Annotated in this window: 26 protein-coding genes and 3 pseudogenes; 16 read left to right on the forward strand and 13 right to left on the reverse strand. The window is 75.9% G+C overall.

Going from position 1 to position 44,747, the window contains the following annotated elements:
* From KPL57_RS50235 to KPL57_RS50255, 6 genes and pseudogenes are all read right to left on the reverse strand, one after another.
* Positions 1-238, reverse strand: a pseudogene (locus KPL57_RS50235) (uridine kinase); the annotation flags it as partial.
* Positions 239-458: 220 nt separating this feature from the next.
* Positions 459-797 (reverse strand): annotated as a pseudogene (locus KPL57_RS72980) (uridine kinase); the annotation flags it as partial.
* Between the two features lie 469 nt (positions 798-1,266).
* Positions 1,267-2,064 carry an ABC transporter ATP-binding protein gene (locus KPL57_RS50240; protein ID WP_226357466.1) on the reverse strand — a complete coding sequence of 266 codons (798 nt, stop codon included), beginning with the start codon at positions 2,062-2,064 and terminating at the stop codon, positions 1,267-1,269.
* On the reverse strand, positions 2,061-3,179 hold the full coding sequence (locus KPL57_RS50245; protein ID WP_226357467.1) for an iron ABC transporter permease: 1,119 nt from the start codon (positions 3,177-3,179) through the stop codon (positions 2,061-2,063). Before KPL57_RS50245 ends, KPL57_RS50240 begins: the two co-directional genes overlap by 4 nt.
* A complete protein-coding gene (locus tag KPL57_RS50250) occupies positions 3,176-4,372 on the reverse strand; it encodes an ABC transporter substrate-binding protein (protein WP_226357468.1) in 1,197 nt (398 codons plus the stop codon). The genes KPL57_RS50245 and KPL57_RS50250 overlap by 4 nt, the downstream gene beginning before the upstream one ends.
* 23 nt (positions 4,373-4,395) lie before the next feature.
* On the reverse strand, positions 4,396-5,595 hold the full coding sequence (locus KPL57_RS50255; protein ID WP_226357469.1) for a cysteine desulfurase-like protein: 1,200 nt from the start codon (positions 5,593-5,595) through the stop codon (positions 4,396-4,398).
* 108 nt (positions 5,596-5,703) lie between these two features.
* Here KPL57_RS50255 and KPL57_RS50260 point away from each other — a divergent pair, with 108 nt between their 5' ends.
* From KPL57_RS50260 to KPL57_RS50270, 3 genes are all read left to right on the forward strand, one after another.
* On the forward strand, positions 5,704-7,020 hold the full coding sequence (locus KPL57_RS50260; protein WP_226357470.1) for an Ig-like domain-containing protein: 1,317 nt from the start codon (positions 5,704-5,706) through the stop codon (positions 7,018-7,020).
* Between the two features lie 95 nt (positions 7,021-7,115).
* A complete protein-coding gene (locus KPL57_RS50265) occupies positions 7,116-7,700 on the forward strand; it encodes a TetR/AcrR family transcriptional regulator (protein ID WP_226357471.1) in 585 nt (194 codons plus the stop codon).
* 83 nt (positions 7,701-7,783) lie between these two features.
* Complete coding sequence (locus KPL57_RS50270; RefSeq protein ID WP_226357472.1) at positions 7,784-9,226, forward strand: MFS transporter; 1,443 nt, start codon at positions 7,784-7,786, stop codon at positions 9,224-9,226.
* 18 nt (positions 9,227-9,244) lie between these two features.
* Here the strand turns inward: KPL57_RS50270 and KPL57_RS50275 are convergent, their stop codons facing one another.
* The gene (locus KPL57_RS50275) at positions 9,245-10,849 is read right to left on the reverse strand and encodes an AMP-binding protein (RefSeq protein WP_226357473.1); all 1,605 of its coding nucleotides are present in this window, start codon (positions 10,847-10,849) and stop codon (positions 9,245-9,247) included.
* 603 nt (positions 10,850-11,452) lie between these two features.
* Between KPL57_RS50275 and KPL57_RS50280 the strand changes: the two genes are divergently transcribed.
* Positions 11,453-12,739, forward strand: coding sequence for an acyl-CoA dehydrogenase family protein (locus tag KPL57_RS50280; protein ID WP_226350676.1), 1,287 nt, complete (start codon positions 11,453-11,455; stop codon positions 12,737-12,739).
* Between the two features lie 4 nt (positions 12,740-12,743).
* Here KPL57_RS50280 and KPL57_RS50285 read toward each other — a convergent pair whose 3' ends face one another.
* Both KPL57_RS50285 and KPL57_RS50290 read right to left on the reverse strand, forming a co-directional pair.
* On the reverse strand, positions 12,744-13,235 hold the full coding sequence (locus KPL57_RS50285; protein ID WP_226350675.1) for a MarR family winged helix-turn-helix transcriptional regulator: 492 nt from the start codon (positions 13,233-13,235) through the stop codon (positions 12,744-12,746).
* Between the two features lie 109 nt (positions 13,236-13,344).
* Positions 13,345-14,115, reverse strand: a complete 771-nt coding sequence (locus KPL57_RS50290) for an enoyl-CoA hydratase-related protein (RefSeq protein ID WP_226350674.1) — start codon at positions 14,113-14,115, stop codon at positions 13,345-13,347.
* A gap of 51 nt (positions 14,116-14,166) precedes the next feature.
* Between KPL57_RS50290 and KPL57_RS50295 the strand changes: the two genes are divergently transcribed.
* From KPL57_RS50295 to KPL57_RS50305, 3 genes are all read left to right on the forward strand, one after another.
* Entirely contained in the window at positions 14,167-15,306 is a 1,140-nt protein-coding gene (locus KPL57_RS50295) for an MBL fold metallo-hydrolase (RefSeq protein WP_226350673.1), read from the forward strand.
* Positions 15,307-15,525: 219 nt separating this feature from the next.
* On the forward strand, positions 15,526-15,870 hold the full coding sequence (locus tag KPL57_RS50300; RefSeq protein WP_226350672.1) for an Lsr2 family protein: 345 nt from the start codon (positions 15,526-15,528) through the stop codon (positions 15,868-15,870).
* Positions 15,871-15,966: 96 nt separating this feature from the next.
* Positions 15,967-17,502 (forward strand): acyl-CoA synthetase, encoded by a 1,536-nt coding sequence (locus KPL57_RS50305; protein WP_226350671.1) that lies wholly within the window; start codon positions 15,967-15,969, stop codon positions 17,500-17,502.
* Between the two features lie 39 nt (positions 17,503-17,541).
* Here the strand turns inward: KPL57_RS50305 and KPL57_RS50310 are convergent, their stop codons facing one another.
* Positions 17,542-18,783 (reverse strand): MFS transporter, encoded by a 1,242-nt coding sequence (locus tag KPL57_RS50310; protein WP_226350670.1) that lies wholly within the window; start codon positions 18,781-18,783, stop codon positions 17,542-17,544.
* Between the two features lie 115 nt (positions 18,784-18,898).
* Between KPL57_RS50310 and KPL57_RS50315 the strand changes: the two genes are divergently transcribed.
* Positions 18,899-20,410 carry a long-chain-fatty-acid--CoA ligase gene (locus tag KPL57_RS50315; RefSeq protein WP_226350677.1) on the forward strand — a complete coding sequence of 504 codons (1,512 nt, stop codon included), beginning with the start codon at positions 18,899-18,901 and terminating at the stop codon, positions 20,408-20,410.
* A gap of 48 nt (positions 20,411-20,458) precedes the next feature.
* Positions 20,459-21,103, forward strand: a complete 645-nt coding sequence (locus KPL57_RS50320) for an MOSC domain-containing protein (RefSeq protein ID WP_226350669.1) — start codon at positions 20,459-20,461, stop codon at positions 21,101-21,103.
* Here KPL57_RS50320 and trpS read toward each other — a convergent pair.
* Positions 21,075-22,142, reverse strand: coding sequence for a tryptophan--tRNA ligase (gene trpS / locus KPL57_RS50325; RefSeq protein ID WP_226350668.1), 1,068 nt, complete (start codon positions 22,140-22,142; stop codon positions 21,075-21,077). The two genes, KPL57_RS50320 and trpS, sit on opposite strands and share 29 nt — an antisense overlap.
* Positions 22,143-22,327: 185 nt before the next feature.
* On the opposite strand from trpS, the gene KPL57_RS50330 reads away from it, so the two are divergent.
* From KPL57_RS50330 to KPL57_RS50340, 3 genes are all read left to right on the forward strand, one after another.
* Positions 22,328-23,485, forward strand: a complete 1,158-nt coding sequence (locus tag KPL57_RS50330) for a GTP-binding protein (protein WP_226350667.1) — start codon at positions 22,328-22,330, stop codon at positions 23,483-23,485.
* Between the two features lie 11 nt (positions 23,486-23,496).
* Entirely contained in the window at positions 23,497-24,933 is a 1,437-nt protein-coding gene (locus KPL57_RS50335; protein ID WP_226350666.1) for an aspartate aminotransferase family protein, read from the forward strand.
* A 106-nt stretch (positions 24,934-25,039) separates the two neighbouring features.
* On the forward strand, positions 25,040-26,029 hold the full coding sequence (locus KPL57_RS50340; protein WP_226350665.1) for an ABC transporter substrate-binding protein: 990 nt from the start codon (positions 25,040-25,042) through the stop codon (positions 26,027-26,029).
* Positions 26,030-26,087: 58 nt separating this feature from the next.
* Here the strand turns inward: KPL57_RS50340 and KPL57_RS50345 are convergent, their stop codons facing one another.
* Positions 26,088-27,026 carry a methionyl-tRNA formyltransferase gene (locus KPL57_RS50345; protein ID WP_226350664.1) on the reverse strand — a complete coding sequence of 313 codons (939 nt, stop codon included), beginning with the start codon at positions 27,024-27,026 and terminating at the stop codon, positions 26,088-26,090.
* Positions 27,027-27,151: 125 nt separating this feature from the next.
* Here KPL57_RS50345 and KPL57_RS50350 point away from each other — a divergent pair, with 125 nt between their 5' ends.
* The 3 genes from KPL57_RS50350 (at position 27,152) to KPL57_RS50360 (ending at position 31,827) form a co-directional block, all read left to right on the forward strand.
* Complete coding sequence (locus tag KPL57_RS50350) at positions 27,152-28,882, forward strand: ABC transporter ATP-binding protein (protein WP_226350663.1); 1,731 nt, start codon at positions 27,152-27,154, stop codon at positions 28,880-28,882.
* Positions 28,879-30,675, forward strand: coding sequence for an ABC transporter ATP-binding protein (locus KPL57_RS50355; protein WP_226357530.1), 1,797 nt, complete (start codon positions 28,879-28,881; stop codon positions 30,673-30,675). The genes KPL57_RS50350 and KPL57_RS50355 overlap by 4 nt, the downstream gene beginning before the upstream one ends.
* Positions 30,676-30,783: 108 nt before the next feature.
* Positions 30,784-31,827, forward strand: coding sequence for an iron-siderophore ABC transporter substrate-binding protein (locus tag KPL57_RS50360; protein WP_226357531.1), 1,044 nt, complete (start codon positions 30,784-30,786; stop codon positions 31,825-31,827).
* A gap of 78 nt (positions 31,828-31,905) precedes the next feature.
* On the opposite strand, the gene KPL57_RS50365 is transcribed toward KPL57_RS50360, so the two are convergent.
* Complete coding sequence (locus KPL57_RS50365) at positions 31,906-44,343, reverse strand: non-ribosomal peptide synthetase (protein ID WP_226357532.1); 12,438 nt, start codon at positions 44,341-44,343, stop codon at positions 31,906-31,908.
* A gap of 146 nt (positions 44,344-44,489) precedes the next feature.
* Between KPL57_RS50365 and KPL57_RS50370 the strand changes: the two are divergent.
* Positions 44,490-44,747, forward strand: a pseudogene (locus KPL57_RS50370) (hypothetical protein); the annotation flags it as partial.

Raw genomic sequence — 44,747 nt, forward strand, 5'->3', positions numbered from 1 at the left:
CCACGTGCTCGCCGGCGAGCGCGCGGGTGAGGTTGCCGGGCTTGAGACCGTTGACGATCTGGATCGAGCGGACGTGCGTCGCGTGCCGCATGAGCTCCAGCACCGGGCGCTCGACGATCAGGTCGGGCAGGTCCCGCTCGATGAGCTCGTCGACGGTGATCTCGGGGATCAGGGTCGCCGACGGGTCGTTCTTCGGGTTCGCGGTGTAGAGACCGTCCTCGTCCTTGACGAAGATCATGTTCTTGCAGCCGTAGGTCTCGGCGACCAGGTAGCAGCCGGCGTCGGTGCGGTAGGGCGGGATGACGCCCCTCGTCGGGTAGCGGCTGCCACATCGCGTACGGCGGCATGCCGGCGAAGATCGCCGCGCGGACCTCGGACAGCGACAGCGGCAGCGCGTCGAACCCGCCCCCGGCGACGACCGGCACCCCGTGCCGGGCCATCAGGTAGCCGAGCATGGTGGCGTTCTGCCCGGCGACGGCGCTGCCGACCGAGCTGAGCACGCCGGTGGGCAGGCCGAGCTCGGCGGCCAGGGAGTACGCGTGCCGGGCCCGGGTGCCGCCGCCGGTGCCGATCAGCAGCCGGTGCTCCGACCGGGCCTCCAGCAGCTCCTCGACGAGCGGGAACACCGCCTCGCGGCCGCGGTCCATGAAGCTCTGCCCGCCGACCTTGACCACGGACACGTCGGGCAGGACCCGGGTGTCGGGGGTCCGCTCGGTGGCCGCGGCGAGCTCCGGGTCGTCGAGCGACCGGGTCAGCAGCAGCGACTCGAGCTCGGCCGCGCTCGCGGCGTGCGTCATCGCATCTCCTCGTGTTCCGATGCGCGCGCCCGGACGGGCGGCGCGGTCCAGCGCGAACCTAGCGACTCCGGGTCGCGTCGTGCCCGGCGGCGCCACGGGCACCTCCGGCCGGGCTGCGGCACCGGCTCCGGGCGCCGCGCCGTCGGCGCGGCCGGTCGTGCACGACCGGCCCGCATACGCTGATCGCGACGCCGTCCGGGTGATCCATGCCACTGTGCGGCGCCCGTTCCGCAGCTCCGCCCTCTCCCGCACTCGGCCCCCGCACCCGCGGTGCACCCCACCACGTGCGGCGCCGCACGGGTTCCGGTTCCGCCGCACACCCCCGGACGTGTGCGGTGCGCTCGGAACCTGTGCGGCGCGGGTCCGGTGGGGGCGGCGACCGCCCGGCGTCGAACCGGCCCGGCGCGGGCGGTGCGCCGGACGCGGGCGGGGCGGCCGAACGCGAGCGGGGCAGGGCGGCGCGGGTGTCTCAGGCGCGGAGGCGGAAGGTGCCGGTGGGCGCGTCGAAGGCCAGCTCGTCGGTGTCGAACGCCGCCCCGACCGCACCGGAGGCGGCCAGCTCGCCGGGCGTCCCCGTGTGCAGCGCGCCCGCGCCGTCGAGCAGCCAGGCCCGGTCCGCCAGACGCAGTGCCGGCTCCAGGTCGTGGGTGGACAACAGCACCGCGAGGTCCTGCTCCCCCGCCAGCCGGCGCAGCGTCCCGAGCAGCGCGACCCGGGAGGAGACGTCGAGGAACGCGCTCGGCTCGTCGAGCAGCAGCAGCGACGGCTGCTGGGCCAGTGCGCGGGCGACCATCATCCGCTGCCGCTCGCCGTCGGACATCCGGGCCAGCGGGCGTCCGGCCAGCGGGCCGGCGCGGATCGCGTCGATCGCGGCGTCGACGGCGGCCTCGTCGTCGGCGGTGAGCAGGCCGGTGGCGCCGGTGTGCGGCAGCCGCCCCAGCTCGACGACGTCGCGGCCGGTCAGCTGCCCCGGGTCCGGCCGGTCGGTCAGCACCACCCCGACCCGGCGGGCCCGCTCGGGCGGCCGCAGCCCCAGCAGGTCGGTGCCGTCGAGGGTCACCGCCCCGCCGAGCGCGGGCTGCAGCCCGGCGAGGGTCCGCAGCAGCGTGGACTTGCCCGCGCCGTTCGCCCCGAGCAGCACGGTCAGCTCGCCGCGGGCGGCGACGGCGTCCACCCCGGACAGCACCGGGCGCACCCGGCCGCGGCGCAGCGCCCCGCCCTCGGCGTACCCGACGACGAGCCCGGACAGCACCAGCCCGGCGCTCACCAGGCCGCGCCCAGGCGTCGGGAGCGCAGCAGCACCGCGATCACGACCGGTGCCCCGACCAGGGAGGTCACCACGTTCAGCGGGACCGTGCCCAGCCCCGGCGGGTTCGCGACGACCGCGCAGGCCAGCCCGACCAGCGCACCGGTCAGGGCGGTGGCCGGGACGAGCACCCGGTGCCGCGAGGTGCCGACCGCCATCCGGGCCAGGTGCGGCACGGCGATGCCGAGGAACCCGATCGGCCCGCAGAACGCGGTGACCGTCCCGGCGAGCACGGCGGCGACGAGCAGCACGACCACCCGTACCCGGGCGACGTCGACGCCGGCGGTGCGGGCGTAGTCGTCGCCGAGCAGCAGCCCGTCGAGCGGCTTGGCCAGCACGACCACCGCCAGCAGCCCCGCGGCGACGATCCCGCCGAGGACCGGCAGCTCGCCGCGGCCGACGCCGGACACCGAGCCGAGGCCCCACATCAGGTACTGCTGCGCGGTGCGCGGGTCGGTCCAGACCAGCAGCAGGCTGACCACCGAGGTGACCGCCGACCCCAGCATCACGCCGATCACGAGCAGCGCGGTGACGGACCGGGCGAACCGCGACAGGGCCAGCACCAGCGCGAGCACGGCGGCGGCACCGACCGCCGCGGCCGCGACGGTCGTGAGCCGCCCCCCGACGACCGGTGCGGCCCCGAGCCCGCCGGTGGCGAACGCGGCGGTCCCCGCGGCCGCGCCGAGCGTGGTCACCAGCGCGACGCCCAGCCCGGCCCCGGCGCTGACCCCGAGCACGTAGGGCTCGGCCAGCGGGTTGCGGAACAGGGTCTGGGTGAGCAGCCCCGCGGTGCCCAGCCCGACGCCGACGGCCGTCGCGGTCACCGCCCGCGGCACCCGCAGGTCGGTGACGAGCAGGTCGAGCCGGGCGTCGGGGGTGCCGATGCCGAGCAGCGCCGACAGCGTCCGGTCGAGCCCGATCACCACCGACCCGGTCGAGACGGCGAGGGCGAACAGCACGACGACCCCGGCGGCGAGCAGCGCCAGGACCAGCGGCGCCCGGCGTCCCGAGCGCTGCCCGGCCCGGTCCGGGGCCCGGGTCGCCGGAGCGGGCGACGCCGGTGCGGCCGGCCTCATCCGGCGGGCACCTGCCGGTAGTAGGTGAACGCGTGCCCGGGCAGGGCCTGCGGGTGCAGGATCGCGACGAGGTCGGCGAGGATCTCGTCCTGGTGGAGCGCGCCGCGCTCGTAGAGGGCGTTGCCGCCGTCGGCGGTGGTGGCCCGGTCGCGGGTCCACAGCTGCCCGCCGGGGCGGGCCGCGGCGAGCGAGGACAGCCGCGGGTCAAGCGTCGCGACGTCGGCGGTCGTGGCGAACGGGCCGTCGGCGAGCCAGACGCGGGCATCGCCGTCGTCGGCCAGCACCCGCTCCAGCGACTGCGCCTGGGTGCCGGTGCCGGGCATCCCGGCGCCCAGCCAGGTGGCGCCGGCGTCGCGGAACAGGATGCCCGCGGTCGACTCGGCGGCCGGGACGTTCCAGGTGCCCTGGTAGGGCTGCCCGGCGACGATCGGGGTCGGCGGCAGGCCGCGCACGCGACCGGCGAGGTCGGTGTAGCGGCCCGCGATGCCGTCGAAGACCTCCGCGGCGCGGGCGTCCTGCCCGGTCAGCGCACCGACGACCTTGATCCACTCGGCCTGGCCGAGCGGACCGGTCTCCAGGTAGTCCGCCCAGCCGACCACCGGGATGCCGGCGGCGGCCAGCGCCGGGAAGGCCGGGTCGTCGGTCCCCGCCGACAGCACGACCGGCGGCGCGGCGGCGACGACGGCCTCGGCGTCGATCGTGGAGTTCGGCGCGAAGTCGACGGCGGCACCGGAGTCGACGCGCGCCCGCACGGCCGGATCGGTGACCAGCGCGGCCCCGCCGACGCCGGTGATCCGGTCGAGCCCGCCCAGCTCGGTGATCATCGGCAGCTGGGTGGTCGAGCCGGCGAAGATCCCGCTCACCGGGGTGTGCACCACCGGGGCCCCGGCGAGCGCCGCGGGCAGCGCCGGGTCGCCCTGCTCGCAGCCGACGAGCACGACCGACTGCGGCTGCCCACCCGGGAAGGGCGTGCGGACGGTCAGGACCCGGTAGCCGTCGCCGCCGGTGATCGTGACGTTGGTGGCGTGGGTGAAGGCGACCGTGTCGTCCGGGGCGGACGCGGCGCCGGGCACGCAGTCCTGCGCCGCCGCGCCGGTCCCGCCGGGGGCCGGCGGTGCCACGGCGGGTGCCGAGCACCCGGCGACGAGGGCCAGTGCGAGCAGGGCCGCGAGGACCCACCGAGGACGCGTCACCTGAACAGTCTCACATATGTGGATCAGGCCCCGACGAAGTCGGAGAGCCCGTCCAGGAGCCGGTCGACGTCGGCGTCGTCGGTGTAGCAGGCCAGCCCGATCCGCAGGGATCCGGTGTCCCCCAGACCGAGCCGCCGCGAGCACTCCAGCGCGTAGAACGACGAGGCGGGCGCCGCGATCCGCCGCTGCGCCAGGTGCCGGTAGGCGTCGGCGGCGTCGAGGTCGTCGAAGGTCACCAGCAGGGTCGGGGTCCGCCGCGCCGCCCGGGAGCGCACCGTGACCCCGGGCAGGGCGGCGAGGTGGGTCTCGATGCGCTCGCGCAGCGGCCGCTCGTGCTCCTCCACCGCGGCCATCGACGCCTGCAGCCGCGCCCGGCGGTCCCCGGTCGCCGACGGGTCCAGGGCGGCGAGGAACTCGACGGCGGCGGTGGTCCCGGCGAGCAGCTCGTAGGGCAGGGTGCCGAGCTCGAAGCGCTCGGGCACGGCGTCGCTCGACGGTGCCAGCTTCGCCGGGTGCAGGGTCTCCAGCAGCGCCGGGTCGGCGGCGAGCACCCCGCAGTGCGGGCCGAGGAACTTGTAGGGCGAGCAGGCGTAGAAGTCGGCGCCGATCGCGGCGACGTCGATCGGGGCGTGCGCGGTCAGGTGCACGCCGTCGACCATGAACAGTGCCCCGGCGGCGTGCACGGCGGCGGCGATCGCGGGCAGGTCGGGGCGGGTCCCGACCAGGTTCGACGCCCCGGTCACCGCGACGAGCCGGGTGCGGTCGGACAGCAGCGGCGTCACGTCGTCGAGCTCGGTGGTGGCGGGGTCGAAGTCGAGCCACCGCACCGTCACGCCGGCCGCCTGCGCCGCGGTCACCCAGGGGCGGATGTTCGCGTCGTGGTCGAGGCGGGTCACGACGATCTCGTCGCCCGGGGACCAGGTCGCGGCCAGCGTGCGGGCGAGGTCGAAGGTCAGCGCGGTCATGCTGCGCCCGAACACGATCCCGCGCGGGTCCGCGCCGAGCAGGTCGGCCGTCGCGGCGCGGGCGCCGAGCACGATCGCGTCGGCGGCGCGCTCGCCGCTGGTGACCGTCCCGCGGTTGGCCAGCGGGGAGGTCATGGCGGCGGCCACCGCCCCGGCGACGGCGTCGGGGACCTGGGAGCCGCCGGGCCCGTCGAAGTGGGCGATCCCGGCGCGCAGGGCGGGGAAACGGCTGCGGACGGCGGCGACGTCGTAGCTCATGGCCGGAACCCTGTCACGACGGCGCCCCGGACGCGCCCGGGCAACGATCACATGTCGTCGGGGTGTCGTACCGCCCGTGTGGGTGACACGCGGGCCATGATCCTCGGCATGTCGAGGTCCTGGGAGCACTCGCGCGGGCGCCACACCCCACGCCGGCGGCGGCGCTCGGTGCACCGTCGCACCTGGGCGGTGCTCGCCATCTCGCTGGTCGCGCTGGTGGCGCTGCTCGCGGGCGGGACCGCCGCGATGGCGGGCGGCCGGATCGGCGACGGCGTCGGCTCGCTGGCCCGCAACCTCGCGGGCGCCGTCGACCGCCTCCGTCCGGCGCCGGCCGTGCCGCCCGCGCCCCCGGTCCCCGAGGTCCTCACCAGCGTCCCGGCCGGCGGTGCCCCGGTCGCCCCGCGCAGCCCGGTCCGCACCGAGGTCAGCACCGGGACCCTCGACGGGGTCGCGCTCACCGCCGACTCCGATGACGGGCCGGTCACCGTCGCGGGCACCCTGTCCCCCGACGGCCGCAGCTGGACCGCCACGGAGCCGCTGGACCTCGCCACCACCTACCACTGGTCGGGCAGCTGGGTGCTGGGCCCGAAGGACCGGCGCCCGGTGCCCGCGGCCCCGTTCACCACCGTCGACCCCGACGACACCGTCGACGCCACCATGAACATCCGCGACGGCGGCGAGGTCGGCATCGGCGCCCCGGTCGTGCTCACCTTCGGCGAGAAGCTCCCCGACGCCGCGAAGGCCACCGTCGAGCGGGCGCTGAGCGTCACCGCGTCGCGGAAGGTCGAGGGCGCCTGGGCGTGGCTGCCCGACACCGCGGAGGGCTCGCGGGTGCACTACCGCCCGAAGGCCTACTGGCCCGCGCACACGCAGGTCCACGTGCGGGGCGCGCTGCGCGGACTCGACCTGGGCGACGGCACCTTCATGACGAAGGACCTGGACCGGACCTTCACCGTGGGGCGCAGCCAGATCGTGAAGGCCGACACCCGCAGCCACGCGATCGTCGTCGTCCGCGACGGCAGGGAGGTCGCCCGCTACGACGCCTCCTACGGCCTGGAGTCCGACCCGCGCCGGGTGACCCGCTCCGGCATCCACGTGGTCATGGCCAAGTCGGAGAAGGTGCTGATGAGCAACCCCGACTACGGCTACGTCGACGAGCCCCAGTTCTGGGCGGTCCGGATCTCCAACAACGGCGAGTTCATCCACGCCAACCCCGCGTCGTCGTGGGCACAGGGCAACCGCAACGTCAGCCACGGCTGCGTCAACCTGTCCACCCGCGACGCCAAGGAGTTCTTCGCGAGCGCCGTGTTCGGCGACCCGGTCGAGGTGACCGGCAGCTCGCAGCCGCTGACCGCCCGCGACGGCGACCTGTACGACTGGACGATCCCCTGGGACGAGTGGCGCTCGCTCAGCGCGCTGTCCTGACCGCACCCCCGTCCCCGGTGGTCCGCCCGCGGGGACGCCTCCGCACCGAACCGGACCGTCTGGTCCGGGACCGATCGGTCCGGTACCGTGGCCCCATGGCTCGCACCCCCGCCCCGGGCACCCGGGAGCGCATCCTCACCACCGCGTCGCGCCTGTTCTACGCACACGGGGTCCGCGCGATCGGGATGAACCAGATCATCGCCGAGGCGGGCACCGGGAAGAACCTGCTCTATCAGCACTTCACCACCAAGGACGACCTGGTCGCCGACTACCTGACCCGGGTCCGCGAGCGCCGCTCGGACGCGGTCCACCGGGCCCTCGACGCCGCGGGCGACGACCCGCGCGCACGGCTGGTGGCCCTCGTCGCCGAGATCGGGGACCTGGTGACCCGCACGGGCTCCCGGGGCTGCGCCTTCCGGAACTACCTCGTCGAGTTCCCCGACGACGGCATCGCCGGGGACACCCCGGCCGCGGTCGCCCGGGGGCACCTGGCCGACGTCCGGTCGATCGTCGAGCGGCTCGTCGGCGAGCTCGGGGCCGACGACCCCGACCGGCTCACCGGAGAGCTCTGCCTGATCACCGACGGGCTGTTCATGCAGGCCGCCCACCGCGATCCGGCCGACGTCCGGCGTGGCGCCGACGCCGCCGTGGCGCTCACCCGCCGCCTCGTCGGCGCCTGACCATCCGCTGAACCACTCGCCGTACCACCCCGCACTGTCCGCACGTCACCCCGGACCGATCGGTCCGCTTCGAGAGGACGACCATGCCCGCCCCCAGACCCGGTGTCGTCCTGCTCATCACGTCGGCGGCGGCGTTCCTGTCCAGCCTCGACCTGTTCATCGTCAACATCGCCTTCCCCGACATCCGTGCCGCGTTCCCGGGCACCGACCTCGGGCAGATGTCGTGGATCCTCAACGGATACACGGTGGTGTTCGCGGCGTTCCTCGCCCTCGCCGGGCGGCTGGCCGACCGCGTCGGCCACAAGCGGATCTTCCTGGTCGGCCTCGCCGTGTTCACGCTCGCGTCGGCCGCCTGCGCGATGGCGCCGAGCGTGTGGTCGCTGGTCGCCGCACGGACGGTCCAGGCCGTGGGCGCGGCCCTCGTCATGCCCACCTCGCTGTCGCTGCTGCTCACCGCCCACCCGCCCGAGCGCCGCAGCCGGGCCGTCGGAGCCTGGGCCTCGATCGGGGCCGTCGCCGCGGCGCTGGGACCTCCCCTGGGCGGGCTGCTCGTGCAGGCGTCGTGGCACTGGGTGTTCCTGGTCAACGTCCCGGTGGGGGTCGTGGCGCTGGTGGCCGGGGCACGGGCGCTGCGCGAGTCCGACCTCGAACGCACCGGGATGCCCGACCTGCTCGGCGCCCTGGCACTGGTCATGGGCATCGGCGCGCTCGCCTGGGCCCTCGTCCGCGTCCCCGACCGGGGCTGGCTCTCCACCGAGGTGCTCGCCGCCGCCGGGGTCGCGGTCCTCGGCCTCGTCGCCGTCGTCGTGCGGTCGCGGCGGCACGCGGTCCCGGCCCTGGACCTCGCGGTCGTCCGGGTGCCGTCCGTGGGGTTCGCCGCGCTGACGATGGTCGCGTTCACCTGTGGTTTCGCCGGCATGCTCGTCGTGAACGTCCTCTACCTGACCGGAACCTGGGGCTGGACGGCGCAGGCCGCGGGCCTGGCGCTCGCGCCGGGGCCGATGGTCGTGGTGGTCGTCTCGCGGCTCGCCGGGCGGCTCGCGGCGCGGATCGGGGTCGGTCCGACGGCGGGGCTCGGCGCCCTGTCCTTCGCGGCCGGGCCCCTCTGGTGGCTGGCCCACCTCGGCCTCACCCCCGACTACGCCGTCGGCATGCTCCCCGGACAGCTGCTGACCGGGCTCGGGGTCGGGCTGATCCTGCCCACGCTCTCCTCCGTCGTCGGCTCCGCCCTGCCCGCCTCGCAGTGGGGCTCGGGGTCGTCGCTGATCAACACCGCCCGCCAGGTCGGGTCGGTGCTGGGGGTCGCCCTGCTCGTCTCGGTGATCGGCGCACACACCACCGGTCTGCCATCGGAGTTCGGCGCGGTCCGGGCCGGGTGGGTGCTCCTGGCCGGGTCGGCCGGCGTCGCCGCGCTGCTGGCGCTCGTACTCGCCGTCGCCGAACGGCGGCCGGCGCCGGTCGTCGACGGCGGGGTCCCCGGCCTGACGCCGGTACGCCCGGGCGCGGAGGGCGCCGGCGCACCCTGACCCGTCACCGCCGCCCGGTCACCGGATCCGGCGCTCCTGCCCGGCCCACGCCTCGTCGCGCAGCACGAACTTCTGGATCTTCCCGGTGGAGGTCTTCGGCAGCTCGGCGAAGGTGACCCGCTTGGGCGCCTTGAACCGCGCCAGCCGCCCGCGCACGTGCTCGACGATCTCGTCCTCGGTGGCGCTCTCGCCCTCGCGCAGGGTCACCCAGGCGGCCGGGACCTCGCCCCACCGCTCGTCGGGGACGGCGATCACCGCGACCTCCAGCACGGCCGGGTGGTCGGCGATGGCCTGCTCCACCTCGACGCTGGCGATGTTCTCCCCACCGGAGATGATCACGTCCTTGGAGCGGTCGCGGAGCTCGACGTAGCCGTCGGGGTGCATGACGCCGATGTCGCCGGTCCGGAACCAGCCGTCCGGCGCGGCGTCGCGGGTGGCCTGCTCGTCGTCGAGGTAGCCGAGCATGACGTTGTTGCCGCGCAACGCGATCTGGCCGGTCGTCTCCCCGTCGGCGGGGACGTCGGCGCCGTCGTCGTCGATCACCCGGACGGCGCAGGCGATCATGTTCCCGACGCCCTGGCGGGCCTTCATCCGGGCCCGGGCGTCGGCGTCGAGGTCGTTCCACTCCGGACGCCAGTCGCAGATCATCGCCGGGCCGAAGGTCTCGGTGAGCCCGTAGAGGTGGGTCACCTCGAACCCGAGCTCGGCCATCCGGCGCAGGATCGCTGGGCTCGGCGGTGCTCCCCCGGTCGCGACGGCCACCGGGGTCTCCACCGGCCCGGCCTCCGGCGCGTAGGCGATCATCGACAGCACGGTGGGGGCGCCGTTGAGGTGGGTGACGCCCTGGTCGCGCACGAGCTCCCAGATCCGGGACGGCTCGACCCTCGGCAGGCAGACGTGGGTGGCGGCGGCCGCGGTGACCGCCCAGGGGAAGCACCAGCCGTTGCAGTGGAACATCGGCAGCGTCCACAGGTGCACCGACGACGCGGTCAGCCCGGTGTGGCCGACCATCGCCAGCGCCTGCAGGTAGGCGCCCCGGTGGTGGTACATCACGCCCTTCGGGTTCCCGGTGGTCCCGGACGTGTAGTTGACCGACAGCAGGCCGCGCTCGTCGGCGGGCCGCACCGCGGTGGGCTCCCCCCGGGCGACGAGGCGCTCGTAGTCCGGGCCGACCCGCACCGTGTGCGGCGGGGTGTCGAGGCGGGCGAGGACCTCCGCGACGAGGTCGTCGAACACCGGGTCGGCCACCAGCACCGAGGCGCGGGAGTGCTCCAGGATGTAGGCGACCTCGCCCGCCGACAGCCGGGTGTTGACCGCGACCAGCGCCGTCCCCGACCACGGGACCGCGTGCGCCGCCTCCAGCCCGACGTGGGTGTTCGGCACGAGGACCGCGACCGGGCGCCCGTCGTGCAGCGCGGCGAGCGATCCCGCCAGGCGCCGGCAGCGGTCGCGGAACTCGGTGTAGGTGAACCGCAGGTCGCCGTCGACGACCGCGACCCGGTCGCCGTGCGCCGCCGCGGCCCGGTCGAGGAACGCCGTGGGGGTCAGCGGCTCGTAGGACAGGTCCACCAGGTCGGCCGGGACACCCGCCGGGTGGACGGGGACGGGAGCCTCGTCGGTCATCCCCCGAGCCTCCCCGGCAGCGCCCGGGCACGCAATCGCCCCGCCCACCCGGAGATCCGCCGCCCGCCCGGGGCCACTGCCTGCCCGGGGGGGCCACCGTCCGCCCGGGGGGCACCGTCGGCCCGGGGGGCACCGTCCGCCCGGGGGGGGGACCGTCGGCGCGGTGACTCGCAGCCCGCGCGCGATGTGCAGCCTGCGCGGTGATCCGCGCCCACACAGTGATCCGCTTCCCGCGCGGTGATCCACCGTCCGCGCGGTGATCCGCTCCGCGCGTGCGTCCGGACACGCGCGGGCCGCGGATCTCCGCGCGCACTGTCGATCACCGGTTCGGCCGACCACCGACCACCGGCCCCGCCGATCACCGCACCGTCGGCTACCGGCACCACCGACTGTCGGCACCGTCGGCTGCCAGCACCGCCCGACCACGGGCACCGTCGACCACCGACCACCGGCACCACCGACCACCGGCACCACCGACCACCGACACATGGCACCGTCGGCTACCGGCACCGTCGACCACCGGCTCGGCGGCGGCCCTGTCCCCGTCGTGGCGGGCTGGGTTACGTTCGCAGTGGCAACGAGGCTCGTCGGGAGGCGGACGCAATGGCGTGGGACTTCAGCACCGATCCGGAGTTCGAGGAGAAGCTGAAGTGGATGCGCGGCTTCGTCCGCGACGAGATCATCCCGCTGGAGACCCTCGACCTGGACCGGGAGACCTTCGCCCGGATCACCGCCCCGCTCAAGGAGCAGGTCAAGGAGCAGGGTCTGTGGGCGGCGCACCTGCCCCCGGAGCTCGGCGGCGGCGGGTTCGGCCAGGTCTCCCTCGGGCTGATGCACGAGATCCTCGGCCAGTGCCGCTACGCGCCGGGGGTGTTCGGCAACCAGGCCCCCGACTCGGGCAACGCCGAGCTGCTCGCGATCGGCGGGTCGCCGGAGCAGAAGGAACGCTGGATGCACCCGCTGCTGCGCGGTGAGCTGCGGTCCTGCTTCTCGATGACCGAGCCCGGCGCCGGCGCGGACCCGACGATGCTGTCCACCCGGGCCGTGCGCGACGGCGACGACTACGTCATCAACGGTCACAAGTGGTTCTCCTCGAACGCCACCGGCTCGGACTTCCTGATCGCGATGGTGGTGACCGACCCGGACGCGCCGCCGTACCAGCGGGCCTCGATGATCGTCGTCCCGACCGACACCCCGGGCCTCGACGTCGCCCGCGACATCCCGGTGATGGACCACCCCGACGTCGGCGGCGAGATCTACGGCGGCCACGCCGAGGTGTTCTACCGCGACGTCCGGGTACCGGCGACGAACCTCGTCGGCAACCCCGGCGACGGGTTCCGGCTCGCCCAGCAGCGGCTCGGCCCGGGGCGCATCCATCACGCGATGCGCTGGCTGGGCCAGTCCCGGCGGGCGTTCGACATGCTCTGCGAGCGCGCGGTGTCGCGGACGGCGAGCGGCACGCGGCTCGCCGACAAGCAGATGGTGCAGGACATGATCGCGCAGTCGGCGGCGGACATGGCCGCGGCGCGACTGCTGACCCTGCACGCGGCGTGGACGATGGACCAGGTCGGCGCCTCGAACGCCCGGATCGAGATCGGGATGATCAAGTACTGGGGCGCGAAGGTGCTGCACGACGTGATCGACCGTGCGATCCAGGTGCACGGCTCGCTGGGCTTCTCCGGGGACCTGCCGCTGGAGCAGATGTACCGAGCGGCCCGGGCCGCGCGCATCTACGACGGTCCCGACGAGGTGCACAAGGAGTCCGTCGCGCGGCGCATCCTGCGCGGCTACACCCCGGTGGAGGTCCCCACCGAGCACGTCCCGACCCGCACCGAGGCCGCGCGCCGCAAGTTCGCGGAGTACCTGGACACCGCGGCGGCGAACGCCTGATGCCTCAGGCCGGCGTGGACTTCCGCGCCGGCCCGGAGGCGAGGTCGGCGCGGTAGTCCGCGACCAGCGCGTTCATCGCGGTGAGGAAGCGGGCCGCGGCGGCGAGCTCGTCGTCGTCGAAGCCGGCGAGCACGGCGTCCATCCGGGCACCGAGCGGGCCGAAGAACGCCCCGCCGACCTCGGCGGCGTTCTCGGCCTGGCGCAGGGTCACCCGCCGCCGGTCGGTGGACTCGCGGCTGCGGCGCACGTGGCCGGCGCGCTCCAGGCGGTCGACGAGCGCGGTCGTCGCACCGGTGGACAGCCCGAGCCGGGCACCGAGGACGCCCGGGGTGAGCGGTTCGCCCGCGGAGTCCGCGCGCATCACCGCGAGCAGCGCGTGCAGGTCGGTGGGGTGCAGCCGGTGCCGCCCGGCGAACTCCTGGCCGAGCAGCTCGGCCTCGCCCGCGTAGTCCTGCAGCAGCGCGACCAGGTCCTCACGTCGCGTCCGGGCAGGCATGCCGACGAGCCTAGTCGCGTGCGGCGACATACCGGGCGCGGGTCAGCGCTCCGGCCGGCGCGGCGGCGTACCGGGCGGGGGTCCGGCGCGGCGGCGTACCGGGGCCGGGTCAGCGCCCCGTCCAGCGCGGCGGGCGCTTCTCCAGGAACGCCGCGATCCCCTCGGTCTTGTCCGCGGACCGGTCGATCGCCGCCGAGGCGATCTCGGTGGCGTTCCAGCCGCGCTCGTCCGGCTCGGACACCACACGTTCCAGCGCGCGCAGCGACACCGACACCGCCAGCGGCGAGTTCTCGCACACCGCGGCCGCGAGCGCCAGCGCCGCCGCCTCCGCCCCGCCCGGCTCGACGAGCTCGGAGACCAGGCCCAGGGTGTACGCGCGCTCGGCGTCCAGCGGGCGCCCGGTGACCAGCAGCTGCTTGGCGATGTTGAGCGGCAGCGGCCGCGGCGCCCGGAACAGCGCCCCGCAGTTCGCGACCAGGCCACGGGCGACCTCGGGCAGCCCGAACCGCGCCGTCGTCGACGCGACGACCATGTCGCAGGCCAGCACGATCTCGAACCCGCCGCCGTAGGCGACGCCCTCGACGGCCGCGATCAGCGGGCGCCGCCGGTCCCGCCGGACGACGCCGTAGTTGCCGCCGCGCGGCGTCGGCCCGCCGGAGCCCGCGGCCAGGTCGGTGCCCGCGCTGAACGCCGTCGCGTCCCCGGCGAGCACGCCGCACCACAGGTCCGGGTCGTCGTCGAGGGTGTTGAGCGCCTCGTCGAGCCCGGCCGTCATCGCCGCGTCGACGGCGTTGCGCTTGTCCGGCCGCGTCATCCGGATCAGGAGCACGTGTCCGTGCCGCTCGGTGGTCACCCGTGTCCCCGTCATGCCGTCCGTCACGATCGTGACTGTAGGTGGGGAGCGGGCCCGGGCGTTCGTACTGTGGTGATCGTGTCCCGCAGCAAGCGCGTCCCGACCGCGGCCGTCCTGTCCGTCCCGCTCGCCCTGACCGGGGCCCTCGCCGCGCTCGGCGTGCACGTGCGCCGCAACATGGGGGCCCGCGCGGGCGAGCTCCACCGGATCGCCTCCGGGTCGCCGAACGCCGTCGACGGCGTGTTCGCCAACACCGAGCCGGGTCTGCCGCGGGCCAAGGCCTCGGCCCGGATGATCCTGAACATGCTGGTGGGCCGCCTGTCCGAGGGCGTCGCGCCGGCCACGGTGCCGCTCGCGCCGCTGCGGACCCCCGACGCGCCCGCCGGGCTGGCGGTGACCTGGCTGGGCCACGCCGGGGTGCTGCTGGAGATCGACGGCCGACGGGTACTGGCCGACCCGGTCTGGTCGGAGTACGCCTCCCCCGTGCCGCGCTTCGGGCCGCGCCGCCTGCACCCGCCGGTCGGGCCGCTGTCCGCGCTGGGGTCCCCGGACGTCGTCGTGATCAGCCACGACCACTACGACCACCTCGACCGCCTGACGGTCACCGCGCTGGCCCGCGACACCTCCGCGGTGTTCGTCGGCCCGCTCGGGGTGGGCGCGCACCTGCGGGCCTGGGGCGTGCCCGGGCACCGGGTCGTCGAGCGCGACTGGGAGGGCGTGGTGACCGTCGCCGGGCTGGAGCTGACCTGCCTGGAGACCCGGCACTTCTCCGGACGCGGGCTGCGCCGCAACACGACGCTGTGGGCCGCCTGGAAGGTCGCCGGGCCGCGGCACACCGCCTACCTGGGCGGGGACACCGGCGCCACCCGGGCGCACGCGCGCACCGGGGCCGCGCACGGCCCGTTCGACCTGACGGTGCTGCCGATCGGCGCCTACGCCGACCTGTGGCCCGACATCCACGCCGACCCGGAGCAGGCCGTCGCCGCGCACCGCAAGCTGGGCGGCCGGGTGCTGCTGCCGATCCACTGGGCGACGTTCAACCTGGGCTTCCACCCGTGGGACGAGCCCGCCGAGCGGGCCCGCAAGGCCGCCGCCGACCAGGACGTGGTCCTGGCCCTGCCGCGCCCGGGCGAGCGGATCGACCTGACCGGCGTCACGACCGTCGACGACGCCCGCGCCGCGGTTCCCACCGAACCGTGGTGGCCGACCGCGCGCTGATTCGCGTCACGTTCACCGCTGACCCTTTTCGCCCATTCCCGTCGCCCGGACGCCGTATCCCCCGACCGGAAACGACGGCGCCGGACTATTTCCGGGTAGGGGTTCGACAGGTCGGTTCGGCATCCTTTATCGTTCTGCCCGAAGAATCGGTTCCGGCTCCGACCGGGCGATTCCCGTCTCCGGCCGATCCGGTGATTCCCCCGTGGAAGGAATGACGACGTGGCGCAGCAGACGACCATCACACTGGTCGACGACCTCGACGGCACCGAGGCCGACGAGCAGGTGGAGTTCTCCGTCGACGGCCGCGCCTACGAGATCGACCTGTCCACCAAGAATGCCGAGAAGCTGCGGGAATCGTTGGCGCCCTACGTCGCGGCCGCCCGTCGCGGGTCCGGTCGGCGCAGTCCCGCTTCCGGCGCCTCGTCGTCGAACGGTTCCAGCGCCTCGGAACGCGCCGCGAACCGCGCCGTGCGGGAATGGGCGGTGGCCCAGGGCATGAAGATCTCCGAGCGCGGGCGTATCCCGTCCTCGGTTCTCGAGGCCTATCAGAACGCGCACTCCTGACCGCTGCCGCCGCCGGGGTCGCCCCGGATGGCAGGATCGGGCCGACGAGAGACGTGCGCCGGGCGATACGCGGCGCGCCCCGACGGAGAGGCCCCGATGTACCCAGGCACGCATGCCGCGACGACCCCCGACAAGCCGGCCGTGATCATGGGGGGCTCGGGCGCGACCCTGACCTTCCGTGAGCTGGAGGAGGGGTCCGCCCGGCTCGCGAACCACCTGCGTGCGGCCGGTCTGCAGCGGGGCGACGTCGTCGCGCTCGTCGCGGAGAACACCGCGCGGGTCTACGAGGTGTACTGGGCCGCCCAGCGGTCGGGGCTCTACATCACCGCGGTGAACCACCACCTGTCCGCGCCCGAGGCGGCCTACATCGTGCGGGACTGCGGCGCGAAGGCGCTCGTCGTCTCCGCCGGTGTCGCCGGTCTGGCCGCGGCGATCGAGGACCACGTCGACACCCCGGTGCGGCTGGCCTTCGGGGGCGAGATCCCCGGTGCGTCGCGTTACGCCGACTACGACGAGACCCTCGCCGCGGTGTCCGCCGAGCCGCCGGCCGACCAGCCGCGCGGCGCGGACATGCTCTACTCCTCGGGCACCACCGGCCGCCCCAAGGGCATCAAGCCGACGCTGCCCGACCGGCAGGTCGACGAGCCGGGCGACACCTACCAGGCCCTGTTCGGGTCGATGTACGGCTTCGACACCGACACCGTCTACCTGAACCCGGCCCCGCTCTACCACGCCGCGCCGCTGCGGTTCACCGCCACGGTGCAGGCGCTCGGGGGCACCGTCGTGGTGATGGAGCGCTTCGACCCCGAGAAGGCGCTGGCGCTGATCCAGAAGTACTCGGTCACCCACTCGCAGTGGGTGCCGACGATGTTCGTGCGGATGCTCAAGCTCCCGGAGTCCGTCCGCGCCTCCTACGACGTGTCCTCGATGCGGGTCGCGATCCACGCGGCCGCGCCGTGCCCGGTGGACGTCAAGCAGGCGATGATCGACTGGTGGGGCCCGGTCCTGCACGAGTACTACGCCGCGACCGAGTCCAACGGCATCACCTTCATCGACTCGGCGCAGTGGAGCGAGCGTCCCGGCTCGGTCGGGCGCGCCGGGCTCGGCACCATCTGGATCGCCGACGACACCGGCGCCGTCCTGGCCCCGGGCGAGATCGGGACGGTCTACTTCGAGCGCGACGTCCGGCCGTTCGAGTACCACAACGACCCGGGCAAGACCCTCGCCGCGACCCACCCCGAGCACGAGAACTGGACCACCACCGGGGACCTGGGCTACCTCGACGAGGACGGCTACCTCTTCCTCACCGACCGCAAGGCGTTCATGATCATCTCGGGCGGGGTGAACATCTACCCGCAGGAGGTCGAGGACGCCCTCGCGCTGCACCCGAAGGTGCTCGACGTCGCCGTCATCGGGGTGCCCGACGACGAGATGGGCGAGAAGGTCAAGGCCGTCGTCCAGCCCCCGGAGGGCGTCGACGCCGGCCCGGAGCTGGAGCGCGAGCTGATCGACTTCGTGCGGGAGCGGATCGCGCACTACAAGGCGCCGTCGTCGGTGGACTTCACCGACTTCCTGCCGCGCACCCCCACCGGCAAGCTGGTCAAGCGGGAGCTGCGCGACCGCTACGTGTGATTACGCCACTCCCCCGCGTCGCCCGCGGCGCGGGGGAGGTCAGGTGGCCCGGCGGGCGTAGCGGGCGCGGGTCCAGGCGGCGACCAGCGCCAGCGGCACCGAGGCCACCAGGGCGGCGGCGAACAGCGGGGCGAAGCGCCCGGCGTCGGCCAGCGGGGCACCCAGCGTGGTCCCGGCCGAGCTGCCCAGGAACAGCAGCGTCGCGAACAGCGCGACGGCGGTCGCGCGGGCCTGCGGGACGACCTCGGTCGCCCAGGTCTGCAGGGTCGAGTGCAGGAACGCCCACGCCCCACCCAGGCAGAGCCCGGCCGCGGCGACCGTCACCGGGTGCACGACGACCAGCGGGAACACCCAGGCGACGACGAGGAACCCGCCGCCGGTGCCGGCCAGCGCGGCCGGGCGCAGGCGCCCGACCAGGCGTCGCACGACCCGGGAGAACAGCACCGCGCCGACGCCGTAGCCCCCGGCGGCGAGCCCGGCGAGCGCGGCGGAGCTGCCCCCGGCCTGCAGCGACGGGGCCAGGTAGGTCAGCACCCCGAGCACGACGGCGCCCTCGACGAAGGCGAGCGCCAGCACCAGCCGCGCCCAGCCGTTCCCGGCGACCGCGGCCAGCGGGCGGAGCACCGCGTCGACGATCCCGCGCGAGGTGGTGCGGGCGCCGTCGGGTTCGGGCAGCGCCCGCAGCGCGACGAACAGCACCGCGCAGCCGGCCGCCGTCGTCCCGAGGACGACGCGCCACCCGGCCAGGTCGGCGAGCAGTCCCGCCCCGGCCGTGGCGACGGCGGTGCCGAGCGCGGTCGCGGCGAGCAGGTCCGACAGCGGCCGCTGCCGGACCGCGGCGGGCCAGGTGTCACCGACGTAGACCAGCGCCGCCGGGATCAGCGCCGCCGTGCACGCGCCGGTGACGACCCGGGCGACGACCAGCACCGCCAGCGTCGGGGCCAGCACCGAGGCGACCCCGCCCAGCACCGCGCCGACCAGGGCCAGGCGCATCACCCGGACCCGGCCGATCCGGTCGGACAGCACCCCCCACACGACCTGCATGAGGCCGTAGGCGAGGAAGTAGCCCCCGGCCGCACCGGCCGCCGCGGCCAGCGGCGCCGAGAACGACGCGGCGATCGGCACCAGCAGCGGCGCGATCGCGAACCGGTCGACGGTGCTCGTCAGCGACGCCAGCTGCAGCAGCCGGAGCCGCCGGGTGCCGTCGGGGACGGCACCGCCGGGGTCGGCTCCGTCGGGGTCGGCTCCGTCGGGGTCGGCTCCGTCGGGGGTCGTGCTCACCGGCGTCACCCTGCACGGCGGGCCGTGATCTTGCCCCACCGGGGTGAGCGGGACCACAGTGGCGGGGCAGTCGAGGCTCGGGAGGCCACCGGTGGGCACGATCACGGGACACGGGATGACCGCGGCGGACATCGTCGCGCGGCACGCACGGACCGCACCGGACGCTCCGGCGCTGGCCGACCCGCGGACGTCGCGGACCTGGGCGCAGCTCGACGACCGGGTGTCCCGGCTGGCGACCGTGCTCGCCGACCGGGGGGTCGACCGCGGGGACCGGGTCGCGGTGCTCGGGCTCAACTCCGTCGAGCTCGTCGAGAGCTACCTGGCGGTGCTGCGTCGCGGCGCGATCTGCGTGCCGCTGAACTTCCGGCTGACCGCGGGCGAGGTCGCGTTCCAGCTGACCGACTGCACCCCGGTGGCGGTGCTGTGCGACGACGCCTTCGCCGCCACGGTGGAGTCGGCGCGGGAGCAGGCCCCGTCGGTGCGGACGGTGCTCACTCTCGGCGACGGGTTCGACGCACTGCTCGCCGGGACCGGTCCCGGCGACTGGGGCGACGACGTCGCCGACGACGAGCCCGCCTACATCATGTACACCTCGGGCACGACCGGCCGCCCGAAGGGCGCGGTGCTGACCCACCGCAACCTGATGCTGCACGCGTTCCTGTCGATCACACACCTGGGCACCGCGGGCGACGACCGGGTCTCGATGTCGGGGGCGCCGCTGTTCCACATCGCCGGGCTGTCCGGGATGCTCCCGACCCTGATCGCGGGCGGCCGGGTGATCATCCCGCCGTCGGGCGGCTTCGACCCGGTCGCGACGGTCGACACCCTGGAGCGGGAGCGGGTGTCGTCGTGCTTCTTCGTCCCGGCGCAGTGGCAGGCGATCTGCGCCGTGCCCGGCATCGCGCAGCGGGACCTGTCGGCGCTGCGCCGGATCACCTGGGGTGCCGCTCCCGCGTCGACGACGCTGATCCGCACCATGATCGACACGTTCCCGGAGGCCATGGTGGTCACCGCGTTCGGGCAGACCGAGTGCAGCCCGGTCACCTGCGCGCTGCGCGGCGAGGACTCGGTGCGCAAGATCGGCTCGGTGGGGACGCCGATGGTCGGCGTCGAGGTGCGGGTGGTCGACGCGGAGATGAACGACGTGCCGCGCGGCGAGGTCGGCGAGATCGTCTACCGCGGTCCGACCGTGATGCGGGAGTACTGGGGCCGCCCGGAGGCGACGGCCGAGGCGTTCCGCGGCGGCTGGTTCCACTCCGGTGACCTGGTGCGCGAGGACCCGGACGGCTTCTACTACGTCGTCGACCGCGCGAAGGACATGATCATTTCCGGCGGGGAGAACGTGTACAGCGCCGAGGTCGAGGAGGTGCTGGCCGCGCACCCGGGCGTCGCCGACGTCGCGGTCGTCGGGGTGCCCGACGCGCGCTGGGGCGAGACCCCGCTCGCCGTGGTCGTGCCCGCCGACCCCGCGGCCCCGCCGGACCTGGACACGCTCACCGCGTGGTGCGCCGACCGGCTGGCCCGCTACAAGCAGCCGAGCCGGCTCGCACTGGTGGAGGCGTTGCCGCGCAACCCGTCGGGCAAGGTGCTCAAGACCGAGCTGCGCCGGGTCCACGGGTCCGTGTGAGACGAACCCGCTCGCGTCGGCGGCGGTGGGACGCCTAGCGTCGCGGGGGTGTCCGTCGTGGAGTCCGTGAACACCGGGGTGTCCCGTCCGATCCTCGCCAAGGCGGGGGCCTCGGGCATCGACAAGCGGCCGGTACCCGGTCCGGTCCGGGTGGACGTCCCGGCGCCCGCGGCGAGCGGGCTGGCCGGCGACACGATCTGCGACGCCGACCACCACGGCGGCCCGGACCAGGCCGTCTACGCCTACGCCCGGGAGGACCTGGAGTCCTTCGCCGCCGAGCTGGGCCCGCTGCGGGCGGGGATGTTCGGGGAGAACCTCACCACCCGCGGCGTCGACGTGTGCGGCGCGGAGCTGGGCGAGCGCTGGCGGGTCGGCGGGGTGCTGCTGCAGGTGACCGCGCCGCGCATCCCGTGTCGGACCTTCGCCGCGCACCTGGAGCGGGCGGGCTGGGTGAAGCGGTTCACCGCGGCCGCCCGCCCCGGCGCCTACCTGCGGGTCCTGTCCCCCGGCGAGATCCGCGCCGGCGACGCCGTGACCGTCGAGCACCGGCCCGGGCACGGCGTCACCGTCGCCGACGCGTTCCGGGCGCTGCTCGCCGAGCCGGCCCGGCTCCCGGACCTCCTGGCCGCGGGTGAGCACCTGCTGCCGGAGATCCGGGAGACCGTCACGAAGCGGACCGCGTCCCGGCGCTGACCCGGCCGTAGCGCATCCCCATGGCCGTGCGGACCGCGTCGAGCGTCTCGTCGGCCAGCGCGTTGGCGCGGGCGTTGCCGCGGGCCAGCACGTCGTCGACGAGCCCGGGGTCGCGGGCCAGCTCGGCGCGCCGCGCGCGGTGTCCGGCGAGGTGGTCGTTGACCGCGTCGGTGGTGAGCCGCTTCAGCGCGGCGGCCCCGTCCAGGGTCGCGGCCAGCTCGTGCGGGTCGCGGCCCAGGCACAGGGCCGCGGTCGTGAGCAGCCCGTACACCCCGGGCCTGCCGTCCGGGTCGACGGTGATCCGCCGCTCGGGGTCGGTGCGGGCGCGGCGCACGAGCGCCGCGGTCTCGTCGGCGGTCGCGCCGAGCGGGACGGCGTTGCCGCGGGACTTGGACATCTTGTGCCCGTCGAGCCCGGGCAGCTCCGGGGTCTCGGTCAGCATCGGCTCGGGCGGGGTGAACACCGGGCCGTAGCGCTCGGCGAAGCGCCGGGCCAGCACCCGGGTGAGCTCGATGTGCGGGAGCTGGTCCTTGCCCACCGGCACGAGGTCGGCGCGGCAGGACAGGATGTCCGCGGCCTGGTGCACCGGGTAGGTCAGCAGCAGCCCCGACAACGCGCGCCCGGACGCGGCGTGCTCGGCCTTCACCGTCGGATTGCGGTGCAGCTCGGCCTCGGTGACCAGCGACAGGAACGGCAGCATGAGCTGGTTCAGCGCGGGCACCGCGGAGTGGGCGAACACCGTCGTGCGGTCCGGGTCGAGCCCGGCGGCGAGCTGGTCGAGCACCGCGCCGCGGACGTGCTCGGCCAGCCGGTCGGCGACGTCGCGGTCGGTGATCACCTGGTAATCGGCGAGGATCACCAGCACGTCCACTCCGGACCGTTGCAGCCGGACGCGCTCGGAGATCGTGCCCACCAGGTGCCCCAGGTGCAGCGGGCCGGTCGGCCGCTCCCCGGTCAGCACCCGGTGCGACGACGGGTCGGCGGCGACGGCGGCACGCAGCGCGGGCATCCGGGCGACGGTGGCGGCGAGGGAATCCATGATCAGCTCCTGGGAACGGGGAGCTGCACGAGACACACCGGTTGCCGCCGGGCTGCTCGGGCAGCCCGGGGTGACGGTGACGTGCGTCTACGCGGCTGCGGGGAGCAGCCGCCACCAGACGGGACGGGAGGAACGCACGGGGGCACCTTACACCCGGTCAATCGACAATCGTTATCATCACCGGCATGGCCGACCGTCGCGTTCCCGTCACGATCCTGTCCGGCTTCCTCGGCGCGGGGAAGACGACGCTGCTGGAGCACCTGCTCGCGAACCGCGCGGGCAGGCGGATCGCCGTCGTCGTCAACGACATGAGCGAGGTCAACATCGACGGCGCGCTGGTCGACCTGCACCGCAGCCAGGAGAAGCTGGTCGAGCTCACCAACGGCTGCATCTGCTGCACGCTGCGCGAGGACCTGCTGACCACGGTCGGCGAGCTGGCCGCGGAGGGGCGCTACGACCACGTCGTCGTCGAGTCGACCGGGATCTCCGAGCCGATGCCGGTCGCGGCGACGTTCGAGTGGACCTTCGACGACGGCACCGCGCTCTCCGACGTCGCGCGGCTGGACACGATGGTCACCCTCGTCGACGCCTCGACCTTCGAGACGCTCCTGACCAGCGAGGACTCGCTCGCCGACCGCGAGCTGCAGGCGGCGCAGGGCGACGAGCGGACCCTGTCGGACCTGCTCGCCGACCAGGTCGAGTTCGCGGACCTGCTGGTGCTCAACAAGACCGACCTCGTCGCGCCGCACGCGCTGGGCCGGATCGAGGCGCTGCTGTCGCGGATGAACCCGGGCGCCCGCCTCGTGCGCGCCGTGCGCGGGGACGTGGCGGTCACCGACCTGCTCGACACCCGTCGTCACGACCCGGCGGCGGCCGCGGCGACGCCGGGCTGGGCCCAGGAGCTGAACGGCTCGCACACCCCCGAGACCGAGGAGTACGGGATCGCGAGCGTCACCTGGCGGGCGGCGCGCCCGTTCCACCCGGCGCGGCTGCTCGACGCGCTCGGCGAGTGGCCGGGCCTGCTGCGCAGCAAGGGCTTCTGCTGGCTGGCGACCCGGCCCGACGTCGCCGGGATGTGGTCGCAGGCCGGCCCGAACATGGCGCTGGACCCGGCGGCGCCGTGGTCGTCGTTCGACGGGCCGCGCGGGCAGGAGATCGTGTTCATCGGGCTCGGCCTGACCCGCGACGCCGTCACCGCGCGCCTCGACCCGGCCCTGCTCACCGACGACGAGCTGCTCGCCGGGCCCTGCTCCTGGCGCGACCTGGACGACCCCCTGCCCGCCTGGGACCTCGACGACCTGCACGACCACGGGATCCACGAACACGCGCCCGCGGCCGGGTAGCGTCCGGGCACGTGCCCGACCTCACCCCGGACGAGTTCCGCGCCCTCGGCCACCTGTTCGTCGACGCCGTCGCCGACGCCCGCGCCGGGATCGAACGCCACCCGGTCCGCGACGTCGTCGAGCCCGGCACCGTGCGGGCCCGCTTCCCCCGCGAGGCGAACGAGGACCCCGAGCCGCTCGCGGCGTTCCCGTCGCTGGTCGAGACCGTCACCGGTGACGCCGACACCCGCTGGCAGCACCCCGGGTTCCACGCGTTCTTCCCGGCGAACGCCTCGCTGACCTCGCTGCTCGGCGAGCTGCTCTCCGGCGGCGCCGGGGCGCAGGGGATGCTCTGGTCGACCTCGCCCGCGTGCACCGAGGTGGAGCAGGCGGTCACCGACCAGCTGGCCAGGGCGCTCGGGCTGGACGAGACGTTCACCCACGACGGCGGCGGGGGCGGCTCGATCCAGGACTCGGCGTCCTCGGCGGCGCTGGTCGCGCTGACCGCCGCGCTGCACCGGGCCGCACCGGACCCGGACTCCGGCTGGCGGGTGCGCGGGGTGACCGGCCGGGAGCGCGTCTACGTCACGGCCGAGACGCACTCGTCGCTGGCCAAGGCGGTGCGGGTGGCCGGGCTCGGCTCCGACGGGCTGCGGACCGTCCCGTGCACCCCGGGCTCCCGGGCGATGGACCCGGCCGCGCTGGCCGACACCCTCGCCGCGGACGTCGCCGCCGGGCTGGTCCCGGTGCTGGTGTGCGCGACGGTCGGGACGACCTCGACCGGGTCGAGCGACCCGGTCGCGGCGCTGGTCACGGCGGCGCGGCCGTACCGGGCCTGGGTGCACGTCGACGCCGCGTGGGCGGGCGTCGCGGCGCTCTGCCCGGAGCACCGCTGGGTGCTCGACGGCGTGAACCCGGGCCCGGGGCCCGGCGTCGACTCCTTCTGCACCGACGCCCACAAGTGGCTGCTCACCGCGTTCGACGCCTCGCTGCTCTGGGTGCGCGACGCCCGCGCGCTGCCGGCCGCGTTGTCGATCACCCCGGCCTACCTGCGCGACGCGCACTCCGACTCCGGCGCCGTCGTGGACTTCCGGGACTGGCAGGTCCCGCTCGGGCGGCGGTTCCGGGCGCTGAAGCTGTGGGCGGTGCTCCACGGCCAGGGGCTGTCCGGGCTGCGGTCGCACCTGCGCGGGCACGTGGACCTCGCCGCCGAGCTGGCCGAGCGGGTCTGCGGGCACGACGACCTGGAGCTGGCGTGCGCACCGGTGCTGTCACTGGTCTGCCTGCGCTCGCGCTCCGGCGACGCCGCGACCACCGCGCTGCTGGAGCGGGCCAACGCCGACGGACGGGTGCTGCTCACCGGCACCGAGGTCGACGGGCACCCGGTGGTGCGGGTGGCGTTCGGCGGGGTCACCACGGGCCGCGAGCACCTCGACATCGTGTGGGATGTCCTGTCTGCCCGATCGTGACCGCCATGGGTAAGGTTCGCCTGTCCACCCGGAAGGGTGTACTGACCTGATCCCCCGGCGCCCGGTGCACCCCGCCCGCACGGGTCCCGTCGAAAGGACCGCCCCCATGCCCCGACCCCTGCTCCGCGCGCTCGCCGCGTGCGTGGTCCTGCTGCTGGCACTCGCCGGCTGCTCCTCCGGGGGCTCCGGCGACGCGGCACAGCCCGCCCCCGCCGGCGACGCCCCCACCGGAGCGTTCCCGGTCACCCTCACCCACGCCTTCGGGCAGACGACGATCCCCGCCGCGCCGCAGCGGGTCGTGACCGTGGGCTTCAACGACGCCGACTTCGCCCTCGCCCTCGGCGTGAAGCCGGTCGGGGTCCGCGAGAACATCGGCGACTACGACTACGCGAAGCGCCCCTGGGCGCAGGAGGCACTCGGCGGGACGCAGCCGCAGCTGCTGACCGGGTCCGAGATCCCGGTCGAGCAGGTCGCCGCGCTCAAGCCCGACCTGATCCTCGGCGTCTACTCCTTCATGGACCAGGCGACCTACACCGCGCTGTCGCAGATCGCGCCGACCGTCGCCCAGGGCACCCCCGACGGCACGAACGCCGCGGGCTGGGAGGAGCAGACCCGCATCACCGGGCAGGCCACCGGCCGCACCGAGCAGGCCGAGCAGGTCATCACCGCGACCCGCGCGACGTTCGACGAGGCCAAGGCCGCCCACCCCGACTTCGCGGGCAAGAACCTCAAGATGGACTTCTTCATCGAGGGCGTCCCCTACGACATGGGCACCGACGACCTGCGCGCCCAGATCTTCGCCGGCCTCGGCTTCACCGTCCGGCCGGACTCGCAGACCCTCTCGCTGGAGCGCCAGGGCGACCTCGACAGCGACGTGCTCGTGGTGCTGGGCCGGTCGCGCGCCGAGTCCGAGGCCGACCCGGTGTTCCGCGCGATCCCGGCGGTCCAGCAGGGCCGGGTCGCCTACCTCGGGCCGTTCGAGACCGAGTTCGCCGCCGCGCTCGGCTACTCCAGCCCGCTGTCGCTGCCCTACGCCATCGACACCGTCGCGCCGCAGCTCGACGCGGCGCTCAAGGGCCAGGCCCCCGGCAACTGACGCCGGCCGTGCACCGGTGGACGTGGACGTCACGTCCACCGGTGCCCCGCCGGGACCCTCAGGTCAGGTAGCCCCCCATGCGGCGGAAGTGGTCACCGGCGACGTGCTCGACACCGTCGGCGTCGCGCACCCGCTGCAGGACCAGGCCGTACTGACCGCCGCGCCAGGCGTCCGGCCCGGCGACGACGACCACCCCGCTCCCCTCGCGGGCGAAGATCCGCCCGTTGGTCCCGCCGCAGCGCTCCCGCGACACCGTCGCCTCCAGCACCCGAAGCCGCGCGCCCTCGTGCAGGCACCAGGCGTTCGGGTACGGCCCGGTCTGCGCGCGCACCAGGTTGACCAGGTCGGCGGCCGGACGGTCCCAGGGGATGCGGTTGTCCTCGTCGGCCCGCTTGTGGAAGAACGACGCGTGCGCCGGGTCCTGGGTGAGCCACTCGTGCGGACCGTGCTCGACCCGGTCGAACGCCTCGAGCGCGAGCGGTCCGAACAGGAGCACGGTGCGCTCGAACAGGTCCTCGGTGGTGTCGGTCGGGGTGACCGGCACGGTGCGCTGGCAGATGATCGGGCCGCGGTCGAGCTCGGCGTCCATCCAGTGCGCGGTCACGCCCACCTGGCTCTCGCCGTTGATCAGCGCCCAGTTGAGCGGGGAGAACCCGGCGTAGCGCGGGAGCAGCGAGTCGTGGGTGTTGACCGTGCCGCGCGGCGGGGCGGAGAACACCTCCGGGGAGATCCAGGTGCGCCAGTTGCAGGCCACCCCGATCTCGGCGCCGGAGCCGGTGATCGCGGTGACCAGCTCGGCGTCGACGGCCTTCTCCCGGTAGAGCACCGGGATCCCGTGCTCACGGGCCAGGTCGCCGAGCGACTCCTGGAAGATCACCGGGGACGGCTCGCCCTCCTCCGGGTGGCTGACGACGAGCACCACCTCGTGCCGCGAGTCCAGCAGGTCGGCGAGCAGCCGGGCTCCCCACTTCTGGTAACCGAACAACACGACACGCACGGGATGTCGACCTCCTCCTGGGATGCGGCGCGACGACGGGCGCCGGACGGTGCGCGACCCGGAAAGCGGCGGACCACACACCCACCGTCATGATCGCCGCGCGTCGGTGAGGTTAGCCTCCCTTCATGACCGCGCACAGGGGCACCGGTGACACACAGGTCACCGCACGAGAGGTGGTCCGCAGCACCATCAGGTCGTTCCGCGGCCGGGTCGCGGCGGCGACCGTCCTGCTGTGCGGGCACCAGGTCGGAGAGGCACTGGTGCCGGTCCTGGTGGGCGTCGTGATCGACCGCGCGGTCGCGACCGGCGACGTCGGCAGCCTGGTGATCTGGCTGCTCGTGCTGGCCGCGGACTTCGCGATGCTGTCCTACAGCTACCGGTTCGGCGCACGGCAGGCCCTGCACGCCGACCTGCGTGCCGACGCCGGGCTGCGCACCCGGGTGGCGGCCCGGCTGCTGGACCACCGCGGCGGCGCCGAGACCGGCAGGCTGCCCGGCTCGATCACCTCGATCGCCGTGGCCGACGCCAAGCGAGTCGCGGTGATGAACTTCTGGATCCCCACGGCCGCGGCCGCCGCGGCCGCGCTCGTGGTCGCCGCCGTCGCGCTGCTGCGGATCTCGCTCCCCCTGGGCCTGCTCATCCTGCTCGGCACCCCGCCGCTGCTGTGGCTGATCGGCCGGGTCGGGCGGCCGCTGGAGCGGCGCAGCGGCGCCGAGCAGGAGCGGGCCGCGCGCGCCGCCGGCACCGCCGCCGACCTCGTGTCCGGGATCCGCGTCCTCAAGGGACTGGGCGCCGGGCCCGCCGCGGCCGAGCAGTACGCGGCCAGCAGCCGTACCGCGCTGGGCGCCACGCTGCGGGCGACCCGCGCCGAGGCCGGGTTCCTCGGCACCGTCCAGCTCGCGAACGGCCTGTTCCTCGCGGTCATCGCGCTCGTCGGCGGTCTGCTCGCCCTCGACGGGTCCATCACCGTCGGCAACCTGGTCTCCGCAGTCGGGCTCGCCCAGTTCCTCGTCGGGCCGCTGCAGACCCTCGGGATCGCCGGGGCGCGCTTCGCCCAGGCGCGGGCCTCGGCCGGGCGGATCGCCGAGATCCTCTCCGCACCGCCCGCCGTCGGCCCCGGCCGCGACGGCCGGGACGCCGGCCCCACCGACCCCGCCGCCGCGCTGGCGGTCACCGGGCTGCGCCACGGCCCCCTCGACGGCATCGACCTGGAGGTGCCCGCCGGTCAGCTGCTCGGCGTGGTCGCCCCCGACCCGTCCGCGGCGACCGCGCTCGCCCGCTGCCTGGCCCGCGACGTCGCACCCGACTCCGGGCGGATCCTGCTCGGCGGCACCGGCGTCGACGACCTCGCCCCGGCCGCCACCCGGTCCACGCTGCTGGTCGCGGCGCACGACGCGCACCTGTTCACCGGCACCGTCCTGGACAACGTCACCGCCGCGACCGGCGACGGCGCCCCGGGGTCCGCGACGGTCGCGGCGATGGCCGCGGCCCGCGCCGACCAGGCCGTCGAGGCCCTCCCGCAGGGTGCGGACACCCCGGTGACCTCGCGCGGCAGCTCGCTGTCGGGCGGGCAGCGCCAGCGGGTCGCGTTGGCCAGGGCGCTGGCCGCCGACCCCCCGGTCCTGGTGCTGCACGACCCCACGACGGCCGTCGACGCCGTCACCGAGTCCGAGATCGCGGCCCGGCTGCGCGAGCACCGCACCGGCCGCACGACCGTGCTCCTCACCACCAGCCCGGCACTGCTCGCGGTCACCGACCGCGTGGTGGTGCTGCGCGACGGCCGCGTCGTCGCGGACGCGACGCACACCGAGCTGATGACCGACGACACCGACTACCGCAGGGTGGTGACCGGATGACCACCGGGACCGAGCCGTCCGGACCCCGCCTGCTGCCCGTCGCCGACGGGCGCCGCACCCGCGCCGTCCTCGGCGAGCTGCTGGCCCCGCGCCGTGGGACCGCCGTCGCTGCACTCGTCGCCCTGGTCGCCGGGGCGGCGGTGAGCCTGGTCGCGGCACCGCTGCTGGGCCGGATCGTCGACCTCGCCGCGCGGGGGTCGGAGCCGTCCGCGCTGACCGCGCCGGTCGCCGCCCTGGCCGGGGTCGCGGTCGTCCAGGGTGTGCTCGCCTTCGCCGGGATCGCGCTGATCGCCCGGGTCGGGGAGACGATGCTGGCCCGGCTGCGGGAGCGCTTCGTCGCCCGCGCGCTGGACCTGCCGCTGGAGACCCTGGAGCAGGCCGGGTCCGGTGACCTCACCTCGCGCGTCACCGACGACGTCAAGGTCGTCGGCGAGGCGGTGCGCGAGGCACTGCCCGAGTTCGCCAGGGCCGCGCTGATCATCGGCCTGACCCTGGTCGCGCTCGCCGCCCTGGACTGGCGGTTCCTGCTCGGCGCGCTGCTGGCGGTGCCGATCCAGGTGGTCACCGCCCGCTGGTTCCTGCGCCACTCCGGCCCGCTCTACGACGACGAGCGCATCGCGGGCGGGGCCCAGCAGCAGCAGCTGCTCGACACCGCGGCCGGGGTGAGCACGGTGCGCGCGTTCCGCCTCACCGACGACCACCTGGACCGGGTCCGTGCCCGCGCCGAGGCCGTCGCCGGGATCGGGCAGCGGCTCGTGGTGCTGCAGACCCGCTTCTTCGGCCGGCTCAACGCCGGTGAGGTCCTCGGCCTGAGCGGGGTGCTGGTCGCCGGGTTCGTGCTGGTCGGCAGCGGCAGCACGACGATCGGTACGGCGAGCGCGGCGGCGCTGTACTTCATCAACCTGTTCACGCCGATCAACATCATGCTGTTCCAGCTCGACGCCGCCCAGTCCGCGGTCGCCGGGCTGCGGCGCATCGTCGGCGTCGCCGAGATCGACCCGCCCGCCCCGCCGGCGGACCCGGCCGTGCCCGCCGACGCCCGGGTGCGGGTGCGCGGCCTGACCCACTCCTACGTCGACGGCCACCCGGCGCTGTCCGGGGTGGACCTCGACCTCGCCCCCGGCACCCGGGTCGCGCTGGTCGGCACCAGCGGTGCGGGCAAGTCCACGCTGGCCAAGCTCGTCGCCGGGATGCACACCCCGGACGCCGGGGTCGTCGAGATCGGCGGCGTGCCGCTGGAGCGCATCGACCACCGCGGCGGGCGGGCGCCGGTCGTCCTGGTGACCCAGGAGGTGCACGTGTTCGCCGGGCCGCTCGCCGAGGACCTGCGCCTGGCCCGCCCGGACGCCACCGACGACGACCTGCGCGCCGCCCTGGCCACGGTCGGCGCGGCGCCCTGGGTGGACCGGCTGCCCGACGGGCTGGAGACCGTCGTCGGGGACACCGGGCACGCCCTGACCGTGGTGCAGTCCCAGCAGCTCGCGCTGGCCCGGCTGGTGCTGGCCGACCCGCCGGTGGTGATCCTCGACGAGGCGACCGCCGAGGCCGGCAGCGCCGGCGCGGCGGAGCTGGAGCGCGCCGCCGACGCCGCGCTGGCGGGTCGCACGGCCGTCGTCGTGGCGCACCGGCTCAGTCAGGTCGCCGACGCCGACCTCGTGCTGGTGCTCGAGGCCGGGCGGACCGCGGAGACCGGCACGCACGCCGAGCTGGTCGCCTCCGGCGGCCGGTTCGCCCAGCTGTGGCAGGCCTGGACGGGCCTGCGCGGCGAGCCCGTCCGGCGTACCGGCGCCTGAGGTAAGGGTCTCTTGACCTGGCCCGGGACTTAGGTAAGCCTCAACTGCCACAGCGGATCACCGGGCAACGACGGACCCGTCGTCCCGGGTCGAGAGAACAGGAACGTCATGCCTCACGCCTCACCGTCCAGGGGACGGTTCCGCCCGCTCCTCGTCGCCCTGCTCGGTGTCCTCGTCCTCGCCGGGTGCTCCTCGGCGCCCTCGGGCGGCAGCGGTGACGGGACGCCGGCCACCCCGGCCGCGTCCGGGACGTTCCCGGTGACCGTCGAGCACAAGTACGGGTCCACCGAGATCACCGCCGAGCCGAAGCGGGTCGTGACCCTGGGCTACACCGACCCGGACGCGCTGCTCGCCGTCGGGATCGCGCCGGTCGGGATCGTCGACTGGTTCACCCAGCCCCCGGCCGGCAACAAGTGGCTGTGGCAGGAGCAGGGCTTCGCCGGGCAGACCCCCGAGGTCGTCGGCGTCCGCGAGGAGTACCAGCTCGAGAAGATCGCGGCGCTGAAGCCGGACCTGATCATCGCGTCGTACTCGGGCATGACCCAGGAGCAGTACGACCAGGTCTCCCGGATCGCGCCGACGGTCGCCCAGCCCAAGGGCTTCGAGGACTACACCGCGTCCTGGCAGGTCATGACCCGGGAGATCACCAAGGCCGTCGGCCGCGAGAAGCAGGGCGACGAGCTGGTCGCCGCGACCGAGAAGAAGATCGCCGACGCCAAGGCCGCGCACCCCGACTGGGCGCAGCAGACCGCCGTCGCGGTCTCCTACGACACCCCGAACTACTTCGCGTTCGCCGGTGGCGACATCAAGGCCGACCTGCTGGCCCAGCTCGGCTTCCGTGCCCCCGAGGCGATCACCCGGGCCGCCGCCGGGACGAGCGAGGCGCAGCTGAGCCCGGAGCAGGCCGGCGAGTTCGACGTCGACAAGCTGCTCGTGCTCGCCCCGACCGAGGCCGCGAAGGCCGAGATCGAGGCACGTCCGGAGTTCAGCAGGCTCACGGCCGTCCAGCAGGGCCGGGTGCTGTGGATGCTCAGCTCCGAGCGCACCGAGCCGCTGCCCGCCGCGCTGAGCTACGGCAGCGTGCTGAGCCTCCCCTACGCCCTGGACAAGCTGGTGCCGGAGCTCGAGGCACTGCCCGCCGCCCAGGGCTGAGCCCGGGGCGCGCCCCGCACACACGACAGGGGGCCGGTCGCACCGCGACCGGCCCCCTGTCCTGTCTCCTGTCCTCGCTCAGTCCCGCCCGGTCAGCTCCCGCAGCGCCGCGGTCCACCGGCGTCCGAGGTCGGCGACGACGTCGTCGTCGAGCACCGCGGCCGGGTGGATCAGGTCGGCGTGCACCCGGGGCCCGTCCGCGCCGTCGACGGTGCGGGCGATGACGGTCAGCGGGAACCGCTGGCGCATGTCCGGCTCGACGGCGATGTCGAGGACGTCGTCCTCCTCGGCGAAGCCCCAGTCGCGCGGGGCGCGCCGGTCGAACCGGCCCAGGTAGTTGAACTCGATCTCGGGCAGCGGGAGCGGCGCGAGCTCCGCGGCGGTGTCCGGGTTCAGGTGGCGCAGCAGGCCGAACCCGAGGCCGTGGTCGGGCTCGGCGTCGAGGTCGGCGACCAGCCGGTCGCGCACCTGCCCGGCGGGTCCGCGCGGGTCGACCGCGACCGGCCGGATCGCGGTGAACCAGCCGACGGTGCGGGACAGGTCCGGTCGCGCCGCGACGGCCTCCTCCTCCCGGCCGTGTCCCTCCACCGCGAGCGGCACGACCCCCTCGGCGGGGGCGCCGTGGTGACGCGCGAGGCCGGCGACGGCGATCCCGAGCGCGGCGGCCAGTGCCCGGTCCGCACCGGCGGCGAGGACGGCGGCCGACAGGTCCGCGGGCAGCTCCACCGGGTGCACCCGGTTGGTGCCGTGCCGGTCGCGGTCCGGGTCGAACGGCGTCGCCAGCGGCAGTGCCACCCGCGGTCCGGCCAGGACCGAGCGCCACCGGCCGGTCTCGGCGACCCGCTGCGGGCGGGCGGCCTCGGCGGCGAGCATCGACGCCCAGGCGCGGTAGGACACCGGGACCGGCGGCGGCGCCGGCTCGCGCCCCGCGTCCTGGGCGGCGACGGCAGCGGCGAGGTCGTCGAGCAGGATCCGCCACGACACCCAGTCCACGGCGACGTGCGCGACCACCAGCAACAGGCGTCCGGGGGCGTCCGGTCCGGCATCGAACCAGACCGCCGACAGCATCGTGCCGGAGCCGGGATCGAGCCGGTCGCGCGCGGCGAGCGCCTCCTCCCCCAGCAGCTCGCGCACCTGGTCGGCGGTGTTCGCCGCGCCGACCGGCACCTCCCGCAGCACCGGGCCGGGCACCGCGGGCGGGACCTCCAGGCCGTCGGCGGTGCGCCGGGCGCGGAGCATGCCGTGCGTGGCGAGCAGCGCGCCCAGTGCGCGGCGCAGCACCGGCCCGGTCAGCCCGGCCGGGGTGCGCACCAGCACCGACTGGTTGTAGCCGGGCGCGTGCGGGTCGACCTCGGCGAGCCAGTCCAGGATCGGGGTGGACCCGACCGGACCGACGCCGTCGTCGTGGGTGTGCTCGCGCTCCACCGCCCCGGCGACGGCGGCCAGCCCGGCGACCGTGCGGTGCCGGAACACCTGGCGCGGGGTCAGCGCCAGCCCGGCCGCGCGGGCCGCGGACACCAGCCGGATCGCGATGATCGAGTCGCCGCCGAGGGCGAAGAAGTCGTCGTCGGCGCCGACCCGGTCCACGGCCAGCAGCTCCGCGACCAGCCCGGCCAGCAGGCGTTCGGGTCCCTCGGCGGGCTCCCGGCCGCCGCCGGGCGCCGGGGCGGGCTCGGGCAGCGCCCGCTTGTCGACCTTCCCGTTCGGGGTGCGCGGCAGCGGCCCGTCCAGCGCGACGAGGTGCGCCGGGACCATGTGCTCGGGCAGCCGCCCGCGCAGGTGCTCGGCGAGGCCGTCGGGCACCGCCGTGCCGCCGCCGGCCGGGACGACGTAGCCGTCGAGCCGGGTGACCGGGCCCCGCCGTCGTACGACGACCGCGGCCTGCGCGACGTCCGGGTGCGCGGCCAGGACGGCCTCGATCTCGCCGGGCTCGATCCGGTGGCCGCGGATCTTGACCTGGTCGTCGGAGCGGCCGAGGAACTCCAGGACCGGCTCGCGGTCGGGGTGCTCGGCGCCGTCGTCGAAGCGCAGCCGGACGCGGTCGCCGGTGCGGTACATCCGCTCCCCCGGCTCCCCGAACGGGCAGGCCACGAAGCGGTCCGCGGTGAGCGCGGTGCGCCCCAGGTAGCCGCGGGCCAGGCCGGCCCCGGCCACGTACAGCTCGCCGGGGACGCCGGGCGGGACGGGGGTGAGGGCGTCGTCGAGGACGTAGGTCCGCACGCCCGGGTCGGGGCGCCCGATCGGTGACCGGAACGCGGTGCCCGGCCGCGAGTGCCACAGCGTGGAGTTCACGGTGGCCTCGGTGAGCCCGTAGGCGACGTGCAGGTCCAGGTGCGCGCCCCAGCGGTCGATCAGGTCCGGCGGGACGGCCTCGGTCCCGGCGAGCACCGTCGACCCGGCCGGGAGCGACGCCTCCGGCGGCAGCGCGGTGATCAGCGACGGCGGCAGGATCAGGTGCGTGAGCCGCTGCTCGGCGAAGAACCCGGTCAGCTCGGCCGGGTCGGCGTCGCGGCCGCGCAGCCGCTCCGGGGCGACGACGAGCCGGGCCCCGGAGCACAGCGCCATGCACAGCTCGAACACGAGCACGTCGAAGCCGGGCGCGGAGAACTGCAGGACCCGGGAGTCCGGGGTCAGCCGCATCCGGTCGCGGGCCAGCTCCAGCAGCTCGCCGATGCCGGCGTGCGGCAGGACCGCGCCCTTCGGGCGTCCGGTCGAGCCGGAGGTGTAGATGACGTAGGCGGCGCCCGCCGGGTCGGTGGGCGGGTCGGCCGGGGCCGGGCCCGGCTCCGGCGGCGCCGGGACGAGGTGGGTGACGCCGTCGACGGCGGGCAGCAGGGCCGCGGCGTCGCCGGTGGTCACGACCAGCCGGGTGCCGGAGTCGGTGAGCAGGTACTCCAGCCGTTCCGGGGGCAGGTTGAGGTCCAGCGGCAGGAACGCGCCACCGGCGCGCAGCACCGCCAGCACCGCGACGATCATCTCCACCGACCGCGGCACCGCGACCCCGACGACGGTCTCCGGGCCGACGCCGCGGGCGCGCAGCTCGCGGGCCAGCGCGGCGGTCTCGACGTCGAGCCCGGCGTAGTCGAGCTCGCGGTGCTCGTCGGCGACGGCGACCGCGCCGGGCCGGTCGGCGACGGACCCGGCGACCATCTCCCACATCGTGCGGGCGGCCGGGACCGGGCCGCCGTCGAGGGCACGGCGGGTCCGGCCGGCCTCCCCGTCCGCGGCGACGTCGATCCGGCGGACCGGGCGCCGCGGGTCGGCGACGACGGCGCGCAGCACCGTGGTCAGCCGCTCCCCCAGCGCGTGCACGGTCGCGGCGTCGAACAGCTCGGTGCGGTACAGCAGCCGCACCCCCAGCGGCTCCTCCGGCCCGCCGTCGCGGAACTCGACGACCAGGTCGAACTGGGCGCGGGCGGGCGGCTGCGGCTGCTCGCCGACGGTGACCCCGGGCAGGACCAGGCCGGACTCGCGGGCGGTCCCACCGGCCCGGTGCACCACCATCACCTGGAACAGCGGGGTGGTGTCGGCGCTGCGGTCCGGGTTGACCGCGCGCACCACCGACTCGAAGGGCACGTCGGCGTGCGCGAACGCCTCCAGGTCGGCGGCCCGGACCCGGTCCAGGACCTCGGTGAACCCGGGGTCGCCGGACAGGTCGGTGCGCAGCACCAGGGTGTTGACGAAGAACCCGACGACGTCCTCCAGCGCCTGGTCCGAGCGGCCCGCGACCGGGGCGCCCAGCGGGATGTCGTCGCCGGCGCCGAGGCGGTGCAGCAGGACCGCGACGGCGGCCCGGGCGAGCATGAAGGTGCTCGCCCCGGCGGCGCGCGCCGTGCGGCGCAGCTCGGCGCCGAGCGCGGGGTCGATCGGCACCTCGACCGCGTCGCCCGCCATCGTCGGGGACGCGGGCTCGGGCCGGTCGGTCGGCAGGTCCAGGCGTTCGGGCAGCCCGGCCAGGGTGCGGGTCCAGAACGCGAGCTGGCGGCCCGCGACCGACGACGGGTCGGCCGGGTCGCCGAGCAGCTCCCGCTGCCACAGGGTGTGGTCGGCGTACTGCACCGGCAGCGGGGTGAGGCGGGGCGCGCGGCCCGCGGCCCGGGCCGCGTAGGCGGTCGCGAGGTCGGCCAGGAACGGCCGGTCGGACCACTCGTCGGTGGTGACGTGGTGCAGCACGAGCACCAGCACGTGCTCGCCGGTGTCGGACTCGGTGAGCAGCAGCACCCGGAGCGGCAGGTCGGAGCCCAGGTCGAACGGGCGCCGGATCTCCGCCGCCACCTCCGCCGGGGTGGCGGCGGCGTCGACGGTGCGGCGCACGAACGGCACCCGGGCCGTCGCGGCGTCGACGACCACCTGGACCGGGACGCCGTCGCCGTCGTCGACGAGCAGGGTGCGCAGCGACTCGTGGCGCCCGGTGACGTCGTGCAGCGCCGCGGCCAGCGCGTCGGCGTCCAGGGCGCCGGCCAGCCGGAAGGTGATCGGGAAATGGTAGGCGCTGTCCCGGCCGGCGTCGGCGTCGAGACGGTCGAGGACCCACAGCCGGTGCTGCGCCGACGACGCCGGCAGCGGCTCCGGGCGGGGCCGCGGCGCCAGCACGGGGCGGGCGGTGCCCTCGCCGCGGTCCTCGCCGGGGTCTCCCGCGTCGAGGCGGGCCGCGAGCCGGGCCGGGGTCGGCTCGGTGAACAGGTCGCGGATCGACACCTCCGCCCCGATCGCGGTGCGCAGCCGGGCGACGATCCGGGTGGCGAGCAGCGAGTGCCCGCCGAGGTCGAAGAAGTCGTCGTCCACGCCGACCTCGTCGAGGCCGAGGACCTCGGCGAACACCGTGCACAGGGCCTGCTCGGTCGCGGTCTCCGGGGCCCGCGACGGCGCCGCGGCGGCGCGGGCGTCGGGGACGGGCAGCGCGCGGGTGTCGAGCTTGCCGTTGGCGGTCAGCGGCAGCTCGTCGAGCAGCACGAACGCCGACGGCACGAGGTGGTCGGGCAGGCTCGCCCGCAGGTCCTCGCGCAGGACCGGGACCAGCTCGGCGGCGAACCGGGCCGCCGCCGGGTCGGTCGCCTCCGGGACGGCCGGGTCCCCGGCGCGGTGCAGCCCGACCAGCGGGCGGCCCGCCGGGTCGGCCGCGACCAGCACGACGTCGAGCAGGCCGGGTCCGTCCGGGGACCAGGTCGGCTCGGCGTCGCGGCCGTGCCGGGCGGCGAGCGCACGCAGCGCGTCGGGTTCCGGCCCGTCGCCGGGGCTCCCCTGCTCGGTGGCGAGCCGGACGTCCGGGACGCCGGTGAGGCGCAGCGCGGTGTCCCCGGCGTCGGCGAGGAGCCGGTCCAGCTCGTCGAGGGAGGTCATGTCGGTGCCCCAGCGCAGCGTGCGGGCCGGGTCGGCGCGGCGCACGTCGGCGCCGGGCAGGTGCAGCTCGACGTCGTAGCGGTGCCGGGTCAGCTCGTTGTGGGCGTCGCCGCGCTTGGCGCGCACCGCGACCTCGGCACCGAGGCCGGCCGCGACCCGGTCGAAGAACGCCGGGGCGAGGAGCAGCTCCTTCTCCAGGGCCAGGGACCGCTCCGCCGCGGCGTCGACCGCGGCGGGGTCGGCGCCGTCGCCGAGCCGGGTCCGGGCGATCGCGGTGTGGAACGCGCGCAGCGTGTCCGGGCGGCGCACGTCCCCGACGACGATCCGGCCGCCGGGGCCGAGCAGCTCCGCGGCGCCGGTGAGGACCCGCTCCAGGTAGCCGGCGTCGGGGAAGTACTGCACCACCGAGTTGATCACGACGGTGTCGAAGTGGCCCCGCGGCAGCCCGGACAGGTCGTCGGCGGGCCGGGTGTCGAGCTCGACGTGGCCGTAGCGGTCCGGGTCGGTCGCGAGCGCGGTGCGCAGCGCGGTGATGACCGGCTCGGCGAGGTCGGTGCCGCGGTACTCGGCGCAGCCGGGGGCGAGCGGGCCGAGCAGCAGCCCGGTCCCGACCCCGATCTCCAGCACACGCTCCGGGCGCAGCGCGCGGACCAGGTCGACGGTGGCCTCCCGCCACTGCGCCATCTCCGCGAACGGGATCGGCTCGCCGGTATAGGAGGAGTCCCAGCCGGCGTAGTCCTCGGTGAACACCGCGACCGGGATCCGGGAGTACTCCTCGGAGTAGATCGCGCGCCACTCGTCGACGGCGCCGGCGGCAGTGGCCGCGCGGTCGGCCTCGTCGGGGGCGGCGGGGACGACGTAGCCGACCAGCCGGAGCGACCCGCCGTCCGGTGCGGGGACCGGCACGACCGCCGAGCGCGACACCAGCGGGTGCCGGTCCAGGCGGGCGGTGACCTCGCCGGGCTCGACGCGGTGCCCGCGGATCTTGACCTGGTCGTCGGTGCGGCCCAGGAAGTCGAGCAGCCCGCCGGTGCCGGGGCGGCGCCGGACCAGGTCACCGGTGCGGTACATCCGCCCGCCCGGGCTCCACGGGTCCGCGACGAACCGCTGCGCGGTCAGCCCGAACCGGTCCAGGTAGCCGCGGGCCAGACCGTCACCGGCGATGTACAGCTCACCGGCGACGCCGTCGGGCACCGGGCGCAGCCACGGGTCCAGCACGTGCGCGACGGTGTTGGTGATCGGCGTCCCGACGGCGGGGGTGTCGGAGTCCGCGGTCCCGGTGCCGAGGGTGTTGATCGTGTACTCGGTGGGGCCGTAGAGGTTGTAGCCGAGCACACCGTCGGCGTCGCGCAGGGCCGACCAGACCGCGTCGGACACGGCCTCGCCGCCGAGCAGCACCAGCGGCATCGGGCGCCGGGCGAGCAGCCCGGTCTCCAGCAGCGCCGCGGCGTAGGTCGGGGTCACGTTGACGACGTCGACGTCGTGGGTGTCGCAGTAGGACACCAGCCGGTGGGCGTCGCGGCGCAGCTCCTCGTCGGCCACGTGCACCTCGTGCCCCTCGACCAGCCAGAGCAGCTCCTCCCAGCTCATGTCGAACGCGAAGGACACGGTGTGCGCGACCCGCAGCCGCGCGTCGGGGCCGCGGCGGGCGCGGACGTCGGCGACCACCGGGTCGAAGATCTCGCGGCGGTGGTTGAGCTGCATGTTCGTCAGCCCCCGGTACGGGGTGACGACGCCCTTGGGCCGCCCGGTGGAACCGGAGGTGTAGATGACGTAGGCGGGCAGGTCGAGCCGCGCCGGGTTGTCGCGGGCGAAGGAGCCCAGCTCGGCGTCGGGGATCGGGCCGGGGTCCAATGCGGCGCGCTCGGCCGCGACGGCCGGGTCGTCCAGCGCGACCGTGGGCACCTGCGCACCGGCGAGCGTCGGGGCGACCGCGGTCGTGGTGAGCACCGCGACCGGGCGGGCGTCGCGCAGGGTCTCGACCAGCCGGGCCGCGGGGTGGTCCAGCTCCAGCGGCAGGTACGCGGCGCCGGTGCGCAGCACCGCGAACAGCGCGACGACGGTCTCGGCCGAGCGCGGCAGCCCCAGCGCGACGACGGTCTCGGGCCCGGCGCCGCGGGCGCGCAGCAGCCGCGCGGTGCGGTTCACCGCGGCGTCCAGCTCGGCGTAGGTGAGCCGGACGTCCCCGGCGACGACGGCGAGGTCGTCGCGGGCGAGGGCCGCCCGCTCGGCGAGCAGGTCGGCGATCGTCGCGGTGCCGAGGTCGACCCGGCGCCCGGTGCGGTGCGCGACGACCTCGGCGCGCTCGTCGTCGCCGAGGGCGTCGATCCGCGCGACCGGGGTGTCGGGGGCGTCGAGCAGGCCGTGCAGCACCCGCCGCACGCGCTCCACCCAGCGGGCCGCGGCCGGCTCGCCGACGGTGTGCGACAGGGTCAGCCGGAACCGCTCGCCGGGGGTGACGGCGAGGGTCAGCGCGTAGTGGGTGGTGTCGGTGCTGGTCAGGTCGGTGATGCCGTGCCGGGCGCCGAGGTCGGCGACCCGCTGCTCGCCGCCCTCGGGCCGGTAGACGAACAGCGTGTCGAACAGGGTCCGGTGCCCGGAGGACTGCTGGATCTCCCCCAGCCCGACGGTCTCGTGCGGCAGCAGCGCGAGCCGCTCGGCCTGCACCCGGGCGAGCAGCTGCGTGCCGGTCTCGCCGGGGCGCAGGGCGACCCGGGCGGGCACGGTGTTGAGGAACAGCCCGATGATGTTCTCGACGTCGGGGACGGTCGCGGGCCGGCCGGCGACCGAGGTGCCGAACACGACGTCGTCGCGGCCGGTGCCGGCGGCCAGGGCCAGCGCCCACACCGTGGACAGCACGGTGTTGGGGGTGACCGCGCTGGCGCGGGCCAGCTCGCGCAGCCGCGCCGAGGTGTCCGCGTCGAGGTCGAGGTGGGTCTCGGCGACCCGCCGCGGGCTCGCGGCGGGGGTGGGCGCGGTGAGGGTGGGCTCGTCGAGCCCGGCGAGCGCGTCCCGCCAGGCCGCCCGTCCGGGCTCCGGGTCGCGGGCGGCGATCCAGGCCAGCAGGTCGTCGTAGCCGCCGCCGGGCGGCGGGGGCGGCGACCCGGCGTAGGTGTCGAACAGCCCCTCCAGGAACAGCCAGGCCGACCAGCCGTCCCAGATCAGCAGGTGACGGTGGATCAGCAGCCGGTCGCGGCCGTCGCCGCGCAGCACGGTGATCCGGAACAGCGGCGGGGCGCTCAGGTCGAACGGCGCGGTCCGGTCGGCGGCGGTGAGCCGGTCCCGCTCGGCCTGCGAGCCGGTGTGCACCAGCCGGACCGGCGGGGCCGGGTCGGCGGCGACGAACTGCACCGGCCCGTCGAGGCCGTCGGCGGTGAACCCGGCACGCAGCGTGGGGTGGCGGCGCAGCATCGCGGTGACGGCGTCGCGCAGCCGGTCGAGGTCGATCTCGTGGTCGAGCTCGACGGTCTCCTGCACGGTGTAGGCGTCACCGGCGGCGGTGACGGTGCCCGCGGTGCCGTCGAGGGTGGCGTGGAAGTAGAGCCCCTCCTGCAGCGGGGACAGCGGCCAGACCCGGTCGACGTCGTCGCCGGCGATCTCCCGCACCCGGGCGAGGACGGCCGGGCCTGGCTCGGGCAGCGGCGGGACCGGCTCGGCGGCGGCCCCGGCCCGACCGGCGACGGCGGCCGGGGTGCGCCCGGCCAGGACGTCACCGGGGCCGACGTCCAGGCCGGCCCGCCGGGCCCGCGAGGACACCGCGATCGAGGTGATGGAGTCCCCGCCGAGGGCGAGGAAGTCGTCGTCGGGGCCGACCCGGTCGCGGCCCAGGACCTCGGCGAACGCCGCGCACAGCACGCGTTCGACCTCGGTGGCGGGCTCCCGGTCCGACCCGCCCGCGGCGACGCCCGGGGCGGGCAGCGCGGCCTGGTCGAGCTTGCCGTTGGGGGTCAGCGGCAGCTGCTCCAGCACGACGACCGCGGCGGGCACCATGGCCTCGGGCAGCACCCGGGCCAGCGCGGCGCGCAGCCCGTCGCCGTCGGGGGCCGCGCCGGCGGCGGGCACGACGTAGCCGACCAGCGCCGGGGACGGCCCGTCCCGGCGGACGACGACCGCCGCGCGGCCGACCCCGTCGGTCGCGGCGAGCGCGGCCTCGACCTCGCCCGGCTCGATGCGCTGCCCGCGGATCTTCACCTGGCCGTCGGAGCGGCCGAGGTAGACCAGCTCGCCGTCGACGCGGCGCACGACGTCGCCGGTGCGGTAGAGCCGCTCCCCCGGCGCGCCGAGCGGGTCGGCGACGAAGCGGTCCGCGGTCAGCCCGGGGCGGGCGTGGTAGCCCCGCGCCAGCTGCACGCCGCCGAGGTACAGCTCGCCGGGGACCCCGTCGGGGACCGGGCGCAGGCAGGCGTCGAGGACGTGGGTGCGGGTGTTCGCGACCGGCACGCCGATCGGGACGACGGTCCCCGGGTCGGGCGCCACCGTGTGCGCGGTGACGTCGACGGCGGCCTCGGTGGGCCCGTAGAGGTTGTGCAGCGCCACCCCGGTCAGCGCGTGCCAGCGACGGGCCGCGGCGGCGGGCAGCGCCTCGCCGGAGCAGAACACCCGCCGCAGCGTGGCCGCCCACCGCGGGTCGGCGACGACCTGTTCGGCGGCGAGGAAGCCCTCCAGCATCGAGGGCACGAAGTGCAGCGTGGTGATCCGCTCGTCGCGGACCAGCCGCGCCAGGTACTCGGGGTCGCGGTGCCCGCCGGGGGCGGCGAGCACGACGGTCGCGCCGGTCGAGGGGCCCCAGAAGAACTCCCACACCGACACGTCGAACCCGGCGGGGGTCTTCTGCAGCACCCGGTCGTCGGCGGTGAGCGGGTACGCGTCCTGCATCCAGTCGAGCCGGTTGCCGATGGCGCGGTGGCTGACCACGACGCCCTTGGGCCGCCCGGTCGAGCCGGAGGTGTAGATCAGGTAGGCGGCGTCGTCGGGGTCCGGGTCGGGCAGCGCGGCGGGCACCGGGCCGTCGGCGAGCTCGGCGACCGCCAGCCGGCGCACCCCGGGCAGGTCGGGCAGCGGGTCGGTGCCCGCGGGCACCAGCACGGTGTCGACGCCCGCGTCGGCGGCGGTGAACGCGATCCGCTCCGCCGGGTGCTCCGGGTCCAGCGGCAGGTACGCCGCCCCGGCGCGGACGACGCCGAGCAGCGCGACCATCAGCTCGGTCGAGCGCGGCACGGCGACCCCGACGACGCTGCCCGGTCCGGCGCCGCGCTCGCGCAGCGCCCCGGCCAGCGCGGCCGAGCGGCGGTCCAGCTCGGCGGCGGTGAGCGTCCCGTCCGGTGCGACGACGGCGGTGCGGCCGGGGTCGGCGGCCAGCCCGTCGGCGACCCGGCGGGCCAGGGTCCGCGGGTCGGCGGCCCGGGCGGGGCCGTGCACGCCCTGCTCGGGACGGGTGCGCAGCGGCAGCGAGGCGACGGTGCGCTGCGGGCCGGTGGCCAGCGCGGTCAGGGTGCGCTCGAACATCTCGAGCAGCAGGCCCGCGGTGGCGTCGTCGACGCGTGCGGTGTCGTGCTTGAGCACGACGGAGGTCTCCCGGCCCGGCCGCACGACCAGCGCCAGCGGGTAGTGCACCGCGTCGCGCACCTCCACCCCGGTGACCAGGCCGTTCGCGGTCTGCTCCGCGGTGTAGTTCTCGATCACCACGATGGAGTCGAACAGCTCCCCGCGGCCGCGCTGCAGCTCGGCGAGCCGGACCTGCGGGTGGTCGAGGACGGCGGTGCGGCCGTCCTGCATGCGGCGCAGCGGCGCGGACAGGGGCTCGCCGGGCGCCCAGCGCATCCGCACCGGGACGGTGTTGACGAACAGCCCGACGGCCTCGCCGATGCCGTCGACGGCGGCGTCGCGGCCGGACACGGTGCTGCCGACGAGCACGTCGCGGCTGCCGGTGAGCGCGCCGACGGTGAGGGCCCACGCGGTGTGCAGCACCGTCGACGGGGTGACCCCGCGGGCGCGGGCGGCGCGGTCCAGCGCGGCGGTCGCGGCGACGTCGAGGGTCAGCCCCCGCTGGGCGTGCGGCCGGTCCCCGCCCTCGGCGACGGTCCGCGGGGCGGGGAGGGCGTCGAGCAGCCGGACGGGTTCGGCGCCTGCCAGCTCCGCTTCCCACACCGCGCGGGCGGCGGACCGGGCGTCGTCGGTGTCGAGGGCGGTGAGGTGGGCGAACCAGGCGCGCAGCCGCGCCCCGGCCCGGGCACGCGGCCCAGCGGGGTCCTGCGGGGTGCCCGCGGCCCGGGCGGCGTGGGCCTGCTCCAGCTCGGTGACCAGCAGCGCGACCGACCAGCCGTCGAGGATGGCGTGCTGGAAGGTCAGGGCGAGGCGGGCGCGGTCGTCGTCGTGCAGGAGCGCGGCGCGCAGCAGCGGCGGGCGGGCGAGGTCGAAGGGGCGGGTCCGCTCGGCGTCGAGCACGGCGGCCGGGTCGGTGCCGCGTACGTCGTGCTCGGTCCACGGCAGCGTGACGTGGTCGGCGACGCCCTGGACGACGCGGCCGTCGGCGCGCTGGGCGAACCCGGCACGCAGCTGCGGGTGCCGGTCGAGCAGGTCGGACAGGGCAGCACGCAGGGCGCCCGGGTCGACGTCGGCGGGCAGGTCGAGGACCTCCTGCACGACGTAGGAGGTGTCGGCCGGGTCGAGCGCGGCGTGGAAGAAGAAGCCCTCCTGCAGCGGGGACACCGGCCCGGCGAGGGTGACGGGGCCGAGCACGGCGGCCGCGGCGTCGTCGAGGACGGTCGTGTCGGGCCCGGTGGGCGCGGCGACGGCGTGGTGCTCGGTCACGAGCGGCGCGAGCTCGGCGACGGTGCGGTGTGTGAAGACCTGCCGCGGGGTGACCAGCAGGCCGGACTCGCGGGCCCGCACGACCAGCCGGATCGACAGGACCGAGTCGCCGCCGAGGGCGAAGAAGTCGTCGTCGACGCCGAAGCCGGGCACCCCGAGGACCTCCGACACGAGGTCGCAGAGCAGCGCCTCGCGTGGTGTGCCGGGGCGGGTGCCGCGGACCTGCGCGGACAGGTCGGGGGCGGGCAGCGCGGCCCGGTCGGTCTTGCCGTTGGCCAGTACCGGCACCGACGGCAGCGGGACGACGGCGGCGGGCACCATCCAGTCCGGGAGCCGGTCGCGCAGGTGCTCGCGCAGGGCGCCCACCAGGGCGTCGACGTCCCGGAAGGGGGCCGGGCGGTGGAACGCGGGGCCGATCGCGTCCGTGGTCGCGCGGTGCAGCGGCCGGGGTCGACGCCGGGCCGGGAGAACAGCAGCTCGACCGTCGCGCCGGGTCCCCAGGTGCCCTCGGCGTGGTGGCCGAGGGACTCGCCGAGGGCCAGCAGCTCCTCGGGGTCGGCACCGGCGGGGGGCTCGGGTTCGCCGTCGATGCGGGCGCGGGTGGCGCGGTCGGCGGCCGAGCGCAGGTCGGGGACCCCGACCACACGCACCACGTCCGCCCCACCACGGGCGAGCGCGGCGCGCAGGGCGTCGGTGAGCGCGGCCGGGTCGGCCCCGACCCGCGTCCCAGTCGATCACGAGCGGGTCGGTCGCGGGGCCGGGCCGCGCGG

The organism is Pseudonocardia sp. ICBG601, assembly GCF_020496245.1.

What these genes read in the sequence shown, in the direction of transcription:
- KPL57_RS50245 (WP_226357467.1), bottom strand. Translation starts at nt 3,179, where the DNA reads ATGAGGCCGGCCGCACCGGCGTCGCCCGCTCCGGCGACCCGGGCCCCG.
- KPL57_RS50255 (WP_226357469.1), bottom strand. Translation starts at nt 5,595, where the DNA reads ATGAGCTACGACGTCGCCGCCGTCCGCAGCCGTTTCCCCGCCCTGCGC.
- KPL57_RS50260 (WP_226357470.1), top strand. Translation starts at nt 5,704, where the DNA reads ATGTCGAGGTCCTGGGAGCACTCGCGCGGGCGCCACACCCCACGCCGG.
- KPL57_RS50265 (WP_226357471.1), top strand. Translation starts at nt 7,116, where the DNA reads ATGGCTCGCACCCCCGCCCCGGGCACCCGGGAGCGCATCCTCACCACC.
- KPL57_RS50270 (WP_226357472.1), top strand. Translation starts at nt 7,784, where the DNA reads ATGCCCGCCCCCAGACCCGGTGTCGTCCTGCTCATCACGTCGGCGGCG.
- KPL57_RS50275 (WP_226357473.1), bottom strand. Translation starts at nt 10,849, where the DNA reads ATGACCGACGAGGCTCCCGTCCCCGTCCACCCGGCGGGTGTCCCGGCC.
- KPL57_RS50280 (WP_226350676.1), top strand. Translation starts at nt 11,453, where the DNA reads ATGGCGTGGGACTTCAGCACCGATCCGGAGTTCGAGGAGAAGCTGAAG.
- KPL57_RS50285 (WP_226350675.1), bottom strand. Translation starts at nt 13,235, where the DNA reads ATGCCTGCCCGGACGCGACGTGAGGACCTGGTCGCGCTGCTGCAGGAC.
- KPL57_RS50305 (WP_226350671.1), top strand. Translation starts at nt 15,967, where the DNA reads ATGTACCCAGGCACGCATGCCGCGACGACCCCCGACAAGCCGGCCGTG.
- KPL57_RS50315 (WP_226350677.1), top strand. Translation starts at nt 18,899, where the DNA reads ATGACCGCGGCGGACATCGTCGCGCGGCACGCACGGACCGCACCGGAC.
- trpS (WP_226350668.1), bottom strand. Translation starts at nt 22,142, where the DNA reads ATGGATTCCCTCGCCGCCACCGTCGCCCGGATGCCCGCGCTGCGTGCC.
- KPL57_RS50330 (WP_226350667.1), top strand. Translation starts at nt 22,328, where the DNA reads ATGGCCGACCGTCGCGTTCCCGTCACGATCCTGTCCGGCTTCCTCGGC.
- KPL57_RS50340 (WP_226350665.1), top strand. Translation starts at nt 25,040, where the DNA reads ATGCCCCGACCCCTGCTCCGCGCGCTCGCCGCGTGCGTGGTCCTGCTG.
- KPL57_RS50350 (WP_226350663.1), top strand. Translation starts at nt 27,152, where the DNA reads ATGACCGCGCACAGGGGCACCGGTGACACACAGGTCACCGCACGAGAG.
- KPL57_RS50355 (WP_226357530.1), top strand. Translation starts at nt 28,879, where the DNA reads ATGACCACCGGGACCGAGCCGTCCGGACCCCGCCTGCTGCCCGTCGCC.
- KPL57_RS50360 (WP_226357531.1), top strand. Translation starts at nt 30,784, where the DNA reads ATGCCTCACGCCTCACCGTCCAGGGGACGGTTCCGCCCGCTCCTCGTC.